This window comes from Shewanella sp. SM101, assembly GCF_025654465.1.
In the GTDB taxonomy this organism is placed as follows: domain Bacteria; phylum Pseudomonadota; class Gammaproteobacteria; order Enterobacterales; family Shewanellaceae; genus Shewanella; species Shewanella oncorhynchi.
Map to the genome: position 1 here is coordinate 1 of NZ_JAKKRH010000021.1, position 56,666 is coordinate 56,666.

Sequence of the window (56,666 nt, forward strand, 5' to 3'; positions counted from 1 at the left end):
ATAGCCTTGTGGAACCACCTGATCCCATCCCGAACTCAGAAGTGAAACGCAAACGCGCCGATGGTAGTGTGGGGTCTCCCCATGTGAGAGTAGGTCATCGCCAAGCGCCTAATTTAGGTTAACGTGTAGACGTTAAGCTAAAGGAGCGGTAGTTCAGTTGGTTAGAATACCGGCCTGTCACGCCGGGGGTCGCGGGTTCGAGTCCCGTCCGCTCCGCCAACATTAAGAGATAAGCCTCATCGAAAGATGAGGCTTTTTTCGTTATGGCGTCGCGGATAATCCGTCCCAGTGATGCTATCGCTCAAATGGTTATCGTCATAGCCGGCCATCCCAATTCCTACGAGTGTACGTTATTGTTATTCGGATCAGTCCGAGATAATTTTAATCTCTTAGCTTGTAGCTGACGCTCTATCCCTACAGGTAACGTCTATCTTTTTCTTGTCCTAATTGACTTAATATCGTTTATATTGAAGTATTTATTATTAAGCAGATACTTAAATTCCAAGAATGATTGAAATTGAGTAATTTGCCCCAAGATCGTCTTAAGTGCTGCAGTTTTGTAGCGTCCATCAATGAGGTCTATGCCATGCTTTATGATTTAACGGTTGTACAATTTAGCAAGATGCTGAAAAATTTAAGCGTTATTCTTGAAAAAGGCGAATGCTTCGCAAACCTCAAGAAAGTTGATATGGCGGTTCTTTTAAACTCACGTTTAGCGCCGGATCAATTCAATCTTATTCGCCAAGTTCAAATTGCCTGCGATACTGCCAAAATTGGCGTAGCACGTTTGACTGATAACTTAGATACAGTGCCAAAGCATGATGATAGCGAGACGACGCTGGCAGAGTTGCAAGCGCGTATTAGCTCAGTTTTGGATTATTTAGCAACGTTTAAAGCGGATGATTTTGCTAATGCGGCCACGATCCATGTCTCACAACCACGATGGGAAGGAAAATATCTTACAGGTTATGAGTTTGCCATTGAGCATGCTATTCCGAACATTTACTTCCATGTAACAACAGCCTACGCGATTTTGCGCCACAACGGTGTTGAAATTGGCAAGAAAGATTACCTCGGCGCTATGCCATATAAGTCGTAAATCTAGGCTAGATGTAGTACTGTTGCGTAGCCTAATTGTTGCGCAGCAGCGCTTTGCCGCTTGAGCTTACCAACCTTTCTGCATTACCACCTGTTCTTTCTCTACCTATGTTATGCCGCTTTGTCGCTGGAAATTTAGGACTCGTTAGGGTTCTGTTACGCTGATGAAGTCAATCAATACTCAGTTTTTCATTTCGACCTTACGTCTCGATTATTTTTATCCTGTTAGCATGTGATTTAATTTTGTTGGCTTAGGTAAATGATATGGGCCGTAAGTTTATGAGTCGCCAAATTATCTATTACTTAAATAGTGAATGGCGAATTGACTCATTATAAAGATGACCTGTTTGTTCGTTTTGAACAGGGATTTACTGGAAGAGCCTATTTAAGGTTCTAATTAAAGGAGTTAGCTATGTCTATCGAATCTCAAGCCGTCGAGAGTCCTACGGATGCAACGACAACTGATTTACCGATGAAGAGCAAGAAAGCAAAAAAAGCCGCCATTACCAGTGGTTTGCGCCTCAAAGACAAGTTGACCCAAGACACTCGCCGCCGAATTGAAATTCTGCACGAGCAACGCCAACTATCCAATCGTTTCGGCGTGGATATAGAAATTGACTAAAGCCATTGGCTTGTCGCTAAGTATTGGATATCACATTTAGATATTTAGCCCGCATGTACAGCTTCACGACGTCCGTCGTGGAGCTTGCTCTCTTAACTTAGTAACTTTGCTGACTCAATTCATACTCCATTATCGTGACCATCTCGCCCTTATAATCTTCATGTGAAATCATTGACCAACCCAGCGCTCGATAAAAATCGGCTTTATCTGCAGTAAACAAATAGATTTTCTGTAAACCAATTGCTCTAGCATGCTCAATGACGGCATTGACGAGCAACTTACCTAATCCTTTATTTCGATGGTTTGCATTCACATACACATTGGCGAGCCAAGGACTTAAGTCGGTTCGGCTGTCCATATCGGCGGCGATTAATGACGATGATCCCATTACTTGATTTGCCTGTTCGCAGATAAACATCTTAGGAATAGCTGCGTCAGTTAAATAATCGTGCATTTCCTCAATCAGCGTGGTGACTGATGTATCCGCAGAGCTCAAATGTGCCCATGCTTGATGATGCCACTCCGCCAATTGTGGAATGTGTTGCGGGGCAGATTTTAGGTCGATAACTTTCATATAAATCTCTAGACTGATTGCTGAAAGGGGGAATGGGCAAATTATACCCTCTATTGGCTTGCATGAACTCAGTGGGCACAGGCCGAGTGAGTATACCGTTTAACTCGGGAGCGGCAGAAATATGCTGGCTTTAAGTCCGCCTTGTTTCGCATGGCTAAAACCGAGTTCGCCTTGATAACTGTCGACGATATCTTTGCAGATAGATAATCCTAAACCATGGCCCTGGATGCTTTCATCTAGCCGAATGCCGCGCTCAATGATAACGGACAGCGCGGCATCGGAGACGCCTTCGCCATCATCGCTGACTATGATCCCATAACCTGCGGTGGGAGCCGTTTGATGCACTATACGGATCTCAATGTTCTTGCGGCTATGCTTGCAGGCATTATCCAGCAAGTTGCCTAAGAGTTCGAGTAAGTCATCCCGATCAAACGGTATCACTAAGCCGCTCGCGTAATGGCTATGAATAATGCGGTCTGGGTAAATACGCTGCATTACTTTGATTAGCGGCGCAAGATCGTCATCGAGCACGGTATAACGCCCTGGAGTGGACAGGCCGACAATCTTAGTGCGCTTAAGCTCTCTCTCGATGATGTGGTGCAGGTTTGCGAGCACCTTGCTGCCCTCACTCCGCTGTTCTGGTGGAAGGCTTTCTAGGTAGGACTGCAGCGCTTGTAACGGACGTTTCATTTCGTGGGCTAAGTTACCCAAGGCATTACGGGAGCGTTGTACTCGCTGGCCCAATTGATTGACTAAACGATCTATCTCTTCGATCAGTGGGACTATCTCACTTGGCACTTGGTCAGGATTGATTTCTTGCCCTTGGGTGCGCATTTGCCGGATAGCTTCTGGCATCTGCTCTAAGGGTTTAAAACCGCGTTTAAGTAATTGATACTGCGCCATTAATAGAATAACAATCGTGAGCAACACGGCTGCGCTGGCAAAGGCTAAAAACTGCACTTGGGTTTGTTCAAGCGAGCTAATATCTTCTGTCACCCACAGAGTAACTAATTGATCATCTTTGATAACGGCCTGACTGAACATCAGCCAGTGTTCTTTGCTGACAAACTCAGTGGCTTGGTGTTGCTCACCAGCGGTCAGTTTTGGCATGTTCACGTTATGGTCGAAAAGGGATCGTGAACGCAGGGTTTGCTCGCCGATTTGAATTGCAAAATAATGCCCAGAATTAACCCTGTGGTACACATTGGGCAAGCGATCGGTGGTGAGCGCCCATGTGCCATCGGGATTATGATTCAGGGCGGAGATCAGACTGTCGGCATCGTGTTGTAGACGCGAAGCGACAAAGTCTTGGGTTAATATTTGGATGCCTTGGTATAGAAAATACAATAACAGCACCATGGCAAAGGTGAGCGTGATCAGCAGATTGCGCGTCAGATAACCCTTGAGTGAATACACGCCTTTACTCCTTGAGTCGATAACCTTGGCCGCGGCGGGTTTCGATATAATCCTTGCCTAAGCGTTGGCGCAGGCGGTTGACGTACACTTCGATGACATTGCTGTCTTTGATTTGATCTTCTTCGTAAATGCGTTCACTGAGCTCGGACTTAGAGACGATTTTGCTGGGATTGACCATTAAATAATGCAGCAGACGATATTCAATCTTAGTCAGTTCTATCACTGCACCATCAACATTAGTGACGGCTTGTTTGTCGACATCGAGGGAGACGCCTGCATGCTGCAACACATTGTCGGCACGGCCAAAGTGGCGGCGGATCAACACTTCGAGCCTTGCGAGTAGTTCTTCAATGTGAAAAGGCTTGCCGAGGTAATCATCGGCACCCGCCTTGAGACCGTCGACCCGTTCGTGCCACGCATCACGGGCGGTGAGAATAAGCACTGGCATAGTCAAGCCTTTTTGTCGCCATTGGCCAAGGACTTGTAAACCAGATTTACCGGGTAAACCGAGATCGAGGATCACGGCTTCGAAGTTTTCTTCTTCGCCTAAAAAGGCACCGTCGATACCGTTATCGGCGTGCTCGACGGTATAACCCGCCTTGTTAAGGGCGGGAATGAGGCGCGCGACCAGATCGGTATCATCTTCAATCAATAGCAAACGCATCAGTCGACCTTTTCCTTTAGCCACTCGCCGGTTTTGGCGTCAATCTTGATTTCATACACTATGCCATCGTCACGAAGGATTTCGAGCTCGTAGATGATCCTTCCATGTTTTTGTTCGACTTCGAGATCGAGCAATCGTCCCTTTAGCCTTGATTCATAGCGTTGCATTATGGTGTCGAAGGGCAAAACCTTGCCCTCCTTAACCCACTCGACCACCTTGCTGGAAAGATCATCGTCGTGGGCATTGCAGCTGGGGCTGCTAATCATCCCAACGGCCAAAGCCAGGAATATTAACGGTATCTTCATCGAATATGCCCTTCTCTGCGAGGTTGTGACAATTGCTGCATTGACTGAATGAGCCGACTTTGGGGTTATCTTGCACCATACGTCTTGGGATCTCATCGTGTTTGCGAATAAAAAATGCCTGTTCTGTGATCTTCTGCGGCCCAGCGCCTGCAAGCAGTGGCGTGCTGTTTTTCATCACCTTACCATTTTGCGCTGCATGTTGAACAAGATATTCCTCAATTCTAGCAGTGACTTGAGGATCTAGGCTGGCGTTGTCACCAAAGTGATTCTCAAGATTTGCGGTAATGGCGCGCCACTTGTCGGCGGGGAGTAAGTTCGCGGGGTAAGCCATATGGCAGCTGCCACATTCTGCCGTATATTCCGCATTTTGTGGAATGGCGCGGCTAAGCCCGCGGCCATCGTCCGCATAGCCTGTGCCGGTTAAGGTTAGGCTGATACCGATAACGCCAATGGCTAATGCCGCAGCTGTGAGTGATGAACCTAAGAACCAGCTAATAGGGTGTGCTTGTTTAGTCATGACATCTTCCTTTTTGTGCCGTTACCTTCTGTGGAAGGTATTGAAATTATTTGATCTAATTAAATTAGCTAATTGAATGAGTTATAAGGTAGACATTTGGCGGTTATTGCAGGCTTAACCAGAGTAAGGCATCGCCTTTTTCCTGCGGCGTGCAGTCGCGTTTAAAAGTCCAGTTACAGTTACGGGTAAACCATTTCTCAATTTTGGCTGAGTCGGTTAACCGATCTGCGGTAATCGACGGCGCCATAGGGTCAATGGGTTTACGGGTATTTTGGTGCATCCCCATTTCGGTGACTTTGGCGGTATGGCAACTGGCGCAGCTGCGGCCGTCCATGTCCTGTAGCCAAAGCTTTTGTCCTGCGGCGGCGGTAAAGGGTCCAGCACCTTGGGCTTGATAGCTTTGCAGCTGAGTGCCAATACGCTCGGCGCTAAGTGGCAGGCTTTGCACTTTACTGTTGGCGGCGCTAACGCTAAGGCTAGTCAGCAGCAAGGTGGAAATCGCGACAATGGCAAGGCGACTTTTATTCGTGTGTCTGGTTAATCTGTTCATAGGGCATTCCTTTTGGGCTGGATGTCTTATTGCTAAGCAAAATGGCTAATGGATTAATCTTTTTGTTCCATAGGGCGTTGTTTCTTACCAGTGACCATGGCTCTGACTAAGTTTTCTTTGTGCAATAGGCTGTTGACGATGACGCCGCCAACATGGATGACCACAAGGAACACGGTGAAGTTGGCAAATAATTCATGGACTTCTTTTATGGCGCCTTCGGGCCAAGTGGCGAAAAAGCTCGTAGCTAATGGGCCGTATCCGTCGGTAGCGTACAGAGCCATACCCGAGAACCCCGTGATGGCTATGCTGGCAATCAAGGCCACTATCATCATTGCTCCAGCGGGGTTATGGCCTATGTAGTCTTTGGCTTTGCCTGTGATGAGTCCTTTGAGGTACACCAGCACTTCTTTAGGACGAGTGATAAAGTTGCTAAAGCGCGCATTGTGGGTACCAATCACGCCCCACAGCAGACGAAACACCAGTAAAATTAAGATGCTGTAACCTGCGTAACTGTGGATGGTCATCCATTCGTCTTCGCCTTCAGTGAGGTAGGCTAAGGCAAAAAAACCGACGAGTGACCAATGGAATATGCGGATCAACAGGTCCCAGACTTTGATGGTTTGCAGTGTGTTTGATGACATGGTGTGACGCTCCTAAGTGGGTTTAGGTGTAGGCTACTTAACCCAAACTTAAACCTCGCTTAAATTTTGAGGGGCGAACATTTAGTGAATTGGTGGCGTTAAGTGGCGCGCTTGCCTGGGTGACGAGCCTTAAATATCAACGAAGGCTCGCTTGTTAACCTCTTGGTATTACGGTAAATTCTGCCACCTCAACCGAGTGAAGGGACTAACTTATCTATGTCTACCGCCGTTATTCGCGCTTTCATCAGCCGCAATCCGAGTCGTAAATCCTTTTTTATTTATGCGGTTTTATTATTTTTGACTGAAGTCTTAATCGCTTTATATGCGCCTGCGGGTTTTATTCGTGGTTTTGTGGGCGATGTATTGGTGGTGATCTTACTGTTTTGCATGGTGCGGGCTGTCGTTCCTCTAGCAGTCAATTCGGTCGCCAATAGTAAAGACGAGGGCATTAAGCGCTTATTTCAAACTCCTTGGCTGGCGTTTGCGGTATTGCTGTTTGCCTTTGCTATCGAGTTTGGCCAGTATTGGGGTTTAGTCGACAAGCTAGGCTTGGGCGGAAATCGCTTGGCGCGGATAGTGATAGGTAGCCATTTTGATCCACTCGATCTCGTGGCATATTTTGTCGGTTACTTGATCTTATTGGGCTGCTATTGGAAAAGCCCCCAGTCCTAGTGATTTGAATCCGCAAGAGCCACGCGACGTGTGTTTTCGCGGACAGGCGAGATAAGTGGGGTAAAGGATGCAACCGATAACGGCATTTTCACTGCTAACAGCACGTACTGATGGACTTGAGCCTAATCCACTGAAAATGCCTTTGTATTTCAATGGCCAACATACTCATACCTTTATTGCTGGTCGAGTGATTGAAGGCCAATATCGCTGCGTTTTACCCAATAAAACCTCGGGGTATCTGGTCATCACTTCTTTTGATTGTCCCTTCGAAGAATCAACCGAGTTTAGCCTGCTTGATGAAGCGTTTAAGCTCATTGCGACGACATCTTTGGCGCAAATGTATGATTCATTTTTACTGCACTCACACTGGCCCATAGCCGATAACCGCTTGCGACTGCACTATTACGGTCAGTTTGTGCTGGATTTAGTCATTACTGCGGGCAGCTCTTGGTTAACAACTCGGCCGAAACTTAAGCTGATTGAAGTTGTTGATCCCCAAAGCGATCCGCAAACGGCCGCCGCTATGGCCGAATTGGATCAGCGTTTAGCAGCCATCGAAAAGTCCCTTTAATGTGGGATTAAAAACGGCGTCATCTGCTGATTTAACCATGCCATAAAGACTTGCAGGCGTTTGGATAAGTGCCGCCTGTGTGGGTAGAGCAAGCTTACAGGCATGGGCGGCGCAGGGTAATTTGGCAGGATCTCGACCAACTCGCCAGTGTGTAAATACTTAGCCACCCCTATGCTGGGCACTTGAATGATCCCCAACCCCGCCAAGCAGGCTGAGCCATAGGCATCGGCATTATTGACCGTAATCAATTTAGGCAGTTGGATAGTAAGGTTCGCTTGATGAGTGTGGGGATCTTGATATTCAAAGCCTGAGTCAGTGCCACCTAATTGGCTTACGTAATGGACGAGTTTGTGGTTGTGTTGGGTCAAATCTTCAAGGCTTTCGGGTCTACCGTATTTGGCAATGTAGGCTGGGCTGACACAGTTCTGCATCTTAAAATGCCCCAGCTTTTTCGCTATTAATCCTTCTTGCTGCACACTGCCGACCCTAATCACACAATCGAACCCTTCGGCAATGACATCCACCTTACGATCTGTGCTGCTCAGTTCAAGCTCGATATGCGGATATTGCTCAATAAATTCAGCCAGTTTTGGGAGCACTAAGTTGCGGGCAATGCCCGTCGACATATCGACTCTGAGCCGTCCCGACACTTGCTCGGCTTGTAGTTGGAACAGGCTTTCTAATTCTTGAAATTCCGCCAGTAAGCTTTTACAGCGCTCGTAACAGCTCTGGCCATCTTGGGTTAAGCGTACCGTCCGCGTGGTGCGTTGTAACAAGCGCGCACCTAGAAAGGTTTCGAACTGCGCCACCACATTCGACACATGGGTTTTCGATAGACCTAAGCTGACGCTTGCTTGGGTAAAGCTTTGTAATTCAGCGACCCGCATAAAAATTTGCATGGCTTGCAGTCTATCTTGCACGGCGATTGTCCTTTATTGGCTAACAGTCTTAGCATTTATAGTGTGTTTATCTCGTTAATTGCAAGTAATAAGCTGTGTGCAGTTAATTAGGCCTCAAGGCTTAGGTTTCACTTCCAGCGACGATTATAAGGACTGACCATGAATACGACTCCAATTGCACTTATTACTGGCGCTAGCCGCGGTTTAGGTAAAAACACGGCCCTGAAATTAGCGGCTCAGGGAATAGATATTATCCTGACCTATCAAACGAATGCTGCAGCGGCCGCTGAAGTGGTTGCCGAGATTGAATGGCTGGGACGCAAAGCGGTAGCACTGCAGCTGGATGTGAGCGATAGCGGCTCATTTGCCGAGTTTGCCACTCAAGTGAGCACTGTATTAGCCCAGACTTGGCAGCGGGAGTCGTTTAACTATTTGATTAACAATGCTGGTATCGGGATTCATGTGCCTATGGCGGAAACCAGTATTGAACAGTTCGATACCTTGATGAACATCCACGTCAAAGGACCGTTCTTTTTGACGCAAACCTTATTGCCGCAGCTGATTGATGGGGGAAGCATTGTCAATATTTCCACCGGCTTAACACGTTTTGCGATTCCCGGATTTGGCGCGTATGCCACTATGAAGGGCGCGGTCGAAACTATGACTAAGTATTGGGCGAAGGAGTTAGGCCCGAGGGGTATTCGGGTCAATGTGCTTGCCCCTGGGGCGATTGAAACAGATTTTGGCGGCGGTGCTGTACGGGATAATGAACAGATGAATCAGTTTTTAGCGCAGCAAACTGCGTTAGGACGTGTGGGTTTACCGGATGACATCGGCGGCGCGATTAGTGCCTTGCTATCGCCTGCGGCTGCTTGGATTAATGCCCAGCGTATCGAAGCCTCAGGTGGTATGTTTCTGTAAGTGCTTTTTGTGTAACCATTTGATTTATTAATATGTGAGGCAGAAACAAAGAGAGGGCGAATCGCCCTTTCTTATTTATGTGACTTCTGCACAGCAATCACTGCTAATACACCATTTTCAACAACGCTTAGCTGCAACCGCTAAGAACAACTGCTGTAGAAGGTTAGAGACGTCCTTTATAGAAAGTATCTTAGATAAATCTCCTAACAAAGCCCCTTAGAAGAAACCCAGTGGATTCACATCGTAACTTACCAAGAGATTCTTGGTATTTTGATAATGGTTGAGCATCATCTTATGGGTTTCGCGGCCAATACCGGATTTTTTGTATCCGCCAAAAGCGGCATGGGCAGGATAGGCGTGGTAACAGTTAATCCAAACGCGGCCCGCTTGAATGCCGCGTCCCATACGTTGTGCCGTGTTCATATCCCGCGTCCACACACCAGCGCCTAAGCCATACTCAGTATCGTTAGCGATCGCTAAGGCTTCGGCTTCATCTTTGAAGGTGGTGACCGAAATCACAGGGCCGAAGATTTCCTCTTGGAAGATACGCATCTTATTGTGGCCTTTCATAATCGTCGGGCTGATGTAATAACCTTCGCTTTGGCCGCCATCGAGTTGGCAAAGTGTGCCGCCCAGTAGCACTTCTGCACCTTCAGCCTTACCTATGGCTAAGTAGCTTAAGATTTTATCGAACTGTTCTTTAGAGGCTTGAGCGCCAACTTGAGTGTCGGTATCTAAGGGATCGCCTTGCTTAATGGTTTGCGCACGGGCGAGCACTTTCTCGATAAAGCGATCGAAAATCGATTCTTGGACTAGCACCCGAGATGGGCAGGTACAGACTTCACCTTGGTTAAAGAAGGCCAGTAACATGCCTTCGACGGCCTTATTTAAATATTCGTCTTCATGGTCCATCACATCGGCAAAAAACACGTTAGGCGATTTGCCGCCAAGCTCAACGGTCGATGGAATTAAGGATTCGGCGGCGCATTTTAAAATGTGATAACCAATTTCTGTAGAGCCCGTAAACGCAAGCTTAGCAATGCGTTTGCTGGTGGCCAGAGCTTGTCCCGCCTCCGCGCCAAAGCCGTTGACTACGTTAAGAATGCCCGCGGGTAATAGGTCTTCAATCAGCTCGAGTAATACCAGAATCGATACTGGTGTTTGCTCCGCAGGCTTGAGTACTACACAGTTACCCGCAGCTAACGCTGGAGCGATTTTCCATGCCGCCATCAAGAGCGGGAAGTTCCAAGGAATGATCTGGCCGACTACGCCCAAAGGTTCTGGGAAGTGATAGCTGACTGTGTTGCCGTCGATATCGGCGGCGCTGCCTTCCTGTGCGCGGATACAACCGGCAAAGTAGCGGAAGTGATCGACGAATAAGGGCAAGTCGGCGTTTAAGGTTTCACGCACCGCTTTACCGTTTTCCCAGGTTTCGGCTACGGCTAAATATTCGAGATTTTGCTCGACCCGATCGGCAATGCGCAGTAACAGGTTTGAGCGTTCGGTGACTGAGGTTTTACCCCATGCTTCTTTCGCTGCGTGGGCGGCATCTAGCGCTAATTCAATATCTTGGGCATCGGATCGCGGGATTTGGCAAAAGTTTTGGCCATTCACGGGTGAGCGATTGTCGAAGTATTTGCCATTGACTGGGGCGACCCATTTACCGCCGATAAAGTTGGCATATTTTTCTTTGAAGTTAACGATTGCGCCTGCGGTTCCGGGTTGAGCATAAATCATAGAATCATTCCTTCTTGTTGATTAGCTTAGTGTTCTCTAACGTAACACTTGAGACTTGCATACCTAAGGTGCATCGCAAGGAGGGTGCCAAACTGGCAAGAGTTGTACACTTGTTGTGCTAACAGTATGATGAAAAGCTAATTTTGCAGATTTGAAACAGTGTGGGCACTCAGGGAGAGAGGTGTGTCCTGTGGTCACTTTGTCATCGAACGGCACACTGCAACTGTGCCGAAACGGAACACAGCTCGGGGGAGCACGGCTATGGCAGTTAAACCGCATTTACCATCGACACAGGCGTGGTTGGCCGATTCGTGGCAGCGCAGCATTGGCGCTGGCTTGTCAGAATTTCAGTTACCCCAAGAGCTTAGGCTCGACGCCAGCGAACTTAAGCAGAAACATGAGCAATATCAAATGCTCATTGCATTAGTGCAATCCCATGCTTTGCCCTTGTTCAATCAGTTGATGGCGCATTCTAATAGCCGACTCTTGCTCTCCGATGCCGAGGGTTATGTGCTTAGGCACTGGGGCGTGAGCCGCTACTCCACAAAATTGGCGGACGTGGCTTTGGATATCGGGGTGAATTGGCTCGAACAGCACAAGGGCACCAATGCGATAGGGACGGCACTCACAGCCAAGCAAGCAGTATCTGTAGTGGGTGAGCAGCATTTTATTCGTCAGAATCGTTTTATGAGTTGCACCGCCTGCCCGATATTTTCTCCCCAAGGTGAGATGCTCGGGGTGATAGATATCACCAGTGAGCAGCAAAGACACACTCAGCAGACGCTGATGTTAGTGTCGAGCTTGGCGCAGCAGGTCGAGACCGCGCTCTTGTGTCACTTGCCCGATAGCCATTATCGAATCGATTTAGCGGCGCAGCCAAATTTACTGAATTCGGGTTGGCAGGGCATAGTGATTGCCGACAGCGATGGTCGCATTGTGGGTTGCAATCCCATGGCGAAACAATTGCTTAACCATGCTAAGGTCGGCGATGCCGTCGAGCAGTACTTAGGCGATAATTGGAGCCGTGCGGGTGGCTTTAATCAGCATTTAGACTTGCATCTACAGACTCAGCCCTTAAATATTCCCAACGCCAAGAGTCGGGTAGCGATGAGCAATAAATCGCTCACTCAACTGGGCGTGCGATTTCGCGATCCTCAACTTGAGCGCGCATGGCAACATGCCAATAAGGTGATCACCAAGCAAATTCCGCTGTTAGTGCTCGGAGAAACCGGCGTCGGTAAAGAGCAGTTTGTTAAAAAGCTCCACGCCCAGAGTGTGCGTCGCAGCGAGCCCTTAGTGGCGGTGAACTGTGCGGCATTGCCTGCAGAGTTAGTCGAATCTGAACTCTTTGGTTATCAGGCAGGCGCTTTTACTGGAGCAAACCGCACTGGATTTATCGGCAAAATTCGCCAAGCCCACGGCGGTTTTTTGTTTTTAGATGAAATAGGTGAAATGCCGCTGGCGGCCCAGAGTCGTTTACTCAGAGTATTGCAAGAGCGCGAAGTGGTACCCGTTGGCAGTAATCAAAGCTTTAAAGTCGATATCCAAATCATTGCCGCAACCCATATGGATTTAGAACAACAGGTGACTCAAGGGCTGTTTCGGCAAGATTTATTCTATCGATTGAATGGTCTGCAAGTACGTTTACCTGCGCTGCGTGAGCGGCAGGATATCGAGCGTATTATCCATAAATTGCATCGTAAACATCGTATCGCCGCGCAGGATATCTGCCCAGAACTGTTAGGGAAAATGATGCAATACGACTGGCCGGGGAATTTGCGTGAGCTGGATAACCTCATGCAAGTCGCTTGCTTGATGGCTGAAGGCGATGACACTTTAACTTGGCAGCATTTACCTGATTATCTGGCGGCCAAACTAACATGCGAGCCGTTAAAAGTAGACCAGTTACAAGCTGCATCTTTATGTGATGAATTTAAAGAGGTAAGCCGTCAACGTTCTGCATCACCCCTGCAAAGTGGTAAGTTCGCTGTGGAGCCGAATGCCACAAAGGTTCAATCGGATTCCCTAAATGAGGCGATTTATAGCAATGTGCTGCAGGCATACCAAGCCTGTAATGGCAATGTGAGCCAATGCGCTAAGCGTTTAGGGATCAGCCGTAATGCCTTGTACCGGCGATTAAAACTGATGGGGATTAAGGATTAATGCTAGCTTACGTCTCTTGTTGTGAAGCTCAATCAATTGCTAAATATCTCTTAATCACCCCACGTTTATCCACTTCGCAATAGACTAAAACCGAGAGGTTTTAGTCCACAATCTCTAGCTTCAGTATCTGACAATGGGACTTTTTGTTGTTGCCAATTTATGTCTAATAGGTTTTATTGATTCATATAATCGATAAAGACCGCTTCTTCTAATTACAAATTCAGAACTATACTGCGGGCAGGCAGAAAAGAGCTTGGCGTTATGCATAGAAGAGGAACTGTTATGCATCTTACTAAAAGCCTTTTAATTATTTCTATGGGTCTGACATTGAATGTACAGGCTCAAACTTTACCAACAAATACCCTGACACGTGACAATGGTGCACCTGTGGGTGATAACCAAAACTCGACCACAGCGGGCAGTAATGGCAGCGTGTTATTGCAAGATGTGCAGCTTATCCAGAAGCTACAACGCTTTGCCCGTGAACGTATTCCTGAGCGTGTCGTCCACGCCAGAGGTACAGGTGTGCATGGTGAGTTTGTATCGAGTGGCGATTTTAGCAACCTAACCCAAGCGGCACCCTTTGCACAAAAAGGTAAAGTGACGCCCGTATTTGTGCGCTTTTCTACCGTGATCCACTCGAAAGGTTCGCCAGAAACGCTGCGTGATCCCCGAGGGTTTGCGACCAAATTTTATTCGGACCAAGGTAACTGGGACTTAGTGGGTAATAACTTACCCGTATTCTTCATTCGCGATGCGATCAAGTTTCCTGACATGGTGCATTCACTCAAACCATCGCCAGTGACCAATATGCAAGATCCGAATCGTTTCTTCGATTTTTTCAGTCACGAAGCGGGTTCAACCCATATGTTGACTCAGGTTTACAGTAACTTAGGTGTACCTGCCAGTTATCGTGAAATGGACGGTTTCGGTGTGCATGCGTACAAATTTGTAAATCGAGATAACCAAGTTAAATATGTGAAATTTAACTGGAAGAGTCTGCAAGGTGTTAAAGGCTTACGTCCCGATGAAGTGGTTAAAGTCCAAGGACAAAACTTTAACCATTTAACCGATGATCTTTATAGTGAGATCAACAAGGGTAACTATCCTAAGTGGGATCTGTACGTTCAATTACTCAACCCGACTGAGCTTAATAAGTTTGATTACAACCCGTTAGACGCCACTAAGGTGTGGCTAGATGTGCCAGAACAAAAAGTGGGCACTATGACGCTGAACCGCATGCCTGCAAACTTCTTCCAAGAGACTGAGCAAGCGGCATTTGCGCCATCGAATTTGATCCCAGGGATTGAGCCTTCGGAAGACAGATTATTGCAAGGCCGCATGTTCTCCTACGCCGATACTCAGCTGTATCGACTCGGCGCGAATTTGTCGCAATTGCCGATTAATAAACCCTTAGTGGCGGTGGCAAACCACAACCAAGAAGGTGCGGGCAATATGGGGCATACCCAGTCCGATGTGAACTATCAACCGAGCGTACATTTAGCCTTGGCCGAAGATAATCGTTATCGTGCGGTAACAACTGCGCTGACGGGGACTGTGCAACAAACGGCTATTAGCAAGCAGGATAACTTTAGCCAAGCGGGCGTCTTTTATCGCAGCTTGAGCAAGCAAGATAGAGCAGATCTGATCACTAACTTGGCCGGTGACTTAGGCAAAGTGAACGATACCAATGTGAAACATCAGATGCTCAGTCACTTTTATCGTGCAGACCCAGAGTTTGGTGAGCGTTTAACCAAGGCCGTAAAGGGTGATCTGGCCGAGGTTAAACAGCGTTCAATCTGATGTTGTTATTTTTAGGACTGTTTTGGTCGCAGAGATTTGCGCGTTAACAGTCCAAACCCAGTAAGTCCCGCAAGACGTAAACAAGCTCTTTTCTGCCCAGTTTAAGAGGGCGTCTTGCGGGCATTTCGTCACGTCTCATTGTTTAAATCTCTATTTTAGCTGTGCTGGGAGCCATTGATGAAACACACTATTGCTATCTTATTATTGATTATTGTGGCCCTGAGTATGTCGGTGGCAATGGGGGCGGGTTCGCTTCAAGCGCCATTGGTTACACCCGCAACTGTCAGTCAAACGGACGAGCCCGATACCGCACAAGTACAATTGCTGGTGGACTACTTTTTTGCTGCAGCGCGTACCGGCGATATCACAGTGCTTGAGCATTTTCTCGATGCGGGCTTCCCTATTGACCAGAGAAATAGTCAAACCTATACCGCGCTAATGGTGGCGGCCTATAACGGCCAAGAGGCTGCAACGGATTTATTGCTTGAGCATGGTGCTAATGCTTGTTTGCAAGATAAGCGTGGTAATACGGCAATGATGGGCGCAGTGATTAAGGCCGAATTCACTATCGTAAAGCGGCTATACGCGAAAGAATGCGATGCGAACCTAACGAATAATGCCGGAATGACCTTGACTGAGTTTGCCCGCTACTGGGGTCAAAGCGGCGCTTTACAGCAGGCGAGTTTAAAGCAATAAAGACGCTAGATCTTGCGCCCGATCACTCTTGGTCATTATCTTTAATCTGTTTAGATCTCAGCATTTACTATTAGCAATAAGTCTGCTTGTTAATGATGTCTATGCCTTTTATGGTAACTTTTTGAATATCGTTTAATACGGTTTGGCCTTCGGAGAGCGATTCATGTTTGATGCCTTACTACTGACGCAAGAAGATAAACGTACGTTTGCTCAAGTTTCACAAATCACAGAAGCTGATTTGCCAGAAGGGGAAGTCTTGGTTGATGTCGCCTATTCCTCGCTGAATTATAAAGATGGTTTAGCTGTGACCGGTGCTGGCAAAATCATTCGTCAGTTTCCTATGGTACCAGGCATCGATTTTGCAGGCGTGGTGCGCGAATCGACGGATGCAAGATACCAAGTTGGTGATCAGGTGATTTTGACGGGCTGGGGCGTAGGCGAAAACCACTGGGGTGGTATGGCGCAAAAAGCGCGAGTTAAAGCCGACTGGCTGGTGCCCATGCCGCAAGGTTGTGATGCCGCTAAATCCATGATGATAGGCACTGCTGGGCTTACGGCGATGTTGTGCGTGCAAGCGCTGCAGCAGGCTGGGGTAACACCGCAAAGTGGGGATATTCTTGTCACAGGTGCCAGTGGTGGTGTGGGTTCTGTGGCGGTGACTTTGCTCGCCAATGCTGGCTATCGTGTGGTTGCCTGCAGTGGTCGAGTTGAACAGAATGCGCCTTTATTGAAGGAGCTTGGCGCCTCAGAAGTGATTGATCGCAGTGAACTTGAACAGGATGCTAAGCCGCTTGAGGCGCAGCGCTGGGCGGGTGTGGTCGATACCGTTGGCAACAAGATCCTCGCCAAAGCATTAGCGCAAATGCAATACGGTGGCGCCGCCGCTATCTGTGGTTTAGCGGGTGGTTTTGCATTACCAACAACCGTTATGCCGTTTATTTTACGGGGTGTTAGCCTACTGGGAATCGACTCCGTTTCTTGTCCATTTAAGAAGCGAAAAGCGGCGTGGGAAGCTGTGATTAAAGCACTACCCGAACATTTTTATCAGCAAGCTTGCCAGCAGATATCATTGGCAGAGGTGCCTGATTTCGCGAATAAAATTATCCAAGGTCAAGTCACAGGACGTGTATTAGTTAAGCTATAATCTCGTTTTCTACGTTTTAACACAATGGCAACACTGAGGTGTTGCCAATTACGATTAATTAGTTCAGCCTCCTGTACTTGTTCTTCATATCGGCTATTTCGGCAGTGTAATCGTCACTTTAAGGCCCGTTGGTATACGGTTCTCGGCTTTAATCTTACCTTTGTGGGCGGTAATCGCCGCTTCAGTGATTGCCAGCCCAAGTCCCCAGCCGCCGCTTTCTCTTTGTCGTGCCGAGTCGGGGCGGTAGAAAGGTTTAAAAATGGCATCGAGTTCGGCGGCATCTATGCCTGGACCATCGTCTTTTATGGTAATTTGTACTTGATCAGCCGTCGCACTCGCCTGCAGGTGAATATCGCTTGCGGCATAACGGATCGCGTTACGCAGCAGGTTTTCAATCGCGCGGGAAAGTGATTTAGGAAAATGCGCTAACTCAATTTCTTCATCGATATCGATAGTAATGCTTTTACCTTGCTGTTCTGCTTCAAATTCCGCATCGTCTAAAACTTGGCTCAGGGATTCGGCCAAGCCTAAATGTACTTTGGTTTCGTTAGTACTGAGCTTGACCCGCGAGAGCTCTAACAATTCACTGATAAGCTTTTCGAGTTGCTCAGCTTCATAACCTATGCGTTCCGTTTCGGTGGTCTGCTGACCTTTTTTACGGGCGAGGGCAAGGGATAACTGTAGCCGCGTCAATGGTGTGCGTAGTTCATGGGAAATATCCCCCATGAGCCGCTGTTGATTATTCACCATAGCTTCGATGGAGTCGGCCATGCTGTTAAAAGCCGTGGCGAGCTGACCAATTTCATCGTTGCGCTGAGTGGTGGACTTATCGACTCGGTGACTTAGGTCACCCTCTGCGAGGGCATTAGCACTCTTTTTAAGTGAATTTAATGCCTTACCTAAATGCCACGCGAGCAAGCCACATAATAATCCCGAAAGGAAAATCGCTAGGCTTAAGGTTAATAACTTATTTTCGGCGAAGAAGAAGAACCAAGGCCGTGGATGGTTATCCGGTAGGCGGCCATAAAGTGAATAGGTTTCAGCGCCCAGATTAAATTGATAGGGACCAAACACCAGCTCATCTTTAAACTGATGGCTAATCGGTTGTTTTTCTTCATCTGCCATCAGCATAAAGCTGCGCACACCGCGACTCACCCTGTGGGTGTTGATCACTTGGCCTTGGCTGTTGACAAGATAGACCCGCAGAGGTTTACCTTCCATGTCTCTGTGTCTTTCCCAGCGCCGAAGAAAATCGGATTCCAGTAAGGCGGGGTTTTCTTGAATGCGCTTAGCTATCGTCGATAGGACTTTTTCAAGGTGAGGTGGCAGTGGCGCACGGTCGTGATTTTGTTGCAGCAATGGTAACAGACCCACTAAGGCAATGATTAGCGAGCTGCACAGCCAAAATCCGAGCAATAATTTGATAAATAAACGATTAGGCACAGTCGATACCGCCGTTATGGGAGCCAAATATAACCTTTGCCACGGATGGTTTTCACCCTTGGCCGACCATCGCTACGCTCGGGGAGTTTTTTACGTAGATTCGATAAATGCATGTCTAAGCTGCGATCGAAGGGCATGAGTTTTTTGCCGAGCACTTTCTCGTTTAACTCTTCCTTGTTCATCAACTCTCCAGCGTGCAGTGCTAGGGTGTGCAGCAGAGTGAATTCAGTGCCTGTGAGTATGATTAATTGCTCATTACAGTAAGCTTCTTGGCGCGATGGATCTAAGCGTAGATCGCCAAACTCTTGGGCGGGCGCGGCATGGATTTCTTGGGTTGTTAAGTTCGAACGACGAATAATGGCGCGGATACGGGCGATTAACTCTCTGTCATTAAACGGCTTTGGCAGATAATCATCGGCGCCGATTTCAAGCCCAACTACGCGATCGATTTCATCGCCGCGAGCGGTCAGCATTAATACTGGGGTTTGTTTATGTTGGCGCAGTGCGCGTAGCACTTCAAAACCGTTTAATTTAGGCAGCATGACATCGAGTAGGATCAGATCGTAATCTGCAGTCAGTGCCAGATCTAAACCTTGTTTACCGTCGTAAGCCAAGGTTAATTGAAACCCTTCTAACTCGAGCAGTTGCCCTAGTAGCTCAGATAACCCCAGATCGTCATCGATTAATAATATCCGACTCATACTGTTCCTTAATCTCTGTAATGTGGCCTCGTATGCCTGTTTATCATAGGCACTTTTAGCGCTTTGGCTGAGTATACCTGTTTTGATGTCAATTGCTGTGTAGCAATGTAAGCCAAAGTAAAGAATAGAGTTATTGCCGCAACTTTACAGTGATTTACTCAGGCAACGCCCTCACTTACATATAGGGGTTTAGACTGGAAGGGTCGAAAGTGACTCGGCTTAAAAGGGTCGTCACTGTGTCTTATTACTTGCCATATTAAAGTTGAACCATCGAGGTTAACACTATGAAAACATTATCACCTTTGAAAGCGAGCCTGTTTGCCATTCTAGCGAGTTCTGCGGTTTTCGCGACGGCAGTTAATGCAGCACCTAAGGATGCTGGCTGCGACTTCTCTAAATCTGAATTCCATAAAGGCGACCGCATGGAACATGGCGGCCGACATATGGACCACGGTGGCATGCATCGTATGTTTGAAGGGCTCGATTTAACGGATGCCCAGAAAGCTGACGTCAAAAAGTTGTTTGCCGATCAGAAAGCCACGCGCGCTGATAATCGTCCAACGAAAGAGGAACGCTTGGCCCATCGCACTGAGATGCAGGCCTTAATTACCGCGCCAAGTTTTGATGAAACACAAGCAAAGGCACTGATGAGTGCGCAGCAAGAGCAGCGTCAAATTCAAGCCATTGAACGTATGAAGCTGCATAATCAAATATTTAATCTGCTGACACCAGAGCAGCAAGCTAAGTTTAAAGCGCGATTTGAAGCACAAGCTGGTAAAGAACCTCGCGGTTAAGCGTCTTAGCTGATATACAATAGGGTCATAGCTTCCCAAGATAGATCCCTTATGACTCAAACTTCCCAATACGATTTTTGGGTCAAACTGGCTAGCCGCGCTTCCGTGGCTACCGCTTTGATCCTTATTCTTATCAAGATGTTCGCTTGGCTTTATTCCGGCTCTGCCAGTATGTTGGCATCTTTGACGGATTCCTTTGCCGATGCTCTCGCTTCTATTATCAATTTTATTGCCATTCGTTACGCGCTTGTGCCGCCGGATCATGACCACAGATATGGCCATGGTAAGGCTGAACCGTTAGCGTCTCTAGCGCAATCCGCCTTTATTATGGGCTCCGCATTTTTATTACTGTTCTATGGTGGCGAGCGTCTATTAACACCTGTTCCGGTTGAAAATGCCACCATAGGTGTAGTTGTTTCTATCATAGCGATTGTGATGACGTTAGCTTTAGTCATGTTGCAGAAACGCGCATTAGCGGCGACAAAAAGTACTGTGGTTGAAGCTGATTCGCTGCACTATAAATCAGATTTATTCCTTAATGGTGCGGTATTGTTGGCATTAGTATTAGCGCAATACGGTTGGTGGTGGGCTGACGGTTTATTTGCGGTAATGATTGCATTTTATATTGGTCATCAAGCCTTTGGCTTAGGTTATCGCTCAATTCAAGCCTTGTTAGACAGAGAGCTAGACGAAGAAACTCGCCAGCAAATCACGCAAATCGCGATGGAAGATCCACGGGTGCAAGGGCTGCATGATTTACGCACTCGTCAAGCAGGCAAAACTGTTTTTATTCAATTTCATTTAGAACTCGATGGCAATTTGAGTTTGAATGAAGCCCACAATATCGCCGATACGACAGGGATAAGAGTCAAAGCCGCCTTCGAAGATGCTGAGGTGATTATTCACCAAGATCCAGTCAAACCTGATGTAAACGAAGCATAAATTAAGGGCAAGCTATGGCATGGATGCAGAAGCAAAGTCACAGATGGGATCATTCCACTCGATTGATATGCCGCTATCATAGGCTATCGACTCGCTTTGAGTTGATAGCCGAATCTGTGATTTCTGACGTTAGCATTCCTGTGAATGCAGAAATCACGCTCCTGATGGAACAGAAATCTTCGATAGTAAATCAAGCGGATAGTACCGTATCTCCTGTGATAGCGGGAGCTTGGAGTCAGTTAGTTCTGCGTAAACATCTTTATTACTTACCGCAGAAAATTGATTTCGAAATATCTAACCAAGCTTATCGAGTCCATATCTGGCCATTATTTCTTTGGCGTACACGTATTACTTGTGTGGCGACTGGCAGAGTTGTCGTATCCGAATGTTTGGATGTGAGAAGGCGTCGTTCCCTCATCCGTTGGCTATATGCAAGTTTTATAGGATTGTTGCGGGTGCTAAGTTAAAGCCGTTAATGATTTTAGATATAAAAAGATAATGTCTAAAGTGAGTATGATTTCCCTCTATAAATATCAACTATAGCTTTCGTTTTTGACTCAAGCTGAATAAATGCTGTACGGCTAGTGTTTTGCTCATTTAAACGATGACACCCCAGATCTGCTTATTGTAATATCCACGCCGTTTAATACTTTCGTTAAATCATTAGGGAATTATGATGAAAAAATTATCAATTGTTGCCGCTGCTTTATTGTCTGCATTTCTGGCGACTCAAGTCTCTGCTGCAACCGACACAACTGGCTTTTATGTGGGCGGAGCCCTCAATAAAGTGACTGTCGATGTTTTAGATGAATCAGAGTCGGGTACTGGCTTTGGCGTTTACGGTGGTTACAACTTCAATGAGTGGTTTGGTTTAGAAGCCAACCTGTTCGCCACTGGAGATCTTGGCGACAGAGATGTTGATATAGGTGCCGGCGCATTAAGCTTCACGCCTAAATTTACCGCACAAATCAATGACATCTTCTCTGCTTATGCGAAAGTGGGCATCGCTTCTATGGCGCTGGTGATTGATGACGGCTCCGATGATGAAGACTTCACCGGTTTCGGTTGGACCTATGGTGTTGGCGTTAATGCGGCGGTAACAGAGCACTTAAATATCCGCGTAAGCTACGATGTGACTACGGGTGATCTAGAAGCAGATCGTCACAACTCTATAGATATCGACACTGATATTAAACAGTTTGCTGTGGGTCTGCATTATCAGTTCTAATTCTGCTTGGGCTAGTGGTCGTCATGTTAGTTAGCACAATCTAGATATAAAAAAGGGATATGTGAATATCCCTTTTTTGTTGCTTAAGGTTAATGCGTTTGTATAGTTAGCCTTGATGAGAACGTTATTTTATCTACTCAATCCATCGACAGTTCTTTTAATTTCCGCGTTAAGGTATTTCGTCCCCAGCCTAAACGTTTCGCCGCTTCCTGTTTATGGCCTTGAGTATGGCGCAGCGCAGTTTCTAGCAGTATGCGCTCGAATGCGGGCTGCACCTCAGTTAACAGATCGCTGTTTCCTTCCAAGAGTTTTTGATCTATCCACTCAGTCAGTGCCGATTGCCAATCTTGGCTGCCTTTCGCCGTGTGGGTGACACTCACAGGGTCTTTCAGTAATTCTGGCGGTAAATCTTGGGGTAAAATTTCTTGCCCCGATGCCATTACGGTTAACCAACGACAGGTGTTTTCGAGTTGTCGGACATTACCGGGCCAAGGTAATTGGGATAGTTTTACCGCGGTCTCCTTGGTCATGATCTTAGTTTCCACGCCAATTTCCTTTGCTGCAGAGGCGAGGAAATGGGTGGCAAGTTGGGGAATGTCTTCTCGTCTTTGTGATAGTGGCGGCAAGTGCACGCGGATTACGTTGAGGCGATGGAACAAATCTTCCCTAAAGCCGCCTTTTTGCACTAATAATTCAAGATCTTGGTGGGTCGCCGCTATGATACGCACATCCACTTGCACCGCATTATGACCACCGACGCGGTAGAACTGGCCATCGGCGAGCACTCTGAGTAACCGTGTTTGTACGTCTAACGGCATATCGCCGATTTCATCTAAAAAGAGCGTGCCACCGTTTGCTTGTTCGAAGCGACCTTGGCGGACATTGGCTGCGCCAGTGAAGGCACCTTTTTCGTGGCCGAATAGCTCAGATTCGATCAAATCCTTAGGGATCGCTGCCATGTTCAGCGCGATAAACGGCTTATCTTTACGTGGGCTGTGCTTGTGTAAAGCGCCAGCCACTAACTCTTTTCCCGTACCCGATTGACCATTGATCAGCACGCTGATCGATGAGCGTGAAAGCCTGCCTATGGCGCGAAACACCTCTTGCATCGCTGGCGCTTCACCTATGATTTCGGGTGTTTTGACTTGGGTTTCTTGCGCGGGTGCAGGGCTCTGTTCAGTGGCATGGGTAAGTGCGCGCTCAACCAGAGAGATCGCCTCATCGATATCGAAGGGTTTAGGCAGATACTCAAATGCGCCCGCTTGATAGGCGCTGACTGCGCTGTCTAAGTCTGAGTGCGCCGTCATAATGATCACGGGAATATGGGGATAATGCACCTGCAATCGTTCGAGCAGGCTTAAACCATCCGTGCCGGGCATACGGATGTCCGACACTATCACGTGCGGTTGCGATATTTCTAATGCCTGCCACAGGGATTCGGCGGCGGCAAAGCTGGCGGTGCTGAGCTTAGCACCTTGCAGTGCCTTTTCGAGTACCCAGCGTATCGAGCTGTCATCGTCGAGGATCCACACTTGTTCACTAATTCGCATCTTGCTTCCTCATACGGTATGGGTAGGTACTGTCGAAATTATTTAGCGCTTAAAATTGGTAATGAAATGATAAATTCTGTGTGCCCAGCGCTGGAGAGGCAATCGATCCTTCCCGAGTGTAAACGGGCAATATTATGAGCAATCGAGAGGCCTAAACCTGAACCTTGCTCACGGCTTGTCACCATGGGATAAAATAATGTGTCCATTAGCTCAGGCGGTATACCGGGGCCGTTGTCGATAATCGATAGGGTTAACACTAGCTTGTGGCGCTGTGAGCCTATGGTGACTTGGTGTTGAGTGCGAGTGCGGATCAAAATTTCGCCGCCCGTATGTTCAAGCGCCTGCACCGCATTTTGTAAAATGTTCAGCACAGCTTGCTGCATTTGGTCAGGATCCATCTCGATATCGGGAATGGATGGATCGTAATCCCGTTTGAGCTGGATGTTAGCGGGCAGCGCCATTTCAACTAACTTATAGACCTTTTGCACCACTTGATGGATGTTGTGCAGACTGTGCTGTGTCGGCCTTTGGGGGCCGAGCAGACGGTCCACTAAATTACGCAGCCGATCGGCCTGCTCTATGATGAGCGTAGTGAATTCCTTCAGCGCCGGATCATCCAGCTCCCGCGATAATAGCTGTGCCGCACCGCGAAGGCCGCCTAAAGGATTCTTGATTTCATGGGCTAAGTTGCGCACCAAAAACTGCGCCGCTTGTTGCTGTGCATCTTGACTCAGTTGCTGATGAATGCGTCTTTGTTGGTCAACTTGGCGCAGTTCGAGCAGGCTGAGTTCAGCCTCGTCATCGAGGGGAATAAGGGTTAAATCAACGGTATGATGTTGGCCATCGAGCGTGACTAGTGCTGCCGTATTGACCGTTAAGCCTTGGCCGGCTGTTACTGCATCCATTAATAGCTTGGCGTCGACACCGAGGATTTGATAGTGCTCAGGCAAAGTTTGTTCTACGAGTCTATGGCTACCAACACCTAATAATTGCTCTGCTGCTGCGTTGGCATAACAAGGCTTGAGATCCTTATCTATGACAAGTACAGCGGTAACTAAATGATTGAGCAGTGTCTCTTTATCCATCGACCGTTCCTAGAAATAGGGTTGCACCACTATGGTGCACCAATCTGGTGCAAGCTGCAACTTGTCTTCATCAAACGGTTTAGTCAGGAGGAGTTAATCTAACTTCATGTATTTAAAGTTTTTATACTAACTTTTACTATACAAATAGTGACATTAACGCTTAGCTGCTTGATGAAGAAATATCTTTCTTGGTGAACTTGATGCAAAGACTTTGCCGTTTTGAGTCAAAGCGTCAACGACTAAGGTATGTTCACCTCGGTCGATGTTTTTGAGTTTGAAGGTACCGCCAATTTGTGGCTGACCTATGGGGTTGCCATCGAGCTTGAGGGCCATCAAATACTGACTTTTTAGCTCTGGGGTGATAGTCGCAACGACGTCGAAATCGCCATTGTTATCTCTGACGGTTTCCTCTTCGGTCGGAGAGGTAATATTGACTTGATATTTAATAGATTCAATTGCTTGATTTGAGCTGTTTAAGTCTGTTTTGGGCAGAGGAAGGGCAATTTGATTTAAGGTCTTATCTTTTAGCTCAACGACTTGGGCATTTGGCTGCGGCTCATCGGAGTAATGGACTTTGCCATCTTTATCGACCCATTTATAAACAGTCGCTTGCGCTAACATGCTAAATAGCACTAAGCCGATGAGTGTGAGTGAACGCATGCTAAAGTCCCTGTAGCCTTGAGATAGAGTTAATCAAGATTAGTCTCTTTTACATCAAAAATCATGGTGTTTGTTGCGCTAAGTGGTTAAGGACGTCACCACTGAGAAGGTATAAAGTCGACAGAAAATGGGGAGGCAGAAACAGGGGTTAGTTAAAGTGGGTTAAGCTCGGGCACTAACATGTGCCCGAATTCGATCCATCAATTACAGGCTTGCATCGAGTTGTTTCTCGATCTCACTCGCTTTGACCCAAGCGGCATGTTGGGATAATTGAGTGGCATAGCGTTCAATGTGTTCAAATTTCGCGAGATCGCCACTGTTAGCCAGTAGCTCCACCACGAAGGACATCATGATATCCGCACCCGTGAGCTTGTCTGCAACAAGATAGGTTTTATCAGCCAACATATCATTGAAGTAATGACTAATCTTACTGACTTCTATCGCAGCATAACCTTCAAGGAAATTGGTTTTACAACCGTCCTTTTGCACGAACATACGCAGTAACAAAGGCAGCATGGCTGAGCTTTCGGCAAAGTGTAGCCATTGCAGATAACTGACATAGTCTGCGCTGTCTCTGGCGGGGGCTAAGGTATCCGCCGCATATTTTTCAATCAGATATTCGGTGATCGCACCCGATTCTGCTATCACTTGACCGTCCATTTCGATAACGGGTGATTTGCCTAACGGATGAATTTGCTTAAGTTCGGGTGGCGCGAGAAAAGTCTGGCTATCACGTTGATAACTCTTAATTTCATAGGGTTGACCGAGTTCCTCTAGCAACCAGATGATACGTTTAGAGCGTGATTTATTGAGATGGTGCAAGGTGATCATGGGCTTTCCTTTGGACACTGAGAGTACATTTTGGCTGTCGCACCATTATGGTGCGACAGCTCTTTTTAACGCATTTAGCACACTTGTGCGCCTGTCTTTGTTCATTTCAAGCTGAGCGTCGCGTATTTATCGCTTAGCCTCTCGCGTTCAATTGCGCAACTATGGTTTCGGCTACGGCTTCGGATGATCCCGGATTTTGGCCTGTGATCAAATGGCCATCTGCGACGACAAAGCTTGTCCAGTCATCACCTTTGACATAATTGCCACCATTTTTCTGCAGCATGTCTTCAACCAAAAATGGCACGACATGAGTGAGTTGCACGGCTTCTTCTTCAGAGTTGCTGAAACCGGTAACACGCTTGCCGCCGACCAATGGCTTGCCATCACTGGTTTTAGGGTGCAGCAATGCAGCGGGCGCATGACATACGAGCCCTAGGGGTTTATTGGCTTGATAAAACTGTTCAATCAAGATGATAGAATGTTTATCTTCGGCAAGATCCCACAGTGGACCGTGGCCGCCCGGATAAAAAACCGCATCATAATCGGCTGCATTGATTTCACTTAAGCGAGTGGTATTCGCTAGCAGTGCTTGAGTCTCAGGATCTTTGCTAAAGCGCGCAGTAGCTTCGGTCTGAAAGTCTGGCTCATCACTTTTTGGATCGAGTGGTGGTTGACCGCCCAGTGGCGAGGCTAAGGTAATGTCAAAACTTTTATCTTTAAAAACATAAAAAGGTGAGGCAAATTCTTCGAGCCAAAAGCCGGTTTTTAAACCCGTATCACCGAGTTTATCGTGCGACGTGAGTACCATTAATATATTTATTTTCATACCTTTACCTAAGTTGCTCACATCAATACGTGTGAGCTTTGGGTTTAGTTCATTTGACGTTATAGGGCTAAGGTCAAAATGTTACGGCTCATGGTTGGGTCAATGTTGCCATGTTCGCCGAGTGCCACCATGCCATGCAGTTCAAGCTGTTTCACTACAGTATCAACGTGGCTGGCATCGAGATCATAGGCAGATAAATGTGTCGGTATGCCCATGGCTTCGAAGAAAGCCTTGGTTTTTGCGATAGCGGCGTCGATACGCTCGTCATCTGTACCTGTGTTGATGTGCCACACACGGTCGGCGTACTGGAGTAGCTTTTCGCGTTTAGCCTCTTTTGTACATTGCAACAGGGCTGGCAATACGATTGCCAATGTGCGCGCATGGTCGATATCGTAAAGTGCAGTTAGTTCATGGCCTATCATATGAGTTGCCCAGTCGTGGGGAACACCGACGCCAATCGTGCCGTTGAGTGCCATAGTGGCAACCCACATTAAGTTAGCGCGAATGTCGTAATCTTCGGGTTGAACTAGCACTTGTGGACCAAGCTCAATCAAGGTTTGTAAAAGACCTTCGGCAAATCTGTCCTGCACGGCGGCGTTAACTGGGTAAGTGAGGTATTGCTCTGTGATATGTACAAAAGCATCGACAACACCGTTGGCCACTTGGCGCTCTGGTAGGGTGAAGGTTTTCGTCGGATCAAGTATTGAGAATTGTGGATAAACCAAGTCATTACGGAATGGCAGCTTAGCTTGAAGTGATTTGCGGGTTACTACGCTGGCGTTGTTCATTTCGGAACCGGTCGCAGGTAAGGTTAAGACTGAGCCAAAAGGCATAGCTTGAGTTACATTTGCGCCCCAGCTAGTGAGAATGTCCCAAGGTTCGCCTTCAAATACCGCTGCCGCGGCAACAAATTTAGTGCCATCGATAACCGAACCACCGCCAACCGCGAGGAGGAAGTCGATATTCTGCTCACGCACTTGGGCGACGGCTTTCATTAAGGTTTCATAGGTTGGGTTTGGCTCAATGCCATCGAACTCGACAACGAAACGATTACCCAATGATTGTTTAACTTCGTCTAACGTGCCTGTTTTTCTAGCACTGCTGCCGCCAAAGAGGATCATCACTTTAGCATCGCTCGGTACTAGAGAATCAATTTCGGCGATAGTGTCTTTACCAAAACGGATGCGGGTCGGGTTGTAATAGTTAAAATTTAGCATGGATGATGTTATTCCTATTATTACTTTAAATGAGCAGCGTTAATTGAGCTGCATTAATTAATAGCCCGTTAAATTAGTAGACCAGTCGTCTAATTTCGGGGCGTGAAAATGTATTCTTTAAAAATCTGGGCTGATCGATATCAGCAAATATTAGTTTTGAGTCGGTATTAGGTTAAAGGGCCGTTTTAGGCGTTAAAATGGCTTTAGTCGTCACGAGTGCACGTTCGAGTGCCGCAGGGCTGTGGCCCAACTTGTTCATTAAGCTGGCGCCTAACCACATGTGATACAACATTTCAGCGGTTGATTGCGGATCTTGCAGGGCGATTGATCTATCTGTTATGCCCACTTGAACGCAAGTCGTTAACCTCTCTATGATGCCGGCGGAGCCTTTAAGTAAGGCAACACGCATGGCTTCGGATAAATCGGCCACTTCGGCGCTGAGTTTCACGACCAGACACTTTTGATCTACGCAGCCATCGGCTTGTACGTGCAACCATTGTTGCCAGTATTGCATCAAGCGTTGATGGCCTGTCAGTGTTGAGTCATTGAATAATGCGTCTAAATCTAATTGATATTTTTCAAAATAATCAGTAATAAGCGCTTCGCCAAATTGTTCTTTGGATTTGAAGTAGTGATAAAACGAGCCTTTAGGCACTTCGGCCGCCTGCAGCAGTAGGGATAAGCCGACGCTGGAAAAGCCTTTGCGTACGATTAGCTTGTAGCCGATGTCGAGAATGTGCTGGCGAGTGGATTGAGTTTCAATTTTCATGGGGTTTAGGATAAGTCAAATTAGACCGGTCGTCTAGTGTTGTTTTTGTCGGCGATATCAACGCATTCGATTTAGTATACTTTGCCTTGTGAGTTTTACGCTGCCTTGAGCCAGGTTGATAAAATTGCCAGATTGATAAATGTCAGACGGATAAAGCATTCTGATGGTGAAATGGTGAAATGGTGAAATGGTGAAATGGTGAAATGGTGAAATGGTGAAATGGTGAAATGGTGAAATGGTTCGGTAGGACAACATACTCACAGTGCTGAGATAAACCGTCACTGTGAGCGTTCGATTAACGATTGATATGAAATATTAATCGCACTGTCACTTAATCGAGATGACTAGAGATAGCTACAGCAATATTCGGCAATGGCTGTGTTACGAATTTTAAAGCTAACATTTGCAGCCAGCTCAAACTGAGTTCCTTCGCTAAATTCTTGCCAAGTCGTTGTTTCTGGAAGTAACACCTCAAAACGGCCGCTAGTCACTTCCATGATTTCGCCTTGGGAGGTTGAGAACTCATATTCCCCTGGTAATACAACACCTAAGGTTTGCTTGCTGCCATCGGCAAAAAATACGCTACGGCTAGCCACTTTGCCATCAAAGTAGATGTTGGCTTTTTTAGATACTGACACTTGCTCGAGTAAACTCATTATTAATCCTCTATAAATTGGCTTGGGATGAATTTATATGCATATTTAATAAATTTCAATGCATTATTTGTCGCATGGATGTGCGCATTCAATATAAGTTGATGCTAACGTTCGGTTTATTGCTTATTTCCCACTATATCATTTTGTTTGAAATGGTCGGTATGGCTTGGCTGTCATTTAAAGTTATTAATCATTTTTCTACTTAAAAATAATGAGTTGTCGGAATTTTAGTGAACTTTTGATGAAAATAGTCGGCACCGCTTTGTTTAGCTGAGATTCTTCTCCTATAGTTTTAAGGCAGGTTTGATTCTGCAAAGATTGAAGGAATGGAATTCGATGCGCGACAAGGAGTCTCACCATGGGTTTTACTCGTAAAATTCAGCTTATCAGTTTATTGATTGTCCTATTACCCCTCATATTTGCTACCGCAATAGTGACTTACATTGCTCGGGATGAATTGTTTGCCGAGGCTCAGTCTCGTTTAGTGGCTGTGCGTGAGATCAAGCAACGGCAGATTGTTGGCATGTTTCAGGACTTTTCCGATAACCTGCAGGCCGTCAGCGCCGTAATTGCCAGCCAAAAAAGCCTCGATACTCTTACTGACATAGATCAAACCTTGCAGTCATTAAATAAATCCCTCGGTTTTTATGACCTATTTATTATTAGTGACGATGGCACCGTTTTATATACAGTGGCGAAGGAGTCTGATTTCGGCACCAATTTGCGTACTGGACCCTTCCATGATTCGGGATTAGCACAGTTATTCAATAAGGCATTGGGATCGGCGGGCACAGTATTACTACAAGATTTCTCCGCATACGCGCCTTCAAACGGTCAACCGGCGGCATTTATTGGCCAGTCGATTCAGTTCAATCAGCAAAGATTGGTGGTGGTGGCTCAAGTATCAATCGATCGCATCAACAGAGTTATGCAAATTCGTGAGGGTATGGGGCAAAGTGGTGAAACTTATCTTATTGGCCCAAATAATCGTATGCGTTCCGATTCTTTTCTCGATCCCATTAATCGCACTGTTACGGCTTCGTTTGCGGGAACGGTAGCTCAGAATGGTGTTGATACGCTGGCGGTAAAGGAGGCGCTGGCTGGTAAATCGGGTGTGATGCAAGTGAATGACTATAACAATAATCCCGTTTTATCCGCTTATTCTCCTGTCGTTGAGCTCGGTTTACGTTGGGGTTTGATGGCTGAAATTGATGTGAGTGAAATAGCAGCTCCCGCCTACCGTATGATGTTTATCGGCTTATCTGTTTGTGCAGCAGCCTTAGTGTTGGCGTTCGCTGCCGCTAAGTTAGTTACAGGGTTTGTATTAAAGCCGCTTGGCGGTGAGCCTGAGGACATGTGTAACTTGACCAGTATGATCGCCTCTGGCGATTTAACTCATAATTTACCGCATGTTCAAACGGATAATCACCTAATGAGTTGGTTGGCGCGGATGCAAACTAAGCTCAAAGAAATTATCAGTCAGCTGGTGGGCGTTGGGCATGAACTTGAATCAGCCGCCGAACAAAACTCTGCCGCCATGACCCAAGCCGATTGCAGTATTCAGATGCAGGCTAAAGAAACTGATATGTTGGCCACTGCCGTTGAAGAAATGAGTTATGCCGCAGCTGAAATCAGCACGAATACGATGAGATCCTCCGATGAAGTGTCCGCCTGTACCCATTCGAGTGAAATTCTTTCGCAAAACTTGGCCAGTACTCGTAAAAGCTTAAAAGTGACCTTGAGCAGTTTTGCAACTATTCATCAACAGGTGGGCAGTCTTGAGGCGGATAGTCAGAAAATCGGCTCAGTATTGGCTGTGATAAATGCGATTGCGGAACAAACTAATCTCTTGTCTCTTAATGCGGCGATTGAAGCTGCGAGAGCTGGCGAGCATGGTCGTGGATTTGCTGTGGTTGCCGATGAGGTGCGTCAGTTAGCGGTGAAGGTTCAATTAGCAACTCAGGATATTGGGCAAGTGTTAAAAGGTATTCAGCAACAGTCAGGTGTGCTGGCGTTGCATAGTGTGACTTGTTCCACTGAAGCCTCTAAAACCGCAGAAGATGCCGATGGAATGCAGACCGCGGTGGATGATATTGCTTTGCGCTTAGAAACCTTAAAGGCATTAATGATTCAAACCGCAACCGCTGCGGAAGAACAAACAACAGTTTCGGCGACGATTGCGCAGGGGATTGCTGGCTTAAGCGTGGCGGCGGAGGAAAATAGTGCGGCTATCAGCCAAGTGGCAGCGAGTACGCGGAGTCTGTTGGGGTTAGCAAATCAGCTTGGTTTAACAACGGCACAGTTTAAGGTGTAGATATTTTCGCTGCATTTACAGTGTTCTCACCTTAGTTGGTGCTGTAAATGTGACTGAGCTGGATGTTACACATCCGCCAGAAATGGATTTCTGGCGGATATTTTTATCAGGACTTCAGTTGGTTATCCCATGAGTGGGAATTAACGTTTACGCCAAATTGTCATTTCTGAGATGGAATGTTGGAATTTACGTTTAGTCTCGCGGATCACGAAGGGGATTTCCTTCACTGCGACCAGCTCAAATTGGCCGATCAAGGTTTCGGTCAAACCATCTAAGGTGGTGAAGTTCTCTCCTTTGACTTTAACGCCACCTAACCATTTATCCTTGGGCGTATAATCTTCAAGCCAAGTGTATGGCGAGGTAATCACAAGGTATCCACCTTGATTAATCCGCTGGGCAATACTGGTTAAAAAGTGTTTAGGCTCGTTCAACCTGTCGATAAGATTTGAGGCATAAACCAAATCATAACCTGTGTAGATGGGCTTTAAATTACAGGCATCACCTTGCATAAAGTTGACCTTTTTCGCCTCAAGCTCATATCCCAGTTTCGCGAGACTCGCACTCTTAAATTCCTGTAAGTCGCCTTCGGTACGTATGGTGTAACGTTTTTCACCTTGTTCTGTCAGCGCATAGGCCTGTTGAATAAAGCGCGCCGAGAAGTCGATACCATCAACATGATCAAATACTTTTGCCAGTTCGAAACTCGCGCGACCAACGGAGCAGCCGATATCGAGGGCTTTAGCTGTATGAGTCAATTGAATTTCACTCAGCGCTTGCTGCACACCATTGACGCAGAAGTTAGCAACCCCGAAATATTCGGCGCCATAGTGGGATTCAAGGTATTGGGAAATCAGTTCATCCGTTTCGTACACATTGACCTCGGCCATTTGAGCTGGATTTTGGCTGGATTCCACATAGCGAAAGCCCGCGTGTTGATAAAAATGTCGACGAAACGCATAGCGTGATGAAGCTATTGCCTCATTACCCGTAGAGATCCACGAGCCGCCTTTGATGAGATTATGTTTGCCATCGAAGGTTGGGGTGGAGAAATCATCGTAAAGTGGGTGTACGGCGAAGCCGTCAAAACCGTCGATTGCGGTTTCTGTCCATTGCCAAACATTACCGACAATATCGAAAAAGCCATTATGTTCGAAGCGATTCACTGGGCAAGAAGATGCGTAATAAGCCAAAGCAATATTGCCCGGCACTTCATGCCAATCGGGCGCATCGGCGGGCACATTCTCGCGTAAGATGTACCACTCAGCTTCAGTTAATAGACGTATATTGCTTTGCTTTTGTTCGGCTTTCCAATTACAGAAGGCCTTAGCTTCGAGCTGATTCACTTCAACAGGCCAGTTTAATGGCAGCGGAATTTCTTCCACTAAGTTACGTTGCCACCATTTATCTTGTCTTAAGCGCCAAAAACGCGGCATTTGTGCTTGGGTATAGGCAAGCCAAGCTTGGCCTTCTTCATTCCAAAATTGGGGTGAGCGATAGCCGCCAGCTTCGACGAATGCGAGATACTCTTGATTCGAGACTAAGAATTTAGCAGCCTTAAAGTCGTTAACGTTAAATATTTTATGGCCGTATTCATTGTCCCAGCCGTAGGTTTGGTCTTGTTCAGTTTTGCCTAAGGTCACTTTTTGCCCTTTTACAGCCAATAAACTGTTGGTCTCGGCAGGGGCGGTGTCTTGGCACGCAGGCCAGAGGTGGTTGGGCGCGACATATTCCAGCGGCAGTTGGCGGATGATCACCGATGAGGTTTCTAAATGAATACGCTCATGTTCAATGCCCATCAAAATGATCCAAGCTGGGCTATTTTGAGTGATAGGTAACGCTAGAGGCATTTCATCGATAACACGATTGACGACAGCATTAACTTGTTGGCGATAGCTGCGCACCTCTGCCACATCCGGCCACGGATAATGTTGTTCGTTCAAATCATCCCAAGACATCTCATCGACACCAATGGCGAACATGGATTCGAAGTTGTCGTTTACTCGTTCATCGAGAAATTTACCGAGTTTGAGTTTGTTGATATAGAAAGTGGCCGTATGGCCAAAGTAAAAGATTAACGGATGGCGCAGCGGCTCGGCTTTGAGGTAATAGGCGCTATCTTCTTGGATCAAATCATACAGAGACTCGTATAAAGCCCATGTCTGATTAAAGTATTGCTTAAGCTCTTGACGCTTTCCGGCCTCAGTTTCACCAATGAGCTTAAGGGTTTGAGGGGGTTGCGTTATGGGCTTATCCATAGACAAGTAAACTCCGTATTTATCGGCCTGCGGTGCAAGCATGGGAAGATTAATCTATCGTGTGTGACTCTATACGCGATTACTGAGCTCAGGATCACTTTGTCAGCTTAATGTGTCGGTTTGAGGCAAAGTGTTTTACAAACTAACAGAAAGACCAATTGGGTCCAACATCAGTGCTGGAGCTTAAAGCATCTCAGGTATGACCCTTTGGTTTGGAATTATCTTACAAAGAAAGTGATGCGCTCAATTTAGTGATGCTATCCCTTACAGGGATTAAAATTATTTTATCCCTGAAGAGTATTTTCTCTGTCGGGGTTAAGGCAGAATGATCCCGTCCGTAAAATTATTATGCAGGATATAACGGGATGACAATTAACGCATTATGGATACCCGCCTGGTATGAGCTTGATCCGTCGATCGTAGTGGGTGTGACTGAGGAGTTTGTTTTTCACAAGACTGCCGCAAACGAGGCGTTAAAGTTTTACAGCGGTGCAAAGGAAAACGATGCCGTTAAGGCAACCGGAACTATTTCGGCCATTAAGCACAATGTCTTGGGGGACATTGAAAGTGTCGATGCGCAGGGGCTCGATTATACGCTTGTGTTGCAAGATGGACGGCGTTTGTTAGTCAACGCAGAGGAAAACCCTGGCTTGGTTTATGAGTGGGTTGATGACAGTTGGCAGCCTTCAGATATGGTCATTACAGATTGGACATTAGCAGTACAATTTGCGTCTTTATCACCATTGACGCCAATAAAGTAATTGAAGGTTTATCGTGAGTAACTAGATGGCAAAGTGCAGTTAGCGCTCGGGATCCGAGGTTGACTGCACTTTTACTTGTTCAGCAAGTTGTTGGTATTCTTGTTTGATTTCTGCAATATAAACATCGTGAAAATTCAATTCATTAAATTCTTCTATACAGAGCTGATAACGGCGTAGCTGCTCAGATTTTTCTTCAGCGGTATCCCATATTTCCATTAGCATAGCGTTTGATTCCATTCATAAATTTAATATATGTATCCAGCATGCATTTTAACTATGTCTACTGATAATTAATCGAGTCGGCTTCAAAATGGTTACGCTTCTTTTTGTCCTGAGACGTTATCTTTTCTATAAGTCGATTTTAAACAAAGTGTTAGAGTTAACATCCATGTTATACCGTATGAGTGTATAACTGTTTTCCTCGTCTTCTTCGGGACAAATGCTTACATCAAGGCGCTGCCATATCCTTATAGTGTTTCTATCTTGATGATTGGATTGTGCCTGTGAGCATTTTGCTCTAGATTGATATTTCTTTGTTTTTATCTTCTGGCCTTGATGCTTTTTTGCCCTTTGGAGCCGTGTAATGGCTAATATTCTGTTAGTTGCCAATCTCAACTGTGATCGAATCTTACTGCTTGATAAACCTTTAAAAACAGGTGGACGTTTCCATTATCAAGATGGCGGCCAAAGGCTCGGCGGCGGTGGGGCAAATACCGGATTAGGTTTAGTCTGGGCAGGGCATAGCGTCGCGCTGGTGAGTCAAGTGGGCCGTGATGACATGGGGGATTGGCTCATTGCAGAAGCCAGTACTCAAGGGCTCGATTGTCGTTTAGTGCAGCGCCGTGCCGGCAATACATGCGAAATGCTGCTTGTAATGACGCCAGATGGCGAGCGCACCATTATTCGGCCACAAAGACCCATATTTGAATTATCTGTGCCGCCGAAATGGCAGCCATGGGACGCGCTGTATTTTAATACTTCCGCAGAAGGCTCTGTCAGCTGGGCAAAAACAGCTTTAGAACATTGTCTTGTGGTCGCGCAATTAGCCAAGGACGACAGACAGAGACCTTGTCATATTTTATTGGCCTCAATGAGTGATATTCAGGGGCGTTGTGATGGCGCATCTTGGGAATATGGCAAAAGCATTGGCGGCGATTGTCTGCGTTACTTTATTGTCACCGATGGTATCAATGGGGCTAAGGTTTACACGCACGATCAAGTGCAGCATGTTGCCGCTATCCCTGCCACAGTTGTTGATACCACTGGCGCGGGTGATGCCTATGCGGCAGGGTTGATCCACAGTCTCTGCATCGGCCAGTCGATTACTGATGCCATGGCAGAAGGGGCGATTTGGGCGGCATTTGCGGTGGCAACTGATAGTTCTATTCCGGGTGAGGCACTAAAACAGTATTTAGAGGCGAAGCAAATCGCATGAAAATCTGCGGGCGACCAGTTTGAGTCATCTTTTTGTCATATGTCCTTGCTAGAGTATGTCTTATGGCGCATAGCTTGTCCCTTAACGTTTTCTTGTACTTTTCTCCCATTTATTGGTTAGTATGTTTTTGCCTCGTTTCCCCAACGAGGCATTTTTTTGCTCAAAATAAAGTTATTCCATCGTAGAACGCCAATACGACAGAAATCTTGTGCGGCCATGGCGCAATTGCGTTAACATTTATTCAACTAAAATAGTTATCGTTAAATTAAAATAATAAGCCACTCAAGGTGTTCTGTAGTCTTTGGAGTTGAGAATGGGCAATAACGCTTGGAATGATAAAAATAAATTTATTTGGCTTCTGTCTGTTTTGCTTTTGGTCGCCTTTTTAGTGACCAGCGGTATCAGTTACAAAGTGGCCCATGATTCACTGAGCCAACAAATAGAGAGCAATACCTTACCGCTCACAAGTGACAATATTTATTCAGAAATTCAACAGGATTTGTTACGACCCATCTTTATTTCATCCTTGATGGCGCAGGATACCTTTGTTAGGGATTGGACCTTAAGTCATGAGCAAGAGCCCGAAAAACTCATTCGTTACCTTAAGGAAATCCAAGAAAAATACGGTACTGTCACGAGCTTTTTTGTGTCTGAGAAAAGTCGAAATTATTACCATTCCACGGGCATTTTAAAACAAATCCAAGATGTAGAGCCTGACGATGCTTGGTATTTTCGAGTGCGTTCTTTACCTGAATCTGAGCATTATGAGGTCAATATTGATGCCGATACGGCTGACCGCAGTAAGACAACCGTATTTGTTAACTATAAAGTTTTTGATTTTGAAGGAAAATTTATTGGTGTTACCGGTGTGGGGTTGGCGGTTGAAAAGGTTAAAGCCTTAATTGAGTTATATCAAAAGCGTTATAACCGTCGAGTGTTCTTTACCGATCGGCAAGGTAATGTCACTTTGCATGGCGATCAATATGACGGTACGGATTCGCTGCAAACGAACGTAGGGCTTGATAATTTGGCTACGCGTATTTTAACCAGCCCAAGTGCCGCCTTCAGCTATCAGAAAAGCGGGAAAACGGTTTATCTCAATAGTCGCTTAGTTCCTGAGTTTAAGTGGTATTTGATTGTTGAGCAGGAGGATGCGCCACAAGAGCGGGAACTGTTAAATACGTTTTGGGGTAATTTGGCGTTAAGCCTAATGGTAACTCTAGGTATTTTATTCATCTCAAACATGACCTTAGGTCGTTATCAGCGCAAACTAGAAATTATGGCGTCTACCGATAAGCTCACCGGCGCCGCTAACCGTCAGGTGTTTGATGAGTACTTTAGGCAGGCGTTAGATAAAGCTAAGCTGACACAATCGCCGATTTCAATACTCTTGCTGGATATCGACCACTTTAAAAAAGTGAACGACAGTTATGGGCATGGGATTGGTGACTTAGTATTAAAAACCATGACTAATATGCTGCGTGGTTTACTACAACAACAGGATATTTTATGTCGCTGGGGCGGTGAGGAGTTTTTAATTTTACTTCCTGAGATGGATTTATCCCGAGCGGCAGAACTGGCAGAACAGATCCGTGACCTCATTTCCCAGCGGGAAATTAAAGTGAATGGATTGCACATTTCTATTACTGCCAGTATTGGTGTTGCTGAGCATCAAGTGCAAGAGCCTGCGGAGGACCTTATCAAACGTGCCGATCTGGCCTTGTATCAGGCAAAAGAAGCGGGCCGAAATCAAGTGGTGTTAAATCATTCATAGACTCTACTCGGTTCTTCTTGGCAGCAATGTTTAGTCTACCTTTGTGGGTTATGGCGCGGGTTGATTGTGTTATTGGCGTATCGCGGTTTACACTCTGACAGTAATGCGCGATAGGTCATTGATTTGGAGTTGCTGATGTCAAAGTTGTTGATTAATAAATTGTCTGGATTGTACTTAGGAAACCATCTTCAAGAAATGTCCGGTGTTGCTACGGGGATTGATGGTAAGCAAGCGGCTCAACAACTGTTAGTGCATATCGACCATGTTGAAGGGGACGCGCAGGCCGATCCAAAACACCATGGCGGCCTTGATCGCGTGCTACATCATTTCCCCCGCGAGCACTACGGCCAATATCGTCGTTGGGACTTAATCACCCAGCTCGAAGATGCGCCCAGCATGGGAGAGAACATTAGCACAGTTGGACTGAACGAAACTCAAGTCAATATTGGCGATATCTTGCAAATTGGCGCAGTAAAAGTGCAAGTGACTCAGCCGCGTTCACCTTGTTTTAAATTGAATCTGCAATTTGGCCACAGAGAATTCGCCCTCGCCATGCAGCAAAGCCAATTATGTGGTTGGTTTTATAGAATCTTAACCCCAGGGATTATTCAGTTAAACGATAGGATTGAATTAGTTGAGCGTCGTACTGATATCAGTGTTGCCGAGGCCATGTCACTCTATTTCTCGCCAACGTTTAATGCCAGTGCCTATGATCGTTTAGCTTCCTGCGAGGGATTAGCGCTGAGTTGGGTTAATAGCCTACAACGCCGCTTAGCATTACAGACAGTAGAAGATTGGCAAATGCGTTTATATGGGCCGAGTGGAAAATAAGGCTTTATATTCAAAATGATAAAACAGGGATGACCTATGATTGAACCCGTTACAAAAAGTGATAAAGATTTTGGCTTACTGGTATACGCCTCAAGTTTTATTGGATACTTAGTGCCGTTGGGCTCTATTCTTGGTCCTTTGATCATTTGGCTGATGAAGCGTGAAGAGTCCGCATTTGTCGATCAATGTGGCCGTAGTTGTTTGAACTTTAAATTGAGCCTGTTGATTTATGTGATCATCAGTGGCGTATTAGCTTTGGTCGGAATAGGTTTCATTTTTTTAGCCATACTTGGCATATTCGATTTGGTGTGCACTGTGCTGGCGATTATTAAGGCCAGCGAAGGTAAAGTGTATCGCTATCCATTAACGATTAAATTTATTGCTATGGATTAATTGCCTCTGCGAGTTAAAGAAAAACGCCTTAGATGGAAACATCTAAGGCGTTTTTTATGGCGTAAGTTTTAAGGTTTTACACCTTAAACTTGGCCACTAAGGTATCTAAGCGGTGTGACAGTTGATTCAAGGCTAAACTCGCCTGTGCCGCCGCTTGTGCAGTATTGGCAGTACGTTGAGTAATGTCATTGATTTCAGTGACGTTACGGTTGATGTCCTCCACCACTGTGGATTGTTCTTCCGTTGCCGCAGCAACTTGAATGTTCATGTCGCTGATAAGACCAATGCGATCGCTAATGCCAATTAACGATTTGCTGGCTTCATCGACGGCCACAACGCCTTCGTGGGAGCGGGTACGACTCTGGGCCATCGCATTAACCGCGCGGCTGGCTTCCGATTGCAGCTTGTCGATCATGCCTTGCACTTCATTAGTCGATGCTGCTGTGCGCGAGGCTAAGTTACGCACTTCATCGGCGACGACAGCAAATCCGCGTCCAGCTTCGCCGGCACGTGCTGCTTCAATGGCCGCGTTAAGTGCTAACAAGTTAGTCTGCTCAGAGATTGCGCGGATCACATCTAAAATACCACCGATGGATTTAGTGTGGGTCGCGAGGGACTCAATCACTTCACCCACTTGGCCAACGTCTTTCGACAATTGGTTAATGGTATCGCGGGCACGGGTTACCACAACTTGGCCGCTGCTGGCTTCAGTATCTGCATCTCTGGCGGCAACCGCAGCTTGGGCGGCATTACTGGCAATTTCGTTAACCGTCGCGCCCATTTCATTAATGGCCGTTACCACCATCATAGTGCGATCTTTCTGCTCATGGCTGTCTTCTAAGGTTTGCTGTGCCTGATTCGACACATCCTTAGCCGAGAAACCGAGCTGTTCGCTGGTTTGTGCCACTTCGATGACCGAATCTTGGATCTTACTGATAAAGCTGTTAAATCCCTTGGCGAGTTGCGCAATTTCATCTTCACCATTGACAGGTAGACGTTGACGTAAGTCACCTTCGCCTTCGCCTATGTCGTGGAACATCGCGGCAACTTGGGCAATAGGACGACTTACTGAACCTGCCACCACGATGGCGAGGACAATAAAGCCCGCTGCAATGATTAGCGTCCAGATTAAGATCTGATAAGCCGCTTCGGTTAATAGTGCGAATACTTCGGCCTCTGGCACCTGTGCGACTAAGTACCAATCCATAGATGCGATATAACTACTGGCAACCAGCATGTTTTCGCCATTGATTTTGGTATTGATCAGATTGAAATCACTGCGGTTTAATAATGAGCTTGAACTTGCATCCTTGTATAAGCTGCTTAGGCTGCTCTTACCAATTTGGCTCGTATCTGGGTGGAGTTTTACCTCACCTTTAGCATCCACTAAGTAGACTAAACCAGTTTCTTCAATCTTAAACGAGCTCAGCAAACGCACCATGTCATCGAGTGATTTAGCAAGCCCGACTAAGCCGCGACCATTGGGTTGTTGGTAGTTGATGAAGAGTTTGACTTCGCCGTTGGCCTCAGTAAATACGTTCAACATACGTTCTTGGCCACTGTCGCGGTAACCAAAAAACCAGCCATCCTGCGCAGGAGTGAGCACGCGCAAAAAACCATCCTGAGTGTAGTAGGCGGCAGTTTGTCTATCTGCGTAGGAAGCTTGCGCTAGCTTATATTGACGAGTGATGTCTTTGAGTTGGGCTACGACTTGGGTTTCTTGGGCCTGCGGTCTACCGTCTTCGAGCCATTGCAGTAACATGCGGCTACTGGCCAATTGCTCTGCAGCATTCATCAAAGTGGAAATGTCGAGATCGATCTTATTGCGAATTTGCATCATTAAGCTCGGTAATTCCGAACCTAACATCCTTTGTTGTACGACATTTTTCGCGCTACGTTGGCTTAATACGCCGACGAGTATGGTCGACAACAGTACTGCAAATGTCACTGTTAACAGAATTTTCTGCTTAATGGTGAGGTTATTAAATATCATAAATATCAATATGCCTGTGTTGGACTATTTTGAGTTATCGGTCAACGCACTCTTGTACGGTAAAAGATTATCGGACAGAAATGTTAAAAGTTAACCTTAGTCTAGGCCGATTGCCGAATAAAACAGCGTATAGAACACTTATTTGGCCTAACCTGTTGGTCTTGCTGTAGATCTAATTATGTAGAGTATAGATGGAAATGAGATGGTGATTGAAAACGAACTCTTTTTTGTGTGGCAATTGTGGCCAATGTCCCGAGTAAGGGCAAGCAAAAAAAGTGAACTATTCGTGTAAAAGGTGAAAAAAAGGCGCTCCACTGAGCGCCATTGTTTACATTTATCATCCAAATGTTACATGTTGGGGTAGTTTGGACCACCACCGCCTTCCGGTGTAACCCAAGTGATGTTTTGGCTCGGATCTTTTATGTCGCAGGTTTTGCAATGAATGCAGTTTTGCGCATTGATTACAAACTTGGGTTGACCCGCCTCTTCGACGATTTCATACACGCCTGCTGGGCAGTAACGCTGTGCTGGCTCATTAAACTGAGTCAAGTTAATGCCCAGTGGAATGTTGCTGTCCTTGAGACGTAAATGGCAGGGCTGATCTTCCTCATGATAAGTGCTCGACAGATACACTGAGGACAGTTTATCGAAGCTAAGCTTGCCATCGGGTTTTGGATAATCAATCTTGCTGTAAGCGCTCACAGGTGCCATTTGCGCATAGTCTGGGTGCTCATCACGCAGTGTGATAGGGAACTTTCCGCCAAACCAGTTTTGATCTATATAGTTGAATGCGCCGCCTAAATAGGTACCAAATTTGTGCATCGCTGGACCAAAGTTGCGGGATTTATGCAATTCTTCGTATAGCCAGCTTTCTTCAAGGTGGGTTTGGTAACAGTCGAGATCTTTACCGCCTTCAACCCCTGCCATCATGGCTTTACCTAAGGTTTCTGCTGCAACAATCCCGCTCTTCATCGCGGTGTGAGTGCCTTTGATTTTAGCAAAGTTCAACGTACCCGCGTTGCAGCCTATGATAAGACCGCCAGGAAAACTCATCTTAGGTAGCGAGTTTAAGCCGCCTTTAGTAATCGCGCGTGCGCCATAACTAAGGCGTTCGCCACCCGTTAAATACTTAGCAATCACAGGGTGGGTTTTATAGCGCTGGAATTCGTCAAATGGGCTCAGATGCGGATTTTTGTAGTTCAAATCAATAATAAGGCCGACCGCAATTTGGTTATCTTCCATGTGATAAAGGAAGCCGCCACCCGATGCGCCCTCGGTTAATGGCCAGCCACCTGTGTGAACGACTTTGCCTTGTTCGTGTTGTTCGGCGGGGACTTTCCAAATTTCTTTGAAGCCTAAACCGTAATGCTGTGGTGTTTTACCATTATCTAAATGGTATTTTTCGATAAGTTGCTTGCCTAAGTGGCCGCGGCAACCCTCGGAGAAAACGGTATATTTAGCGTGCAACTCCATGCCTGGCATAAAGCTGTCTTTGGGTTCGCCATCGGCACCCACTCCCATATCGCCAATCAAAATACCTTTAACGCTGTTATCGGCGTTAAATAGTAGTTCACTGGCGGCAAAGCCGGGGAATATTTCGACACCGAGTTCTTCTGCGCGATTGGCAAGCCAGCGGGACAGATTACCGACGCTGATAATAAAATTGCCGTCGTTGTGCATGGTTTTTGGCACAAAAGCATTAGGCATGACTCTGCCGTCGGTGGCTGAGCTGAGTAGGTAAATTTCGTCGTGGGTGACAGCGGTTTTTATTGGAGCATCTTTTTCGCGCCAGTCACTGAATAGCTCGTCTAGCACTTTTGTCTCGAACACTGCGCCTGACAGAATATGCGCGCCCACTTCTGAGCCTTTTTCTACCACACAGACGGTAATTTCTTTACCTGAATCCTGTGATATTTGCATTAATCGACATGCCGTGGCCAAGCCAGCTGGACCAGCACCGACGATAACAACATCGAATTCCATTGATTCGCGTTCCATCAGTTCACCTCTTCCTTCACGTTTCCCCGATTTTTATCGAGTGTTGTAGTTTGTAAACGGGCGTTTTATTGCTTGCACCACCTTACCTGAAAATAAGATAAGGTCACAGTGGATTAAGCTGCTGTTTAGTCTAATTCAATACAAATCTTTAGGTGAGGACTGTCACAGATTATTCACGCTAGCGTGATCTAGGTTAATAAATACCTGTTTAGGGGTATAGCTAGTGAGTACTTTCGGCCTATAATCACCGACGACGGTTCTCCGAGCTTGCCTGCCTAAGTCGAAAGATATGGAGGTGTAGCCGTGGTAATAATGCCACCGGGGTGGGATAAGAAATGCTCTCACCTCCCACACTTGGAAAGGTGATCATGTCTCAATTACAAGACAGCTTTGGTCGAAAATTTCACTATTTACGGATGTCAGTCACTGACGTTTGTAACTTCAAATGCAGTTACTGCCTCCCTGATGGTTATCATCCTGAAGGTAAACCAAAATTCTTATCTCTCAATGAGATAGAAAACTTAGTCTCCGCATTTAGCCAAGTCGGCACCCAAAAAATCCGCATTACAGGCGGTGAACCTACCCTGCGTAAAGACTTTACCGACATCATTCGTGTCGTCGCTGATAACCCGCGCATTCATACTATTGCGACGACCACTAATGGATATCGACTCGAAAAGCATGCCAAAGAATGGTTCGATGCTGGCTTGCGTCGTATCAATGTGTCCGTGGATAGTTTAGATCCCAAAATGTTTTACCAGATCACCGGCGAAAATAAGTTTGACGAAGTGATGCGGGGGATTGATGCCGCCTTGTCAGCAGGTTTCGAGCGAGTAAAAATCAACGCCGTACTGCTTAAAGGTTTAAACGATAAAGATTTGCCACGTTTTTTACACTGGATTAAACACACGCCAATCGACCTGCGTTTTATCGAGCTGATGGAAACGGGTCTTGGTCGTGAGTATTTTGAAGCCCATCACCTAGCGGGCGCCGACATCAAAGCACAGTTACTGGCAGATGGCTGGCAATTAGATACGCCAAGTGCCTCCGATGGTCCAGCCCAAAATTTCAGCCGCAGCGATTATCAGGGCCGTATCGGCTTGATCATGCCCTATGCGACTAACTTCTGTGCCAGCTGTAATCGCCTGCGCGTATCGGCGAAGGGCAAGTTGCACTTGTGCCTCTTCACCGAATCCGGTGTCGATTTGCGTGATCTGCTGCAGCATTCTAGCCAACAAGCGGAATTAATTGAGCGTTTGCACGGTCAATTAGCCCAGAAGAAAGCCACCCATTACTTGCATCAAGGCATTACAGGTGTCACTCAGCATCTCGCCTCTATTGGTGGCTAGCCCGTATTTAGGTTCTTCATCACCGCCGATTTAGCGCGAGTATAAGCCCAATTTCCCTTGCACTTTGTTTTGTCCTCAAACGAAAGGATCGCTCCAATGAGCAATGTATTTACCCATATTAATGCCGATGGCAACGCCCATATGGTCGATGTCACCGAAAAAGCCGTCACCGAGCGTGAAGCCCGTGCCGAAGCGTTTATCGAGATGGCGAGCACGACACTCGAGATGATCATGAGTGGCAGCCACCACAAGGGTGATGTGTTTGCCACTGCTCGTATTGCGGGTATTCAAGCCGCGAAAAAAACCTCAGATCTTATCCCTTTATGTCATCCACTAATGCTGACTAAAGTTGAAGTCGATTTAGAAGCGCAGCCTGAACATAACCGCGTGCGTATCACCAGTCTGTGTAAATTATCCGGCAAAACAGGCGTAGAGATGGAAGCCTTAACTGCGGCCTCAGTGGCGGCATTAACTATCTACGATATGTGCAAAGCCGTGCAAAAAGATATGGTGATCTCCCAAGTCCGTTTGCTAGAAAAACGTGGCGGCAAATCGGGACATTTTAAGGTTTAGCCTGACAGAATAGGCTTTAGCCACTCGGCAGATTACCAAGTGAGCGAAGCTGTCCAAGCTTAAGTCTGACGCGCTATTGGTGAGTCAGTTAAGCGGATCAAAAACGAGAGAAGATTATGATTAACGTGTTGTTTTTTGCTCAAGTTCGAGAATTATTGGGCACAGCTAAATTAAGCCTAGAGGCGAGCGAGCAGACACAAACCGCTGAAGCGTTACGTGCGACGCTGGCCGCCACCGACGATAAATGGGCTAAAGTATTAACCTCAGACAAATTGCTGGTAGCGGTAAATCAGACCATCAGTCAATGGGATACGCCTGTAAACGATGGTGATGAAGTCGCCTTTTTCCCACCCGTTACCGGAGGTTAATATGCGCTTATTACCCGCAGTTCGAGTGCAAGAAGTCGATTTTAGTGTGACCGACGAATATCGGCAGTTGGCTCAAGATGATAGCGATGGTGCCGTAGTCACTTTCGTCGGTAAAGTGCGTGATTTTAATGATGGCGCCGCCGTGACTGACTTAACCTTAGAGCACTATCCTGGCATGACAGAAGCCGTGCTAGAACAAATCGTTGTCGAGGCGCGCAGTCGCTGGCCACTGAACAAAGTCACTGTGATTCACCGCGTGGGCACTATGGCCTTAGGTGAGCAAATTGTATTTATCGGCGTAACCAGCGCCCATCGCAAAGCCGCCTTCGCGGCCTGTGAATTCTTAATCGACTTCCTAAAAACCAAGGCGCCATTCTGGAAATTAGAAGCGGGCGAGCAAGGTAAAAGTTGGGTTGAGGCGAAAGATGCCGATGAACAAGCTGCCAAACTGTGGCAACACAAAGATTAGTTACAGCAAAAATACGCGCAGTGGCAAGGCAGCTTGCTAGCTCTACATGAACGCGAACACGGCACTGAGGTGACCCAATGCAGAGTTTGACCCGTTTCTTCCACTCCCTTGGTTTTGTATTACTGTTTTGCTTAGCAGTTGTACCATCGACCAGTCGCGCAGTGGATAATGCGCCGATTCCTGCCATCGCCGCGGCGGCTAATATCAAGTTTGCCTTGGATGACATTGTTAAAAACTTCACCGCAGAAACGGGTCTCAAAGTACGGGTCTCTTATGGTTCATCGGGAAATTTTGTCGCGCAAATTCAACACGGTGCGCCGTTTGAAATGCTGCTGAGCGCCGATGAGCGTTATATTGCCGAGCTGAACAAAGTCGGTTTTACCCAAGGCGAGGGCGTGCAGTATGCCGTTGGCCGTTTAGCCTTAGTCGCCCCTAAAAATTCACCGCTCGCACTAGATATCGAACTCAATGGCCTAAAAGCATTAATGGCCGCGGGTCAGCTAGAGCGTTTTGCGATTGCCAATCCTGACCATGCACCCTACGGTGAACGCGCCCGAGAGTTATTGAAAAAACTCGGTTTATGGGATGAGCTACAAACTAAGTTGATCTTAGGCGAAAACGCCTCCCAAGCGGCGCAGTTTGCGATCAGCGGCTCTACTCAAGGCGGAATTATTCCTTTATCACTGGCAATTGCGCCGCAGTTTCAGGCCCTCGGTCATTATTTAGCTCTGCCCTCAGATCTCCATGGTCCGCTGAATCAACGTATGGCGTTAATGCCTAAGGCTAGCTCAACCGCCGAGCGTTTCTACCAATATCTACAGTCAGACGCCGCCCGCGCCGTATTCACTCAATACGGTTTTGGTTTGCCAGTAAGTTAAGGATTCCAATGGATTGGCAGGCGCTGTGGTTATCGGTCAAACTCAGCAGCATCACAGTATTGGTGCTGATCCCCCTTGCGATACTCGCGGGGCGAGCTTTGGCCTACCGCCAATTTGTCGGTAAATCTTGGGTCGAAGCGCTGATCATGGTGCCCTTAGTGTTACCGCCGACTGTGATTGGCTATTACTTGCTGGTGGGGCTCGGTAGTCAGAGTTGGCTCGGACAATGGATAGAGCAACTGACTGGCCAGCAGCTCGTGTTTCATTTTTCTGGTCTGGTTATCGCTTCCGTGTTCGTCAATATCCCCTTCGCGGTGCAGCCGATCCAGCGGGCCTTTGAAGCTGTGCCGAATGATGTCCGCGATGCCGCAGCTTGTTGTGGCATGAGCCGACTTAAAATATTGCTTAAGATTGAATTGCCTATGGTGTGGCCGGGTGTGCTAACCGCGCTGGTGTTGTGTTTCTCCCATGTGCTCGGCGAGTTTGGCGTTGTGTTGATGATGGGCGGCAATATCGCTGGCGAGACTAAGACGATTTCGATTGCAATTTATGACAGTGTGCAATCATTCGATTTTAATGCTGCTGGCACTATGTCATTAGTCTTATTGCTGTTTGCCGTGACGGCGTTAGCACTAACAACCAGTCTATCGCGGCGTTTAGGAGGTCAGCGTGGCGCAAATCATCGCTGATCTGCAGTGTCAGATCCAAAACCATAAACACATTAAACTCAACGCTGATTTTCGTTGTAAAGCTGGCGAAGTGCTCGCTGTGGTGGGGCCGTCTGGCGGTGGCAAAACGACCTTGCTACGGATGATCGCTGGATTAAATCATCCCGATACGGGCCAAATCCATTTTGGCGAACGGCCTTGGTTTGATGATAATGCGCGCATCGCCTTAAGCCCGCAGCAACGCCATATCGGTTATATGCCGCAGCATTTTGGCTTATTTCCGAATCTCACTGCCTTGGAAAACGTAGTCGCTGGACTTGACCATATCCCTAAATCTGAGCGCATTGTACGCGCGAAAGATTGGCTTGAGCGAGTCAACCTACAAGGCCTACCCGATAGATTGCCAGCGCATTTATCTGGCGGTCAGCGTCAGCGGGTCGCGCTTGCCCGGGCACTTGCCCGCGAACCTTCAGTATTATTACTCGATGAGCCTTTTTCGGCGGTAGACAGGGAAACCCGCGAGCGTTTATATCTCGAACTGGCGCGCCTCAAAGAGCAGTTACTTTGCCCAGTTATTATGGTCACCCATGACTTAAATGAAGCCTTGCTGCTGGCTGATTCGATGATTTTGATCAGCCAAGGCAAGATGCTACAGCAAGGTGCACCTTTCGAGGTGTTATCGCGGCCACGAAATGAAGCTGTGGCTAGGCAGATGGGGCTAAGAAATATTTTTGATGGTGAAGTGGTATTTCAAGACAGCACTAAAAATCTCACTTGGCTTAAATTTGGTGAGCAGCTAATTGCCTGCGACTATGGCAAAGATCGCCCTGTGGAAAGTCGAGTTCGTTGGGTTATCCCCAACCAAGGTATTCGGTTTAATTCGATTTCCAAAGGGCGTTTATGCCGCAGCTTTAATAAGTTAGATGTCACTATCGACGCTATGCTGGTGATGGGGGAATCGGTCCGGCTTATCTGCTATATCACAGGTACTCAGTTACAACTTAACACCGAAGTCTCGCTGCATTTTGCCCAAAAACTTGCACTCACAAAAGGAATGCAAACCACAGTGGCACTCAAATCCGAACAAATTCATATTTTGGAATAACGTGATATCGCACTCTAATGACGTTTTTTACCCAGCAATCCAATCCAAAATGTCCCTTCCAATAGCATTCCTAAGATGATGAACACCAATGCACTGGTGGCGCTGCCATAGGCATAAGCGCTTAATGCTGCTATTAATAACAAGCTTAAGCTTATCCATCGTATGACTGGTTTCATTTGCGCTCCGATTTAAAAATACCGTTACCTGATGCTAAGTTATCTGACTTTAGTCGAGGGCGATTTATTTGCCAATCCCACTTTTTAATGACACAGATAGACTAAAATACCCGCTAAAATTCAATCCTCTTGATTCTAAATGGCGAAATTGAGTGTTATCACTGAAAATGTCATGTTTAAAAATCCCCAGATGATCAAAGCTTAATCTTGTTTCCATCGGCGTTTAAGTTGGTATTAGGTAGACTTAGCACATTAGCCACAAAAAGATTGAGTGTTTGGCTTATCGGCGATTTAGGTGCTGTTGACGTTGGATTTCAGATCAATTGATGGCCGAACCAGAGTTAACGCTGACACAGTGTGATTCTATATCCAGTGGTAAATTGTGAGGGATTAGCTTGGAATTGCATACAGGCGCAATAGGTCCATCGACTTCTAACTGATTGTCTCATAAGATACAAACTTAGCTGATTTATATGGAGGGGCCATGAGACTATGGTTGCTAGGATTCATGTTGGTATCTGGTGTCGCAACGGCGGCTCAGAGCATGTATTCGATGTTTGCGGGTGGAGACTATGTACCGCCGTTGAGCGTTATGCAGCAGATTGAAAAAGGGTTCTCCGGTGTGATTGCCGAATTTCATATGGAAGAGCAAGAGGGTGAATTAGTCTATCAATTTGAGTTAATTAATCCTTTAGCAAACTCTATTACGCGGTTTGAATATCGTGCCCGTGATGGTAAGTTACTGAAACAAAAGGCGAGTAAAGTAAGCGCCGATGATCTGGGTGAGGTTGAGGCAACGCGTATGATCGCGGCAAAAGATCAAACCTTTTCAGGTCTAATCATTAAGGCCACTAAAGATCATAAAGCCTTCTTAACCGAAGCAAAGTTAGACCACGACTTAGGTATCAGTTACTTAGAACTTAAGCTGTTAGACGATACGGGTAAGTTTAAGTTGGCCTTTGATGTCGAAAATTTACGACCGTTACCTTTACTCAAGTGGGATTGAAATATCTAAGTCAATCGAGTGCTCACACGAGTGCTTAAGATTGAGGAGCGCAACATACAGATGAAAATACTTTTAGTTGAAGATGATGCGACGACGATTGATTACATCGTCAAAGGATTTTTTGAGCAGGGCCACAATATCGAAACGGCGAGCGATGGCCATCAAGGCCTGTCACTTGCGACGAGTAGTCAGTACGATCTCGTGATCCTCGACCGCATGTTACCTCAACTCGATGGCTTAAAATTGCTGGCCGCCTTAAGGGCTACGGGTAATCAAACACCAGTGCTGATTTTATCCGCTTTAGCGCACGTCGATGAGCGAGTAAAAGGCTTGCGGGCAGGTGGCGACGACTATATGACTAAGCCGTTTGCTTTCTCCGAGTTATTAGTTCGCGCTGAAAAACTAATGCACCGTGGGCAATCTGTGCCTGTGACAACTGATCTCGTTGTTGGTGGTTTGAAGATGGAGTTACTGACCCGTAATGTCACTTTAGACGGGCAAGAGTTGATGCTACAGCCAAAAGAGTTTCAGTTACTTAAGTATCTGATGGAACATGCTAATCAAGTTATTAGCCGCACCTTATTGTTCGAAGCAGTGTGGGATTATCACTTCGACCCGCGCACTAACGTCATCGATGTGCATATCGCAAAATTACGCCGTAAATTTGAAGAGTTAGGCCATGGCGAGCTTATCGAAACCGTGAGGGGAGCGGGTTATCGCTTACGACAAAGGCATTAAGCCTTACCAAAGCAGCGCCTGGCGCATCACAATCGTTTTTTCGACCTTAGTGATAGTGATCATCGGGGCGTTGCTATTTGCCCTCTATCGGCAGTTGATTATTGAGCAGCAGTATCAAGTGACTCAATATTTAGAGTCAGAGACCCAACGTTATCAGCAACTTGCCCTAACGGTTGATCGCCGTAGTTTTGCCGCTCAAATCCGCGCCGCCGATCCACAAACGGCCCTGATCGCTTGGCGTAATAGCTACGATATGGTCGGTGCCTTGAGTTTTATGCCAGAAGGCATGCCCATGCTGCCGCAAACGCGGGATTTTCCTATCTTAACCGGTGGCCCAGATAAGCTGCATATTCTTACTGGCGGTCTGGTGATGACCCGCTACGGCCCTGTGTTGATTGCGACCCGTACCGATAACTTAGCGACGTTAATTGATAAGTTTATCAGTGCCGCCGCGACGGCTGTCATGCTTACCGTAGTGTTGACTTTAGCGCTCGGCTATCTGTTTTCTAAGGCGATTTTACGTCGATTAGTGCAATACAACCGCTTGAGTGAACAGATTGAACGCGGTCATTATGATACCCGCTTACCCTTGAGTTGGCGTCAGGATGAGTTCGATATGTTGGCGCTGCAGTTTAATAATGTGCTGGATATTCTCGAAAATAACCTGATGGCAGTGCGTGGTGCGACCGATAATATCGCCCATGATTTACGTACTCCACTGTCACATATCCGTATTGGTATTGAAGAGTTGGCGAGTAAGCCGAGCAATGAGATTAGCGAAGGTTGCGCCATTTTGACCGAGGAACTCGATCATTGTTTAGCGACGTTTGATGCCATGTTGTCGCTCACGCGTATCGAAGAAGGTCAGCAGATACTCGATTTGCAGGAGTTAAGCCTAGCGCAACTGTGTACCGACTTATTGGATATGGCCGATGCTGTGGCTGAATCTAACGAGCAAACCTTGAGTTTATCGTTACTGACAGATCATAAGGTTTTTGGTGATAAATACTTATTATTCCAAGCCTTATATAATCTTGTCGATAATGCGATGAAGTATTCTGGCCAAGGTGCGCGGATTGAGATTATTCAGTCAGGCCCACAAATTCAGATCCGCGATAATGGCCCTGGTATTCCAGACGAGAGTAAAGAAAGAGTGTTCGAACGTTTAGTGCGCCTCGACCCTAGCCGGCATTTACAGGGTACTGGTTTAGGATTATCTATGGTCAAAGCGATTCTCTCACGGCACAATGCCAAAATTAATCTCACGGATAATCATCCTGGCTTAGTCGTCACTATTCAGTTTTAAGTCGATGATCCGCATTACAACGCCGAGTACTCCATGTATCGAATCATAGCCGATGAGGCTGATTTTATTGTTATTTCCAAATCAGCCAAAGTGCATTTCCACAGTCAGGATGGGACTGCAGGCGTGGTGGCGCAGGCTGAGCAAGATTTAGGGATTAAGCTTTTTGCTGTTCATCGACTCGATACGCCCACGTCCGGTCTGTTGATTCTGGCTAAGAGCGCGGTCGCCGCCAAGCAATTTACTGAGCTGTTTACCGCCCATAAAGTGCAGAAATATTACCTCGCCCTCGCGAAAGGCAAGCCGAAGAAGAAGCAAGGCTGGGTGATTGGTGACATGGCAAAGTCGCGTCGTAGCATGTTTAAGTTACTGCGGACTAAAGAGAATCCAGCGATTACGCAGTTTTTCTCTTTGAGTGTTTGCGAGGGATTGCGTTTATATTTGCTTAAACCCCACTCAGGTAAAACCCATCAATTAAGAGTCGCCTTGGCGAGCTTAGGTGTACCCATTTTAGGGGATGATTTATACGGCGGTGGGGCAGCGGATCGGTGTTATCTGCATGCCTATTGCTTGCATTTTCGCTATGGTGATGAAGTGACAGGTTGGCGTGATTACGCTTATCGGGATTTACCGACTCAAGGTGAGCATTTTGGCGCTGAAGGTGTCACTGAGGCGCTAGTTGCATGGCGTGAGCCCGAGACTTTGGCTTGGCCAGCGAAAGGAGATTAATCTTTGCAGCGTTATGTTGCGAAAGCCTAGCAAGCTTGGCAAATACGGTCTCGGCCTTCAGATTTTGCGCGGTACATAGCTTGGTCTGCTTGAATGAGTAGTTTGTCAGGTTGGCATCCTTGATAAATAGTGGCGTAACCTAAACTAGCATGAATTTTTATCGTAACACCTTGCCAGATAAATGAATTGTCCTTAAGTATTTGATGCAATTTCTCGGCGACGACTCTGGCCGCGGGAGCATCGGTCGCAGGTAAAATCACCAGAAACTCCTCTCCACCGTGACGACATAGGGCGTCATTTTCTCGCAATACCGACCCAAACAGTCTCGCCGCCGTCAGCAGGGCGAGATCGCCCGCATCGTGCCCGTATTGATCGTTGATATCTTTAAAATGATCAAGATCCAATAAAATCATACTGTAAGGTACTTTATCCCGCAGCCAGCGTTGATGGATATTGTTTAAAAACTTATGCATAGCACGGCGATTCCACAGGCCTGTGAGTTGGTCCCGCTCCGCTAACATGCGGATTTTACTGACAAGCCGAGTCATGGCATTACCTATCATCACGATATTGATCAATAGGGCCAGAAAGACATAGAACCAAAGCACAGGTATGGCTTCTTGCGTGTGCATGGCGATAAACATCGGACTTTCTTCGGGAGAAAGCAGGGCGATAAAGATACGAATGATAAAAATACCCACCATGGCGACTAAAGGCATGACCATAGCGATGGCAACTCGATTTCCCGTATCGCGTTTGATGGCAAGATAGTTATCTCGAGTTAACATGGCGAAAATGAGCGCGGCGCAGGCTGAGAATACGATGGCCAAAATGCGTTCGGAGCTGAAATTAGGTGGAACCAAGAGCATCACACCAGCGGTGAGTGCTAAAAGAATAAGATCCGATTTTACGCTGGGCTTGAGTCTAAAAAGCGCCTTTGTTCCCCAACGCGCTAGAATGAAGCCAAACAAAATCGCCATATCCGAGCAGAACCAAAAAAAGTAACTGGAGGCTTCGGTGCGTTGGCTGTTGAGTATGATGCCAAGGAGGACGAACAAGTTCGCCAGAGAAAAGCGCATACTGGCTTGAGTGGCAATTTTTAAAGGTTGTGCAATGAGTCCCCATGCGACGGCAGCCGTGCTAGTAAGCAGGCAAATAAACTTGATGAGTAATAAGGCTTGGGGATCAAATATCATTCTTTTACTTCATATTTTTCTTTAACTATAGATGCTTTTAGGGATTTTCGGTTGGAGTTTACTGGATATCTTAGTCTACTCTGGACAGATAATGGGTTGAATATCCTTTTTCATTTTAGGGAATGGTAAGGGCCTTCATTTAGGCTGCGGCTGGGATTATTTACGCCTTGCAAACTAAAAGGTTTGCAAATTCTGAGTCTTCCTGCGAAGTTAGATCTTGTTGATTTGCCTACAATCTCCGTTTTGAGGATGTTCTGTTATGGATACAAATAAACTACTTTTAGTCATTATTGCGATTTTATTGCCGCCAGTTGCTGTATTTTTGAAGGCGGGAGCGGGTAAAGATCTGCTAATAAACATCGTGTTATGTTTACTGTTCTGGTTCCCTGGTTTATTACACGCACTCTGGGTCGTGACCAAGGCATAATTTGCTTACTTCCACACAATAAAAAAGCGCAATGTAATTGCGCTTTTTTATGTTTCAAAATGGGCCTTTCACTTAGAAAGGCAAGGTGTAGCCTATTGTTGCAGTACGCCCCATTCCTTTGAAATAACGATCATTTGTACCCATGGTTTGTGAGTAATAATTGAAATAATCCTTATTAAATAGATTTTGCAAACCTAGGCTCAGGGTGCCAGTGTAAAGCGGCATGGAGAAGGAAGCATCGACTGTCGTGTAGCCATCAAACTCTGCATACTTGTTGCCCGCCGCGTTTTTAAAATCGCGGTCCATGTAGTAATTGGCTTGAACGCGGGTCGACATTTCATTATCGAAGCTATGGGTCCAGAACAGGTTGATACGGTTTGGCGAAATATTTGCACCATCGAGATCGGTATCGACTTGGCTATCACCATTTGAATCGTATTCGCCCTGCTGGAAGGCGATATTCATGCCGAGATCATCATTGCTGGTAATGTAGGCGGTGACATTGGCTTCAATACCATCGATCACACTCTTTTCGCGCTTCACGTCGTAGAAACCATCACTATTTAAGGCCAAACGTGAGCCAAAATCAGTGGCGGAACGATAGTAAGCTAGCTTGGCGCTTAAGTATTTACCTTGGTAATCGGCGCCGACTTCAACGTTATCTGTGACTATCGGCGTGAGCGCCAGTGAGCCATCTATGCTGGGATTGTCGCCGGGGAAGCTTTTACCATCACGCAGAATTCGGCCGATATCCGGCATGCCAAAACCTTGGTTATAGCTGGTATAAACGCGAATGTCAGGAGTGATTTTATAAGAGATACCGACGTTAAATAAGGTTTCATCGAAGGTGGCTGAACCGCCCGCAATTTGCTTATTGCCTGCACCCCATAGGGTTTTGTAGTCATCGACACTTAACTCGGCATGTTCGTAACGAACACCAGTCGATAAGGTTAAATTTTCAATTAAGTCATAATCTAACTGCAAGTATGGCGCAACGTTGTCATAGGTACTTTCGGGAACCCATGAAAAGCCTGTTTTTACTAAATCTTGCTCAGTGGTGTCGCGGAAAAGGTCGACACCGTAGGCCGCATCAATTCCTGAACCTGCAATATCCTTAGCGATTAAGGCGCTTTTTAAACCCCATTTAACCGAAGAGTTACGCGATTGCTCGTAGTACAAGCTTTCACCTTTACTGCCGATACCGCATTGGATGACTTGATCGCTGCCTTCGAAGGATGGATCGTAGAAACTGTCGAAACAGCCACCGCCATAAACCGCTTTAAAATCTTGATTAAAGAGTTGCAGGCTAAGTTGCTGGCCACCAATGTTGGCGTGGGTGTAAGTCAAACTTGTGGTGGTCACTTGGTTGTTGGCGGCTTCCCATGGCTGAGTTTCTTTAACTGCACCTGTGGGTACACCATTGGGCTTGTCACCTGCAACGGGCATCCAATCGCCATTGTTGTCTGCATTGTAATGGTTAACCATTAATTCAAGGCGAGACTCATCGAAGTTATGGCCAAGCTTGATGAAGAAGTCTTTGCTTTGACTGTCCATCGACTCGCCTTGAGTCGTGTCGACACCCACTACGTTATGATTGGCATCGTAATAGACGCCATTATTGCGGTAGCTAACCGAACCTATCATGTCGATAAATTCTGACTCGCCAGAAAACGCATAGCTAGCACCAAAGCTTAAGCCATTGGATTTCATTGAATCAGGCACTGTGACATCGAAACTAGCAACCTGTTCGCTGTCGCCTGTTGGCTTTTTAGTGATGTAGTTGATGATGCCGCCTTGGGCACCGAGACCGTGCATGGCATTGGCGCCGTGAATGATTTCGATGCGCTCAATCATGGCAGGATCTATAGTTTGCCCCTCTCTACCACCACTGCGAAGTGGGTTCGATTGAGGCACGCCGTCGATCATAATCAATGGCGGACGACCACGCAGGGTTTCACCTGTGTTACTCATCTTCTGGCGGCTCGGTGAAAAGCTAGGCGCTAAGTTACCGATAATAGTCGATAAATCTTTAGTGGTGCGGAACTGTTCTTCTAATTGGGCGCGGTCGATGATAGTGACAGTATTGGGGATCGAGCTGGGGGATTTATCCATTCGACTCGCGGTGACAGTGATTTTTTCTATGTCTTTATTTTTGTTGTTTGGACTGTTGTCGGTGGCATCTTGGGCCGCAGCGGATTGGGTTAACGCTGCCAATACGGCTAAAGCAACAAA

Annotated in this window: 57 protein-coding genes, 1 tRNA gene, 1 rRNA gene and 1 riboswitch (1 of these 60 running past the window's edge); of the genes, 33 read left to right on the top strand and 26 right to left on the bottom strand. The window is 46.6% G+C overall.

Annotated features, from left to right (window positions below):
• The 4 genes from rrf to L5M38_RS12845 form a co-directional block, all read left to right on the top strand.
• Positions 1-106: ribosomal RNA gene (gene rrf, locus L5M38_RS12830) — 5S ribosomal RNA — on the top strand; the annotation flags it as partial.
• A gap of 36 nt (positions 107-142) precedes the next feature.
• Positions 143-219, top strand: a tRNA-Asp gene (locus L5M38_RS12835).
• 367 nt (positions 220-586) lie between these two features.
• Entirely contained in the window at positions 587-1,099 is a 513-nt protein-coding gene (locus L5M38_RS12840) for a DUF1993 family protein (protein ID WP_063885021.1), read from the top strand.
• Between the two features lie 411 nt (positions 1,100-1,510).
• Entirely contained in the window at positions 1,511-1,720 is a 210-nt protein-coding gene (locus L5M38_RS12845; RefSeq protein ID WP_105251048.1) for a hypothetical protein, read from the top strand.
• A 97-nt stretch (positions 1,721-1,817) separates the two neighbouring features.
• Here L5M38_RS12845 and L5M38_RS12850 read toward each other — a convergent pair whose 3' ends face one another.
• The 7 genes from L5M38_RS12850 to L5M38_RS12880 all read right to left on the bottom strand — a co-directional run bounded on the left by L5M38_RS12850 (position 1,818) and on the right by L5M38_RS12880 (position 6,387).
• Positions 1,818-2,294 (bottom strand): GNAT family N-acetyltransferase, encoded by a 477-nt coding sequence (locus tag L5M38_RS12850; protein WP_263179360.1) that lies wholly within the window; start codon positions 2,292-2,294, stop codon positions 1,818-1,820.
• A gap of 99 nt (positions 2,295-2,393) precedes the next feature.
• Positions 2,394-3,710, bottom strand: a complete 1,317-nt coding sequence (locus L5M38_RS12855; protein WP_263179361.1) for a sensor histidine kinase — start codon at positions 3,708-3,710, stop codon at positions 2,394-2,396.
• A gap of 4 nt (positions 3,711-3,714) precedes the next feature.
• Positions 3,715-4,374: a response regulator transcription factor gene (locus tag L5M38_RS12860; RefSeq protein WP_263179362.1), complete on the bottom strand. Its 660-nt coding sequence runs from the start codon at positions 4,372-4,374 to the stop codon at positions 3,715-3,717.
• Entirely contained in the window at positions 4,374-4,640 is a 267-nt protein-coding gene (locus L5M38_RS12865; protein WP_105251051.1) for a PepSY domain-containing protein, read from the bottom strand. The genes L5M38_RS12860 and L5M38_RS12865 overlap by 1 nt, the downstream gene beginning before the upstream one ends.
• Positions 4,633-5,196, bottom strand: a complete 564-nt coding sequence (locus L5M38_RS12870; RefSeq protein WP_126490951.1) for a diheme cytochrome c — start codon at positions 5,194-5,196, stop codon at positions 4,633-4,635. Before L5M38_RS12870 ends, L5M38_RS12865 begins: the two co-directional genes overlap by 8 nt.
• A gap of 103 nt (positions 5,197-5,299) precedes the next feature.
• Positions 5,300-5,746, bottom strand: coding sequence for a DUF1924 domain-containing protein (locus L5M38_RS12875; protein WP_263179363.1), 447 nt, complete (start codon positions 5,744-5,746; stop codon positions 5,300-5,302).
• Between the two features lie 53 nt (positions 5,747-5,799).
• On the bottom strand, positions 5,800-6,387 hold the full coding sequence (locus tag L5M38_RS12880) for a cytochrome b/b6 domain-containing protein (protein ID WP_263179364.1): 588 nt from the start codon (positions 6,385-6,387) through the stop codon (positions 5,800-5,802).
• A gap of 216 nt (positions 6,388-6,603) precedes the next feature.
• Between L5M38_RS12880 and L5M38_RS12885 the strand changes: the two genes are divergently transcribed.
• The gene (locus L5M38_RS12885) at positions 6,604-7,059 is read left to right on the top strand and encodes a DUF2809 domain-containing protein (RefSeq protein WP_107949738.1); all 456 of its coding nucleotides are present in this window, start codon (positions 6,604-6,606) and stop codon (positions 7,057-7,059) included.
• 67 nt (positions 7,060-7,126) lie between these two features.
• Complete coding sequence (locus L5M38_RS12890) at positions 7,127-7,630, top strand: hypothetical protein (protein ID WP_263169663.1); 504 nt, start codon at positions 7,127-7,129, stop codon at positions 7,628-7,630.
• Here L5M38_RS12890 and L5M38_RS12895 read toward each other — a convergent pair.
• Positions 7,627-8,550, bottom strand: a complete 924-nt coding sequence (locus L5M38_RS12895; RefSeq protein ID WP_263169667.1) for a LysR family transcriptional regulator — start codon at positions 8,548-8,550, stop codon at positions 7,627-7,629. The genes L5M38_RS12890 and L5M38_RS12895 overlap by 4 nt on opposite strands.
• A 138-nt stretch (positions 8,551-8,688) precedes the next feature.
• Between L5M38_RS12895 and L5M38_RS12900 the strand changes: the two genes are divergently transcribed.
• On the top strand, positions 8,689-9,450 hold the full coding sequence (locus L5M38_RS12900; RefSeq protein ID WP_263169670.1) for an SDR family NAD(P)-dependent oxidoreductase: 762 nt from the start codon (positions 8,689-8,691) through the stop codon (positions 9,448-9,450).
• Positions 9,451-9,666: 216 nt separating this feature from the next.
• On the opposite strand, the gene L5M38_RS12905 is transcribed toward L5M38_RS12900, so the two are convergent.
• Positions 9,667-11,187: an aldehyde dehydrogenase family protein gene (locus tag L5M38_RS12905; protein WP_006079725.1), complete on the bottom strand. Its 1,521-nt coding sequence runs from the start codon at positions 11,185-11,187 to the stop codon at positions 9,667-9,669.
• A 261-nt stretch (positions 11,188-11,448) separates the two neighbouring features.
• Here L5M38_RS12905 and L5M38_RS12910 point away from each other — a divergent pair, with 261 nt between their 5' ends.
• From L5M38_RS12910 to L5M38_RS12925, 4 genes are all read left to right on the top strand, one after another.
• On the top strand, positions 11,449-13,350 hold the full coding sequence (locus tag L5M38_RS12910; protein ID WP_263179366.1) for a sigma-54-dependent Fis family transcriptional regulator: 1,902 nt from the start codon (positions 11,449-11,451) through the stop codon (positions 13,348-13,350).
• A 282-nt stretch (positions 13,351-13,632) separates the two neighbouring features.
• On the top strand, positions 13,633-15,153 hold the full coding sequence (locus tag L5M38_RS12915) for a catalase (RefSeq protein ID WP_317630246.1): 1,521 nt from the start codon (positions 13,633-13,635) through the stop codon (positions 15,151-15,153).
• 177 nt (positions 15,154-15,330) lie between these two features.
• Positions 15,331-15,849 carry an ankyrin repeat domain-containing protein gene (locus L5M38_RS12920; RefSeq protein ID WP_105251059.1) on the top strand — a complete coding sequence of 173 codons (519 nt, stop codon included), beginning with the start codon at positions 15,331-15,333 and terminating at the stop codon, positions 15,847-15,849.
• Between the two features lie 163 nt (positions 15,850-16,012).
• Entirely contained in the window at positions 16,013-16,993 is a 981-nt protein-coding gene (locus L5M38_RS12925; protein WP_263179368.1) for an MDR family oxidoreductase, read from the top strand.
• A gap of 93 nt (positions 16,994-17,086) precedes the next feature.
• On the opposite strand, the gene L5M38_RS12930 is transcribed toward L5M38_RS12925, so the two are convergent.
• Positions 17,087-18,436, bottom strand: coding sequence for an ATP-binding protein (locus L5M38_RS12930; protein ID WP_113941371.1), 1,350 nt, complete (start codon positions 18,434-18,436; stop codon positions 17,087-17,089).
• A 14-nt stretch (positions 18,437-18,450) separates the two neighbouring features.
• Positions 18,451-19,137, bottom strand: a complete 687-nt coding sequence (locus L5M38_RS12935; RefSeq protein ID WP_105251061.1) for a response regulator — start codon at positions 19,135-19,137, stop codon at positions 18,451-18,453.
• A 284-nt stretch (positions 19,138-19,421) separates the two neighbouring features.
• Between L5M38_RS12935 and L5M38_RS12940 the strand changes: the two genes are divergently transcribed.
• From L5M38_RS12940 to L5M38_RS12950, 4 genes are all read left to right on the top strand, one after another.
• On the top strand, positions 19,422-19,931 hold the full coding sequence (locus L5M38_RS12940; protein WP_106648427.1) for a Spy/CpxP family protein refolding chaperone: 510 nt from the start codon (positions 19,422-19,424) through the stop codon (positions 19,929-19,931).
• A gap of 51 nt (positions 19,932-19,982) precedes the next feature.
• A complete protein-coding gene (locus L5M38_RS12945) occupies positions 19,983-20,873 on the top strand; it encodes a cation diffusion facilitator family transporter (protein WP_263179369.1) in 891 nt (296 codons plus the stop codon).
• Between the two features lie 14 nt (positions 20,874-20,887).
• Complete coding sequence (locus L5M38_RS24480; RefSeq protein ID WP_317630247.1) at positions 20,888-21,340, top strand: hypothetical protein; 453 nt, start codon at positions 20,888-20,890, stop codon at positions 21,338-21,340.
• Positions 21,341-21,549: 209 nt separating this feature from the next.
• Entirely contained in the window at positions 21,550-22,101 is a 552-nt protein-coding gene (locus L5M38_RS12950) for a porin family protein (protein WP_113941367.1), read from the top strand.
• Between the two features lie 137 nt (positions 22,102-22,238).
• Here L5M38_RS12950 and glnG read toward each other — a convergent pair whose 3' ends face one another.
• The 8 genes from glnG to L5M38_RS12990 form a co-directional block, all read right to left on the bottom strand.
• Entirely contained in the window at positions 22,239-23,651 is a 1,413-nt protein-coding gene (glnG, locus tag L5M38_RS12955) for a nitrogen regulation protein NR(I) (RefSeq protein ID WP_212600231.1), read from the bottom strand.
• Positions 23,652-23,689: 38 nt separating this feature from the next.
• Complete coding sequence (glnL, locus tag L5M38_RS12960) at positions 23,690-24,736, bottom strand: nitrogen regulation protein NR(II) (protein WP_105251067.1); 1,047 nt, start codon at positions 24,734-24,736, stop codon at positions 23,690-23,692.
• A gap of 153 nt (positions 24,737-24,889) precedes the next feature.
• Positions 24,890-25,396 (bottom strand): DUF4124 domain-containing protein, encoded by a 507-nt coding sequence (locus tag L5M38_RS12965; protein WP_263140863.1) that lies wholly within the window; start codon positions 25,394-25,396, stop codon positions 24,890-24,892.
• 204 nt (positions 25,397-25,600) lie between these two features.
• Complete coding sequence (locus L5M38_RS12970) at positions 25,601-26,227, bottom strand: glutathione S-transferase family protein (protein ID WP_168826402.1); 627 nt, start codon at positions 26,225-26,227, stop codon at positions 25,601-25,603.
• A gap of 133 nt (positions 26,228-26,360) precedes the next feature.
• Complete coding sequence (locus L5M38_RS12975) at positions 26,361-27,053, bottom strand: type 1 glutamine amidotransferase domain-containing protein (RefSeq protein ID WP_263169685.1); 693 nt, start codon at positions 27,051-27,053, stop codon at positions 26,361-26,363.
• A gap of 59 nt (positions 27,054-27,112) precedes the next feature.
• The gene (locus L5M38_RS12980) at positions 27,113-28,270 is read right to left on the bottom strand and encodes an iron-containing alcohol dehydrogenase (RefSeq protein ID WP_263169686.1); all 1,158 of its coding nucleotides are present in this window, start codon (positions 28,268-28,270) and stop codon (positions 27,113-27,115) included.
• A 172-nt stretch (positions 28,271-28,442) separates the two neighbouring features.
• On the bottom strand, positions 28,443-29,039 hold the full coding sequence (locus L5M38_RS12985) for a TetR/AcrR family transcriptional regulator (protein WP_212600236.1): 597 nt from the start codon (positions 29,037-29,039) through the stop codon (positions 28,443-28,445).
• A 344-nt stretch (positions 29,040-29,383) separates the two neighbouring features.
• Positions 29,384-29,695 (bottom strand): pyrimidine/purine nucleoside phosphorylase, encoded by a 312-nt coding sequence (locus L5M38_RS12990; protein ID WP_063884943.1) that lies wholly within the window; start codon positions 29,693-29,695, stop codon positions 29,384-29,386.
• A 358-nt stretch (positions 29,696-30,053) separates the two neighbouring features.
• On the opposite strand from L5M38_RS12990, the gene L5M38_RS12995 reads away from it, so the two are divergent.
• The gene (locus tag L5M38_RS12995) at positions 30,054-32,009 is read left to right on the top strand and encodes a methyl-accepting chemotaxis protein (RefSeq protein WP_263169687.1); all 1,956 of its coding nucleotides are present in this window, start codon (positions 30,054-30,056) and stop codon (positions 32,007-32,009) included.
• 140 nt (positions 32,010-32,149) lie between these two features.
• Here L5M38_RS12995 and ovoA read toward each other — a convergent pair whose 3' ends face one another.
• A complete protein-coding gene (gene ovoA, locus L5M38_RS13000) occupies positions 32,150-34,264 on the bottom strand; it encodes a 5-histidylcysteine sulfoxide synthase (protein WP_263179370.1) in 2,115 nt (704 codons plus the stop codon).
• Between the two features lie 365 nt (positions 34,265-34,629).
• On the opposite strand from ovoA, the gene L5M38_RS13005 reads away from it, so the two are divergent.
• On the top strand, positions 34,630-35,025 hold the full coding sequence (locus L5M38_RS13005) for a hypothetical protein (protein WP_105251074.1): 396 nt from the start codon (positions 34,630-34,632) through the stop codon (positions 35,023-35,025).
• A 39-nt stretch (positions 35,026-35,064) separates the two neighbouring features.
• Here L5M38_RS13005 and L5M38_RS13010 read toward each other — a convergent pair whose 3' ends face one another.
• Entirely contained in the window at positions 35,065-35,247 is a 183-nt protein-coding gene (locus tag L5M38_RS13010; protein WP_105251075.1) for a hypothetical protein, read from the bottom strand.
• A 361-nt stretch (positions 35,248-35,608) separates the two neighbouring features.
• On the opposite strand from L5M38_RS13010, the gene L5M38_RS13015 reads away from it, so the two are divergent.
• From L5M38_RS13015 to L5M38_RS13030, 4 genes are all read left to right on the top strand, one after another.
• A complete protein-coding gene (locus L5M38_RS13015) occupies positions 35,609-36,460 on the top strand; it encodes a PfkB family carbohydrate kinase (RefSeq protein ID WP_263179371.1) in 852 nt (283 codons plus the stop codon).
• A gap of 313 nt (positions 36,461-36,773) precedes the next feature.
• A complete protein-coding gene (locus L5M38_RS13020; RefSeq protein WP_173242670.1) occupies positions 36,774-38,234 on the top strand; it encodes a diguanylate cyclase in 1,461 nt (486 codons plus the stop codon).
• A gap of 135 nt (positions 38,235-38,369) precedes the next feature.
• Positions 38,370-39,065: an MOSC domain-containing protein gene (locus L5M38_RS13025; protein ID WP_263179373.1), complete on the top strand. Its 696-nt coding sequence runs from the start codon at positions 38,370-38,372 to the stop codon at positions 39,063-39,065.
• A gap of 36 nt (positions 39,066-39,101) precedes the next feature.
• A complete protein-coding gene (locus L5M38_RS13030; protein ID WP_105251079.1) occupies positions 39,102-39,458 on the top strand; it encodes a DUF4870 domain-containing protein in 357 nt (118 codons plus the stop codon).
• 76 nt (positions 39,459-39,534) lie between these two features.
• On the opposite strand, the gene L5M38_RS13035 is transcribed toward L5M38_RS13030, so the two are convergent.
• The gene (locus L5M38_RS13035; protein WP_263179374.1) at positions 39,535-41,451 is read right to left on the bottom strand and encodes a methyl-accepting chemotaxis protein; all 1,917 of its coding nucleotides are present in this window, start codon (positions 41,449-41,451) and stop codon (positions 39,535-39,537) included.
• A gap of 348 nt (positions 41,452-41,799) precedes the next feature.
• Positions 41,800-43,449 (bottom strand): electron transfer flavoprotein-ubiquinone oxidoreductase, encoded by a 1,650-nt coding sequence (locus L5M38_RS13040; RefSeq protein ID WP_113941350.1) that lies wholly within the window; start codon positions 43,447-43,449, stop codon positions 41,800-41,802.
• Positions 43,450-43,696: 247 nt separating this feature from the next.
• A riboswitch (molybdenum cofactor riboswitch) is annotated at positions 43,697-43,830 on the top strand.
• Between L5M38_RS13040 and moaA the strand changes: the two genes are divergently transcribed.
• From moaA to L5M38_RS13075, 7 genes are all read left to right on the top strand, one after another.
• Entirely contained in the window at positions 43,818-44,798 is a 981-nt protein-coding gene (moaA, locus tag L5M38_RS13045; RefSeq protein ID WP_263169696.1) for a GTP 3',8-cyclase MoaA, read from the top strand. Its footprint overlaps the riboswitch before it by 13 nt.
• Before the next feature lie 96 nt (positions 44,799-44,894).
• Positions 44,895-45,371 (top strand): cyclic pyranopterin monophosphate synthase MoaC, encoded by a 477-nt coding sequence (moaC, locus tag L5M38_RS13050; protein ID WP_006079755.1) that lies wholly within the window; start codon positions 44,895-44,897, stop codon positions 45,369-45,371.
• A 116-nt stretch (positions 45,372-45,487) separates the two neighbouring features.
• Positions 45,488-45,739 (top strand): molybdopterin synthase sulfur carrier subunit, encoded by a 252-nt coding sequence (moaD, locus tag L5M38_RS13055; RefSeq protein ID WP_006079756.1) that lies wholly within the window; start codon positions 45,488-45,490, stop codon positions 45,737-45,739.
• A 1-nt stretch (position 45,740) separates the two neighbouring features.
• Positions 45,741-46,208 carry a molybdopterin synthase catalytic subunit MoaE gene (gene moaE / locus L5M38_RS13060; protein WP_006079757.1) on the top strand — a complete coding sequence of 156 codons (468 nt, stop codon included), beginning with the start codon at positions 45,741-45,743 and terminating at the stop codon, positions 46,206-46,208.
• A 77-nt stretch (positions 46,209-46,285) separates the two neighbouring features.
• Positions 46,286-47,086: a molybdate ABC transporter substrate-binding protein gene (gene modA, locus L5M38_RS13065; protein WP_263169698.1), complete on the top strand. Its 801-nt coding sequence runs from the start codon at positions 46,286-46,288 to the stop codon at positions 47,084-47,086.
• 8 nt (positions 47,087-47,094) lie between these two features.
• Entirely contained in the window at positions 47,095-47,775 is a 681-nt protein-coding gene (gene modB / locus L5M38_RS13070; RefSeq protein ID WP_263179375.1) for a molybdate ABC transporter permease subunit, read from the top strand.
• Complete coding sequence (locus L5M38_RS13075; protein WP_263179376.1) at positions 47,756-48,859, top strand: ABC transporter ATP-binding protein; 1,104 nt, start codon at positions 47,756-47,758, stop codon at positions 48,857-48,859. The genes modB and L5M38_RS13075 overlap by 20 nt, the downstream gene beginning before the upstream one ends.
• Before the next feature lie 14 nt (positions 48,860-48,873).
• Here L5M38_RS13075 and L5M38_RS13080 read toward each other — a convergent pair whose 3' ends face one another.
• Positions 48,874-49,035, bottom strand: a complete 162-nt coding sequence (locus tag L5M38_RS13080) for a hypothetical protein (RefSeq protein ID WP_263179377.1) — start codon at positions 49,033-49,035, stop codon at positions 48,874-48,876.
• Positions 49,036-49,519: 484 nt separating this feature from the next.
• On the opposite strand from L5M38_RS13080, the gene L5M38_RS13085 reads away from it, so the two are divergent.
• Genes L5M38_RS13085 through L5M38_RS13100 form a run of 4 tightly spaced genes read left to right on the top strand, consistent with a single transcriptional unit; the run spans position 49,520 to position 52,811 of the window.
• A complete protein-coding gene (locus L5M38_RS13085) occupies positions 49,520-50,041 on the top strand; it encodes a hypothetical protein (RefSeq protein WP_131524044.1) in 522 nt (173 codons plus the stop codon).
• 60 nt (positions 50,042-50,101) lie between these two features.
• The gene (locus tag L5M38_RS13090) at positions 50,102-50,779 is read left to right on the top strand and encodes a response regulator transcription factor (protein WP_263179379.1); all 678 of its coding nucleotides are present in this window, start codon (positions 50,102-50,104) and stop codon (positions 50,777-50,779) included.
• Positions 50,780-50,828: 49 nt separating this feature from the next.
• Complete coding sequence (locus tag L5M38_RS13095; RefSeq protein ID WP_263147843.1) at positions 50,829-52,085, top strand: sensor histidine kinase; 1,257 nt, start codon at positions 50,829-50,831, stop codon at positions 52,083-52,085.
• A gap of 33 nt (positions 52,086-52,118) precedes the next feature.
• Positions 52,119-52,811 carry a TIGR01621 family pseudouridine synthase gene (locus L5M38_RS13100; protein WP_263169707.1) on the top strand — a complete coding sequence of 231 codons (693 nt, stop codon included), beginning with the start codon at positions 52,119-52,121 and terminating at the stop codon, positions 52,809-52,811.
• A gap of 26 nt (positions 52,812-52,837) precedes the next feature.
• Here L5M38_RS13100 and L5M38_RS13105 read toward each other — a convergent pair whose 3' ends face one another.
• Entirely contained in the window at positions 52,838-54,007 is a 1,170-nt protein-coding gene (locus L5M38_RS13105; RefSeq protein ID WP_263169708.1) for a GGDEF domain-containing protein, read from the bottom strand.
• A 259-nt stretch (positions 54,008-54,266) separates the two neighbouring features.
• Here L5M38_RS13105 and L5M38_RS13110 point away from each other — a divergent pair, with 259 nt between their 5' ends.
• On the top strand, positions 54,267-54,434 hold the full coding sequence (locus tag L5M38_RS13110; protein WP_006079767.1) for a YqaE/Pmp3 family membrane protein: 168 nt from the start codon (positions 54,267-54,269) through the stop codon (positions 54,432-54,434).
• Between the two features lie 72 nt (positions 54,435-54,506).
• On the opposite strand, the gene L5M38_RS13115 is transcribed toward L5M38_RS13110, so the two are convergent.
• Positions 54,507-56,666 carry the 3' portion of a TonB-dependent receptor gene (locus tag L5M38_RS13115; protein WP_219251330.1) on the bottom strand. Its footprint extends 18 nt past the window's final position, so only the last 2,160 of its 2,178 coding nucleotides appear in the window; its start codon lies off the right edge, out of view — the gene reads right to left on this strand; its stop codon occupies positions 54,507-54,509.

Bases quoted from the DNA above. Each gene is read 5' to 3' on its own strand.
- L5M38_RS13085 (WP_131524044.1), top strand. From the start codon at position 49,520: ATGAGACTATGGTTGCTAGGATTCATGTTGGTATCTGGTGTCGCAACG.
- L5M38_RS12965 (WP_263140863.1), bottom strand. From the start codon at position 25,396: ATGCGTTCACTCACACTCATCGGCTTAGTGCTATTTAGCATGTTAGCG.
- L5M38_RS12905 (WP_006079725.1), bottom strand. From the start codon at position 11,187: ATGATTTATGCTCAACCCGGAACCGCAGGCGCAATCGTTAACTTCAAA.
- L5M38_RS12870 (WP_126490951.1), bottom strand. From the start codon at position 5,196: ATGACTAAACAAGCACACCCTATTAGCTGGTTCTTAGGTTCATCACTC.
- modA (WP_263169698.1), top strand. From the start codon at position 46,286: ATGCAGAGTTTGACCCGTTTCTTCCACTCCCTTGGTTTTGTATTACTG.
- L5M38_RS12910 (WP_263179366.1), top strand. From the start codon at position 11,449: ATGGCAGTTAAACCGCATTTACCATCGACACAGGCGTGGTTGGCCGAT.
- L5M38_RS13035 (WP_263179374.1), bottom strand. From the start codon at position 41,451: ATGATATTTAATAACCTCACCATTAAGCAGAAAATTCTGTTAACAGTG.
- L5M38_RS13080 (WP_263179377.1), bottom strand. From the start codon at position 49,035: ATGAAACCAGTCATACGATGGATAAGCTTAAGCTTGTTATTAATAGCA.
- L5M38_RS12995 (WP_263169687.1), top strand. From the start codon at position 30,054: ATGGGTTTTACTCGTAAAATTCAGCTTATCAGTTTATTGATTGTCCTA.
- L5M38_RS12865 (WP_105251051.1), bottom strand. From the start codon at position 4,640: ATGATTAGCAGCCCCAGCTGCAATGCCCACGACGATGATCTTTCCAGC.
- L5M38_RS24480 (WP_317630247.1), top strand. From the start codon at position 20,888: ATGGCATGGATGCAGAAGCAAAGTCACAGATGGGATCATTCCACTCGA.
- moaD (WP_006079756.1), top strand. From the start codon at position 45,488: ATGATTAACGTGTTGTTTTTTGCTCAAGTTCGAGAATTATTGGGCACA.
- L5M38_RS13110 (WP_006079767.1), top strand. From the start codon at position 54,267: ATGGATACAAATAAACTACTTTTAGTCATTATTGCGATTTTATTGCCG.
- glnL (WP_105251067.1), bottom strand. From the start codon at position 24,736: ATGGATAAAGAGACACTGCTCAATCATTTAGTTACCGCTGTACTTGTC.
- L5M38_RS12915 (WP_317630246.1), top strand. From the start codon at position 13,633: ATGCATCTTACTAAAAGCCTTTTAATTATTTCTATGGGTCTGACATTG.
- L5M38_RS13090 (WP_263179379.1), top strand. From the start codon at position 50,102: ATGAAAATACTTTTAGTTGAAGATGATGCGACGACGATTGATTACATC.
- L5M38_RS12880 (WP_263179364.1), bottom strand. From the start codon at position 6,387: ATGTCATCAAACACACTGCAAACCATCAAAGTCTGGGACCTGTTGATC.
- L5M38_RS12990 (WP_063884943.1), bottom strand. From the start codon at position 29,695: ATGAGTTTACTCGAGCAAGTGTCAGTATCTAAAAAAGCCAACATCTAC.
- moaE (WP_006079757.1), top strand. From the start codon at position 45,741: ATGCGCTTATTACCCGCAGTTCGAGTGCAAGAAGTCGATTTTAGTGTG.
- L5M38_RS12985 (WP_212600236.1), bottom strand. From the start codon at position 29,039: ATGAAAATTGAAACTCAATCCACTCGCCAGCACATTCTCGACATCGGC.
- L5M38_RS12840 (WP_063885021.1), top strand. From the start codon at position 587: ATGCTTTATGATTTAACGGTTGTACAATTTAGCAAGATGCTGAAAAAT.
- moaA (WP_263169696.1), top strand. From the start codon at position 43,818: ATGTCTCAATTACAAGACAGCTTTGGTCGAAAATTTCACTATTTACGG.
- L5M38_RS13030 (WP_105251079.1), top strand. From the start codon at position 39,102: ATGATTGAACCCGTTACAAAAAGTGATAAAGATTTTGGCTTACTGGTA.
- L5M38_RS13015 (WP_263179371.1), top strand. From the start codon at position 35,609: ATGGCTAATATTCTGTTAGTTGCCAATCTCAACTGTGATCGAATCTTA.
- L5M38_RS12950 (WP_113941367.1), top strand. From the start codon at position 21,550: ATGAAAAAATTATCAATTGTTGCCGCTGCTTTATTGTCTGCATTTCTG.
- L5M38_RS12970 (WP_168826402.1), bottom strand. From the start codon at position 26,227: ATGATCACCTTGCACCATCTCAATAAATCACGCTCTAAACGTATCATC.
- L5M38_RS12875 (WP_263179363.1), bottom strand. From the start codon at position 5,746: ATGAACAGATTAACCAGACACACGAATAAAAGTCGCCTTGCCATTGTC.
- L5M38_RS12980 (WP_263169686.1), bottom strand. From the start codon at position 28,270: ATGCTAAATTTTAACTATTACAACCCGACCCGCATCCGTTTTGGTAAA.
- L5M38_RS13020 (WP_173242670.1), top strand. From the start codon at position 36,774: ATGGGCAATAACGCTTGGAATGATAAAAATAAATTTATTTGGCTTCTG.
- L5M38_RS13105 (WP_263169708.1), bottom strand. From the start codon at position 54,007: ATGATATTTGATCCCCAAGCCTTATTACTCATCAAGTTTATTTGCCTG.
- L5M38_RS12890 (WP_263169663.1), top strand. From the start codon at position 7,127: ATGCAACCGATAACGGCATTTTCACTGCTAACAGCACGTACTGATGGA.
- L5M38_RS12860 (WP_263179362.1), bottom strand. From the start codon at position 4,374: ATGCGTTTGCTATTGATTGAAGATGATACCGATCTGGTCGCGCGCCTC.
- L5M38_RS13040 (WP_113941350.1), bottom strand. From the start codon at position 43,449: ATGGAACGCGAATCAATGGAATTCGATGTTGTTATCGTCGGTGCTGGT.
- L5M38_RS12945 (WP_263179369.1), top strand. From the start codon at position 19,983: ATGACTCAAACTTCCCAATACGATTTTTGGGTCAAACTGGCTAGCCGC.
- L5M38_RS12925 (WP_263179368.1), top strand. From the start codon at position 16,013: ATGTTTGATGCCTTACTACTGACGCAAGAAGATAAACGTACGTTTGCT.
- L5M38_RS12920 (WP_105251059.1), top strand. From the start codon at position 15,331: ATGAAACACACTATTGCTATCTTATTATTGATTATTGTGGCCCTGAGT.
- L5M38_RS13025 (WP_263179373.1), top strand. From the start codon at position 38,370: ATGTCAAAGTTGTTGATTAATAAATTGTCTGGATTGTACTTAGGAAAC.
- moaC (WP_006079755.1), top strand. From the start codon at position 44,895: ATGAGCAATGTATTTACCCATATTAATGCCGATGGCAACGCCCATATG.
- L5M38_RS12900 (WP_263169670.1), top strand. From the start codon at position 8,689: ATGAATACGACTCCAATTGCACTTATTACTGGCGCTAGCCGCGGTTTA.
- glnG (WP_212600231.1), bottom strand. From the start codon at position 23,651: ATGCGAATTAGTGAACAAGTGTGGATCCTCGACGATGACAGCTCGATA.
- L5M38_RS12975 (WP_263169685.1), bottom strand. From the start codon at position 27,053: ATGAAAATAAATATATTAATGGTACTCACGTCGCACGATAAACTCGGT.
- L5M38_RS12850 (WP_263179360.1), bottom strand. From the start codon at position 2,294: ATGAAAGTTATCGACCTAAAATCTGCCCCGCAACACATTCCACAATTG.
- L5M38_RS13010 (WP_105251075.1), bottom strand. From the start codon at position 35,247: ATGCTAATGGAAATATGGGATACCGCTGAAGAAAAATCTGAGCAGCTA.
- ovoA (WP_263179370.1), bottom strand. From the start codon at position 34,264: ATGGATAAGCCCATAACGCAACCCCCTCAAACCCTTAAGCTCATTGGT.
- L5M38_RS12940 (WP_106648427.1), top strand. From the start codon at position 19,422: ATGAAAACATTATCACCTTTGAAAGCGAGCCTGTTTGCCATTCTAGCG.
- L5M38_RS13100 (WP_263169707.1), top strand. From the start codon at position 52,119: ATGTATCGAATCATAGCCGATGAGGCTGATTTTATTGTTATTTCCAAA.
- L5M38_RS12885 (WP_107949738.1), top strand. From the start codon at position 6,604: ATGTCTACCGCCGTTATTCGCGCTTTCATCAGCCGCAATCCGAGTCGT.
- L5M38_RS13005 (WP_105251074.1), top strand. From the start codon at position 34,630: ATGACAATTAACGCATTATGGATACCCGCCTGGTATGAGCTTGATCCG.
- L5M38_RS12845 (WP_105251048.1), top strand. From the start codon at position 1,511: ATGTCTATCGAATCTCAAGCCGTCGAGAGTCCTACGGATGCAACGACA.
- modB (WP_263179375.1), top strand. From the start codon at position 47,095: ATGGATTGGCAGGCGCTGTGGTTATCGGTCAAACTCAGCAGCATCACA.
- L5M38_RS12935 (WP_105251061.1), bottom strand. From the start codon at position 19,137: ATGAGTCGGATATTATTAATCGATGACGATCTGGGGTTATCTGAGCTA.